The organism is Rhizobium nepotum 39/7 (assembly GCF_000949865.1).
Taxonomy (GTDB): Bacteria; Pseudomonadota; Alphaproteobacteria; order Rhizobiales; family Rhizobiaceae; genus Agrobacterium; species Agrobacterium nepotum.
Genome location: NZ_JWJH01000012.1, coordinates 1 through 57,671, shown reverse-complemented (window position 1 = coordinate 57,671; position 57,671 = coordinate 1). Strand labels below are relative to the sequence as shown.

Here is a 57,671-nt window from a genome sequence, read left to right as displayed (position 1 = left end):
CTTTCATGAAAAGCCGGCTCCGCTGATCGTCTGGGAGGCGCCGTCATATTATGCCGTGGACCAGACGATGTTCCAGGCATCGCGCCAATTGCTGGCGGCGGTCTACGGCTCCTGCGAGGGTAACAGCAGCATCGCGACCTCCCAGCCGAAGAAAATCGAAGGCGAGACGGTGTTGCTTGCCGCCTCAGACCTTAGGGGGCAGCAATATGGAGACGCGTATCTGGAGTTCGCTGCCTCGCAGGCTGGCCTCAACCAGATGACTGTCACCGTGCGTTATCGCGACGGGGATGAGGATACGCTGACGCTAGGTGGCTTCCCCCGTTTCGTCGATGACGGGACGTTTTATCTGATGCTGAACGACGAATTTCCGACGCCTATTACGGGTGTGTCCGTCAACGGAAACTTCGGTGACACCACGGTTACTGCACGTCTTTGCCGCGTTCCCGATCAATTCATCAAGAAGCAGGGCTGAAGCAGATGTTTTCGGATGAGATTGCATTCAAAATAAATCGACGCCGGTTTGTTCGTCTTGTGACCGCTTTTGCGGGCCTGATGGCGGCAAACCAGTCCGTTTTGGCGGCTGGTGACGATGCCGGCATCTATGATGCGGATGTTCCGAAAGACTGGAGCTTCATCCGTATCGCCGCGACCGATCCGTCGGCTGTTGCAACGGCGACCATTGGCGAGAAACCGTTCAAGGTATCTGCAGGCGGGATTTCCGATTACGTCGCAAGAGCTCCCGGAGATTACACCCTGCTGGTCAAAGGGCAGTCAACGCCGCTTTCGGTGGGGCAGGGACAATATCTGACGATCCTCGCGGGCGCGGACACAAAAGAGCCCGTTGTCGTTGCGGATGTCTTTACGTCCGACCCGGCGAAATGTGCGCTTGCGCTCTACAACCTCACGACAACGCCGGTTTCACTGACGGCGCTCGCCAAACGCTCGCCCGTCATCAAGGCCGTCGCACCGATGAGCGGCGTCTCTCTCGAGGTCAATGCCGTTGCAATCGATCTCAACGTCGAGATTTCAGGGGCGATTGCCAGGACTTTTGAAAAAACGACGCTGAAGCGCCGTTCGGTGACGTCGATCTTCGTTCTGGGCAACGGGCCGGACGATATCGTTCTCACATCCGTTTCGGCGAAAGCCTGAGCGGGAGCAGGAAGATGAGAGGGATCAGGTCCATGACAACATTCAAAAGCGCGGTATCCTTCCTCTCCGGTGGGCGGAAGAAGACGAGGTTTGGTACGGGCCTGTTGTTTGCTGCACTGATGTTGACGGTGCAGCCGGCGCAGGCGCAGACGACCTTGCCGTTGCAGGACGGTCTTATGCCGAGTCCAGACTTCGACTATGCGCCGATCTGCAGGGTCAGGGCGCAACAGCGCGATCTTTCCTTCGACTGGAGCAAGTGGGACGGTGGGCCGGTTCCCGGCAATCTGGACGATATGCTGCTGGATGCGCAGGCTTATATCGGCGGAACCGGCAACGCCCCGCGTGACAGGGTGCTTGCGCGCCGCATGCTCGAATATCTGAAAAACGCCAATTATGAACTGGCTGGCCGTGCCTCACACACATTGGGTCGCCTGATGTTCGACGCGACGTCAGGATCGCCCGATCTTGGCCGAGGTCTCGCACTTCAGGACGAGGCGATCGCGCGTGGCTTCATGGAAGGGGCGACCTTTCTGGGGCGTCTTTATGCCACGGGCGATGTGGTGCCGCAGGACAAGCTGAAGGGTGAAAAATACCTCAAGATGGGTGCGCAAAACGGTGATCCGGATGCGGCTCTGTTGCTTGCGCGGCTTTATCGCAACAATCCGGATCTGGCGCCGTCGGAGAATGCGCCTCAGCTTCTTTTCAATCAGGCGATCGACAGACTCAGCCAGTCGCTCGGCGCTGGGGAATGCGACGTTCTCAACCTGTTTTCCGGCATTTACGCCAACGAAGAATTCGGCCTTTACAATCCGCAGCTTTCCGCCAGGTGGCTGATGGCCGCCGCACAGGCCGGAAATTTCGTTGCGGTCGAACGTCTGTCGCAGCGTTACGTGATCGGCGACGGCGTTCCGGTGGATCGCAACAAGGCGGTGGAACTTCTGGAAACCGCTGCTGCGAAAGGACACACCGGTAGCCGCATTTCGCTTGCTCGCCTGTTGTTGGCAAATCTCGATCTTAAGGACGCGCTTCCAAAGGCGACACAGGCGCTCAAACAGGAGGCCCAGCGCGGCAATGTGCGGGCCTTCGAACTTCTGGCGCAGATCTCCCATGGAGATTTTGGTGGAAAGCCCAATTACTCCGCCATGGTAGGCTATCTCGAACAGGCCGCGCGCAATCCCGTCGTTGATACGGATATTCTGAAGCAGTTGGGCAGTGCTTATGCCAGCGGCACGGGAACGGCGCGCAACACGGAAAAGGCCGTGGAGTATCTGACGCGTGCGGTTGCTCTGGGATCTGATACCGCTGCTCTTGAGCTTTACCAGCTGATGGTCGACAGCACGCATAATATTTCAAAAAGCGTCAATCCGGTCGCGATATTGCGGCGCGCTGCCAATAACGGCTTGAGCGAAGCGATGGCCACACTGGCAGACGCCTATAGCTGTGGCATCGGTGTCGAACGCAACGCGGGGATCGGGCGACGCTGGCAGGAGCGAGCCGCTGCCGCGGGTAACCGCCCCAGCCTGATCGCCGTCGCCAGACAGGCGCTGGCCGAGCAATCCGGCGATGACGGAAAGCTGATGTATTTCCGCAATATTCGTCGGGCGGCGGCTCTTGGGGACCGGCGGGCGATGGTTCTGCTGTCGCTGGCCTATCGTGACGGGATCGGCACGGGTGTCGATACCCGTGAGGCCGGCCAGTGGTACGAAAAGGCATTGGCGGCGGGCCACGAACGCGGCCAGGCGCTGGTTCTCCTGGCGCGACTGCAGCTTTCATCTGAAAACGTCGACAAGGCGAACGTGAAGGCGGCGGTCGAACTTCTCACAGATGGTCTGTCCACCGGCGATACCTCGGTGCGTTATGATCTTGCCAAGCTCTATCTGAAAGGAGCGGCAGGTTTCACCCCTCAACCCGAGGAAGGTATCAAACTTCTTGTCGAAGCTGCACGTTTGGGTCACACGGCTTCGATGATCCAGCTTGCCGATCTCGGCGTGGACACAAAGGCCGGTGGTGGCAGGGCAGCCGATCTCTGGTTGAAGCAGGCTGTGGATGACGGCGATATCCGCGCCATACTGAAAACAGCCGACCGAGCGGGCGACCGGACATCGCGCCGCGCCATGTTCGACATGGCCCTGAAACAACCGCTATGCAGCGCCAAAGACGAGGTTGCGCTGGCCGATGCCATATCGCGGGATGCCGATTACGCCATACCGACCCGCAATCTGGTCGAGCGGGCGATTGCTTCCGAAACGGATGACGCCAGCACGCTCTATCAACTCGCAAACTTGCTGAACGACGATAAACGCGGAGTTTCTAATCCCGAACTGGCGCTTGCGACGATGGTCAAGGCTGCGGAGGCGGGCAAGGTGGAAGCGATGCGCGAAGCTGGCCGCATGTCCCTCCTGTCGCCTCACGCCGATCAGCGGCAAGCGACGCGGTGGTTGCTTGCCGCGGTTCGCGCCGGAGACGACGGAGCTTTGAAGACGCTCGTCGAGCAATTGGTGGGCGACGAGGCGCCGAAGGTGTCGACAAATCCTTCAGTCGTCGCCAAAGCCTTGCCGGCACTTGAGGATGCCGCGAAAGCAGGGTCCGGTAATGCCATTCAGGCTTTGGCGCGCGTTCTTTCGACATTGGCGAAAGAGGACGGGGCCTATTCGGAGAAAGCCAGGGTCTGGATGATGAAGGCCGCTGAAACCGGCGACGGTGCTGCCATGGTGACGGTTGCCGACGCTTTTGCGACCGGCACCAGCGGTTTTCCGCTTTCGGCCGCAGACAGTACGGGTTGGCTCGCGCGGGCGGCGATTTCCGGTTATCGCCAGGCTTTCGAACCTTACGCCATTGCACTGCAGATTGGTTACGGCGTCCCCACCGATCCGAAGGAAGCGGAACGGTGGTTGGGTAAGGCTGCCACCATCACTCAATAGCAAAACCTCCGTCACGATATCCGGATGGTGGAGAAAGGACCGCTCGATGAAACTTTCTGTCATTTTCACCCTGATTACGGTTTTGCCGATTGCGACGACCGTGGCTCTGGCTGCAGGAAAGAGCAGTGTGCCTGTTCCAAAGCCGCGCGCGACGATTACCGTCAGCCCGCAAGCTTTACCGGCAACGCGTCTGCCTTCGCTTGAAGCGGCAAAAAAGCTTCCTGTCGCCAGGCAGCTGGAAATCGCAGCGGCCGCCCTGAATGAATCTCGCCGCGATCTTCGTAATCCTGATCTGGGTTTTTCCCTGCTGATATCGGCGGCCCCCAGGAACCGCGAGGCGGTGCGTCTGCTGGCCAAGGGGATCGTCAACAACGATTATTCGTTTGGCACCAATACCGGCAAGGTTATGAACCTGTTGGCGAAGGAGGCCATGCGAGGGTCTTCCAGTTGCGTCATTGCGTGGGCGCGTATGCAGCAGCTGGGCATTGATGTCCCCAAAAACGATGCCCTTGCCTACAAATGGTACAGGTGGGCAGCGCTGGTGGGCAATCTCCGCGGCATCGAGGAGACTTCGCTTGCCCTGCTGGAAGGGCGCGGCATCACCCGGGATGTGAATGAAGCGATTGCCTTGCTGGACAGGTTGCGGCCGGAGCGGCGTGCGGCCCGTTATGTCGAAACCGCGTCCCTCCTCATGCAAAGTGCCGACGCTGACGCAACGGCACGCGCCGAGAGGCTTCTGCTCTCGGCGATCGATCTGGCGCCGCAACGAAGCCTTTCCGCCGCCACGAAACTTTCCGACAGTCGGTTCAGTGCGGCGGCACGGGAAAAGGCGCAGGCGATCATCGCCGCAGCGCCGCAGGGTGGTCCTATTTCAGAGGACGGCAAGATTGCCCGCGCTTTATGGAACAGCAACGACCCGGCCGAAATCCGGAAGGGCGTGGACATGTTCGCCGAGGCCGCCAAGGCGGGCGATGAAAAAGCCGTGCCTTTCCTGGCCAAGGCGTTGAACCGTTCTGGCGTGCCGGCGACCACGCATGACGCAATTTTGCAGATTCTCGAACCCTATGCCGACCGGGGAAATATGGACGCCATCCGTGCGGTCTCCGAGGCCTATTTCGTAGGGCGCGGTACGAACCGGTCGTTTGAAAAGGCGGCCGCCTATCGAAAACTGGCTGCAACGCAGGGAGACAGCGAGGCGCAATATCTGCTCGGTCTGATGTATGCGCAGGCGACCGGCGTGGTCAAAGATATCGGGCAGGCCAAATATTGGCTGACCCAATCGGCCGATGGCGGCTACCTTTTGGCGCGATCCGCGCTTATCTCGCTAGACGGCATGACGAGGTAGACGATGATGATGTTGCCGGTGTCATCCCTGCTGGAGTTCGCGTTTAAGCGTATCCAGCCTCAGATGGGCAGGGTAGCTGTCTTCACGCGGCGGCTTGGTCTGCTGTTTCGTGGTCGCCGCTTCGAACAGCGTGGCGTCATCAACACCGTTCAACGTGGCTTTGGCCAGTCGCTCGAGAGAGCCGGAGCAAATGTCATCAATTGGTTGACCGATTTTTCGGAACGTGACGAATGTGCCAGCCAGCGGACGAAAAGCATAGAGATGGTAGTTACGCGCAAGCGCTCCCCTTTGCATTTCAAGCGGCAAAGTGCCGTCTTCGGTGACCTGGCACACGCCGATCCGATAGGACTGGCGGGCCCATTCGATCTTGTTCTGGTCTCCCGTCAGGCTACCGACTGTCGCAAGGGCAAGTGCTGCCCAATAACGATGGTTGTTGCGGGCGCTCCTGGGGCCGGCCTCGGTGTCGAAAAACACCATGGTGTCGTCTGCCATGATGTTGAGCCATTCCGCAATGGGTTTTTGTCTGTCGAGATTGGCTGCAACACCCCAGGCGGCGACGAGACCGGATATTTCTGCAAGCACGCGAGCGCGGGTGAGTTTGGCGTCGGGTGTCGTGGCGTCGATCAGGGCGTGGGACGTGGCCCATTGAAGAAGGACACGCATGGCGCATTCTGTTCCGAAGCGCGTCTCAATGTTTTCCAGCTCGAGAATAGAACGCCAGATCGGCTTGAAAACGGCGATATGGGAGGCGTCCTGCCGTTCGCTCTCGATCGCGTCTCGGGAGAGATATTTCGAGCTTGTGGCAATTTTTTGCGGCGGGGTTTCGATTTGGGAAGCCGCCGCGCCGCAACTCATGTCCGTTTCCTCCATGCCGTTCGAGATCGTTGCGCTGCCGGATTTTTCCAGTTTCACCTGAACAGTCGGCGGGCGTGCAGGCGACGTATTCGGTTTGAGGATTTCATGTGTGGCGTCATTCGAGCCTGAATCGTTGCCAACGCCCAGCATAGGCAAGCTGAACAGAAAGGAAGCAGAAAAGGCAATCAACGCAAAACGCAACATGGTTCACTTCCCGACAAGGCAAGCGGCCATTGAAGCAGATTCAAGGAAACATCTGGTTAATGCTGCGGATTGAGTGACGCGCGTAAGCAACGGGCGGTTAAATAGTTGCGGGTATCGTCTGGATTTCCTAATTATTTTGTATTTATCGTTAAATATTTGTTGACTATATTGCATATTCATATTTAATGTTTTTATAATTAATAGTGCCGACAAGGTCGCATCATTCGTTGTTCGCCATCGGTTTTTGTCTTTATATATGTTTATTTGAAATTTCGGAAATTTGTCTATTTCCAGTGATATGCGCATTTTCGTGCAGTAATATGAATATGTTGTCGCGTTTCATAAGACCTGTCGCCGTTTGTTTTTTTTGCGTTCGGCGAAGCAATTTGCAATAAAATATATATTTATTTTGCCGACAGGTTCTGTCGAACCTGATCTTGCGTTGCTTTTCGGACCTTTTCTCCTGCTTGGTCCGGTGGGGCGTATATTCTGAATTTGCAGAATTTTCCCATGGTTCTTTAAGTATTTCCTTAGTAGCTTTCAGGGGTTCATATGACCAAAATTGATATTAACGTCAGTGCAATGGGTCTCAGGGTCAGTGTTTTCGGGGCCGGTTATGTGGGCTGCGTGTCGGCCGCCTGTCTGAGCAACGACGGTTTCCGCGTCGTGGCGGTCGATCCGGATAGCTTCAAGGTTTCGTGCCTTGCCCGTGGCGAAGCGCCGATCATTGAACCCGACCTTGCCGAGTTTCTGGAAAAAGCCAATCTCAACGGCATGCTGACCGCGACAAGCTCGGCGGAAGAGGCGGTCGACATGACGAATGTGTCGCTCTGCTGCGTGGGTACGCCCAGCCTTCTCGATGGTACGCTCAATACGGACTATGTGCGTCAGGTCTCTTTGGAGATCGGCAGGGCCTTGCGCCGTAAAAGCGAATTCCACGTTGTCGTCATGCGTTCCACCATCCTTCCCGGCACGATGGAGGAGGTTGTCATCCCGGCACTCGAGGAGGCGTCCGGGAAAATCGCCGGAGTGGATTTTGGTGTCGCCTATTATCCCGAATTCCTGCGCGAGAGCTCGGCGATTGCGGACTACTACAGGCCCGGCGCCATCGTTTTCGGTCAGTATGGCGACGATACGCGCTCGATTGACGTCCTTAAGGCAATGGTCGCCCATATCAGCGTCGTTCCGCATGTTATTCCGATGCGAAGCGCCGAGATTGTCAAATATGTCAACAACTGCTGGCATGCGGTAAAGATCAGCTTTGCCAACGAGATCGGCAATCTCTGCAAGGCCAAGGACATTGACAGCCATGTGGTCATGGATGTCGTGTGCGCGGATACCCGCCTGAATATTTCCAAGGCCTACATGAAACCGGGTTTTGCCTATGGCGGCTCGTGTCTTCCCAAGGATCTGCGGGCTCTGTCCGGCTTCGGACGGCGAATGAACGTTGCAACACCGATGCTCGATGCTGCGAAGGCGGCAAACCTGGTGCAGATCGATCGCGCGAAACAGCTCATCACCGATGCGCGCAAGGATCGGATCGGCTTCATCGGCATCACGTTCAAGACCGACACCGATGACATGCGCGAAAGCCCGATGCTGAGCCTTGTCGAGAACTTTATCGGCAACGGCAAAGAAGTGTCGATCTTCGATCCAAACGTTGTGAGGGATGAAAGCGAAGGCCGTAACTATCTGCGCCATATTGCGCCGCGCATCCGTTCGTCGATCAACGATGTCATCGACAACGCTGATATTCTGGTGGTCGGCCACAAATATGCGGGTCTGACCGGGGCGATCGAAGCGGCCGGCAGACCGCTCGTGGTGGTGGATCTTGCGCGTGTCGAGGTGCCAAACCGCAGCGGTCACATCGTCTATCACGGGCTTTGCTGGTGAGGTGGCCACAGCGCGGGCTGATTTTTTCCTGAAAATATATTTTATGCTTTTGTGAGGAAATTCATATGCGTCAGGTTTTGACCGCTGTTGCAGGAGAAAATGCCCGGATCGTTCCCGCCATCATGATCGGTGGGTCAGGAACCCGGCTTTGGCCTCTGTCCCGCTCGAACAAGCCGAAGCAGTTTCTCACGCTGGGTGGGGACGGGCATGACAGCTTTTTCCAGCAGGCACTGCGCCGTTTCGCCGTACCCGGTTATGGTCTGCCGTGGCTGATGTGTGCACGCGACACATTGGTTCATGCGGAAGAGCAGGTCGCCAGCGGCGGATTTTCCGTCGACGGACTTATCGTCGAACCATCGATGCAGGGAACGGCGGCGGCGATCGCCGCGCTGACTGTCACCATCTCGCGGATGGATGCGGCGGGAAGCAACGCCGTTCTTCTCGTGGCCCCTTCGGACCATATCATTGCGGAACCCGAAATCTTCAACAGGATCGTCGCGGGCGCCCTGCCGATCGCACGTTTTGCCGACCGTATCGTCACCTTCGGCATCAAGCCGGAACATCCTGAAACCGGATTCGGTTATATCCGCCCTGGCGAGGCAATCGAAATAGACGGTGAAGTCAGGGGATACGCCATCAGTGCCGGCGATTTTCTGGAAAAACCGTCGCTTGAAAATGCCAGGCGCTACGTGGAGGAGGGTTTCTGCTGGAACGCCGGCATCTTCATGTTCCGGGCCGGGGTCATGCTGGAGGAACTGGCGCGCCATGCGCCGGAAACCCTGCGGGCAGCCGAAGAGGCGTTTGAAAGAGCCACCATCGACATGTTCGATGATATACACGCAATCATGCTGGAGGCTTCGGCGTTCGGGGCTGCGCCAGCAGATATTCCGATCGACACGGCGATCATGGAGCGGACGGCACGCGGTGCGGTGGTGCGCTGCGAGGGCATCGGCTGGTCCGACATCGGTTCTCTGTCGGCCCTGCATGAGATCGACCGCGACAAGGATGCCAACGGTAATGCCCTTTCCGGGCCGGTGCTGTCGATCGGCTCCACCAACACCCTCGCTTATGCACGTGGCGGCAGAAAGGTCGTCCTGATTGGGCTGGAAGACATGATCGTGATCGATGACGACGATGCCGTCCTCGTTACAAAGATGTCGCTGGCGCAGAAGGTCAAGGATGCCGTCAATCTTCTCAAGCAGAACAAGATGCCGGAATCGCGCGCCACGCGAGAGCAATTGTATGGCTGGGGAAAGGTCCGGCTGCTGAGCGATCAGGGCGACCTGTCGGTGTTCACGGTGACGTTGCGCAGCAACGCGACGATCGCGCTGCGCATTCCTGAGGGCTATTGGGAGAACTGGTCGGTATCCTCCGGCAAGATCGACATAATCCTCAATGGCTTTATCCGCCATCTGGTGCCGATGGCCAGCCTTTCGCCAACAGAAGGTGAGATTCTGTCGCTTTATAACGGCACGGCCAGGGAAACCACTGTCGTCATCACCCGGCAGCGCAGTTCCGGGCGGAATTTGGCCGTCGCGCCGCAGAGTTTTACCGCAGACACGGTTCTCGACCTCATTCCCGTCGAGGCAGATGTGTCAGCCTTCGATCTCAACATGGTGCCGGAAAGCACCCTCGATGACGAGCCCCATCCCGCCAATTGACGATGCTTTGCGGCGCGCCGGGCAACGCGGAATTTTGTGCAATAACAGCAGCAGGCGAATGAGTATGCCGAAAGACGGCGCGTTTGATCGTAAAACGGGCGGGCGACACGCTCGCGCCCCGCTCCTGCATCAGGCTTTTGCCCGGTGCAGGAGCGGGTTTGCGGTCGTTGCCGTCGTCAGCGGTTTCATCAATCTGCTGTATCTGACGAGCCCGTTTTTCATGTTGCAGGTCTATGACCGCATCATCCCAAGCGGCAGCATCGGGTCGCTGATTGCACTGTGTCTGCTGGCAGGCATGCTGTTCGTCTGTCAGGGCGCGTTTGAAATCGTCAGAAGTCGCATGCTGTCGCGTCTTGGCGCCTTGTTCGAAGTCGCTCTTGATCGCGTCCTGTATCGGCGATCGCTGCTGCTGTGCGGCAGACCCGCAATCGTTTCGACAAGCGACGATCTCGATACGGTGCGTGGTTTTCTCTCCGGGCCGGGGCCATCGGCACTTTTCGATCTTCCCTGGCTGCCCGTCTATCTGACAATCTGTTTTCTGCTTCATCCCGTCATCGGTTTCGTGGCGCTGGCGGGCGTGCTGGTATTGACGGTCTTGACCGCACTTGCGCATTTCAGCCTGCAGCAATCGCAGCGCGATCTCGCGGTGCTGACTACGAACCGCAGGGGCTTTTCCGATTCCGTCAGATTGAATTTCGGGGCGCTCAGGGCCATGGGCATGACTGCCGATGTGGCGGAAAGGTGGGCCGCCCATAATGCGGCATTCCGCCTGTTCGGCACACGTCATGCGGATGTGGCCAATACCTACGCGACATTGACGAAGGTTCTCCGGGTTGCCCTGCAATCGGCCGTTTTGGCGGTCGGGGCTGTTCTTGTCATGAGGGGTGATGCGTCTGGCGGTATCATTCTGGCGTCCTCGATCTTGACGTCGCGGGCACTTGCGCCGGTTGAAGCGGCTATTGTGCACTGGCGGGGTTTTGCCGCAGCAAGACACAGCTGGCTCCGCCTCGAGGCTATCGTCATGGCAGAGACGGACCGGGAAAGCCTGTCGGAGTTACCGCTGCCATCCCGTAACATTACGGTCGAGGCCATGGCGGGCGGTCCGCCGGAAACCGAAAAACCCATCATATCGGAGATCGGGTTTTCGCTGGAGGCGGGAACGGTTCTTGGGGTGATCGGACATAGCGGATCCGGCAAGACGGTGCTTGCCCGTCTGCTTCTGGGCATCTGGCCCGTCAGTGCCGGTACGTTGCGTTTCGATGGAGCGACGATGGACCAGTGGGACGTTGATCGGCTCGGCAGCCATATGGGTTACCTGCCGCAGGAGGTGGGGCTGTTTGGAGGAACCGTCGCCCAGAACATTGCCCGGTTTCGTAAGAACATTCCCTCCGTAGAGGTCATTGCCGCAGCGCGAACGGCGGGCGTGCACGATCTGATTTTGCAGCTGCCGGATGGCTACGACACCATGATCGATCCCCAGTTTCCGATACTCTCGGCCGGTCAGCGCCAACGTATCGCTCTGGCGCGCGCGCTTTACGGCCAGCCATTCCTTGTCGTTCTCGATGAGCCGAACGCCAATCTCGACGCTGAAGGAGAAGAGGCTTTGTCTCGCGCCATCGACGGCATCAAGATGCGCGGAGGCATTGCCATCGTCCTCACCCACAGACCCGGTATTCTTGCACAGGCGGACAGGATTCTGGTCTTGAAAGAGGGTAAAATGGCAGCCTTCGGCCCACGCGAGGCAATCATGGGTCAGGTCCTTCGCCGGGAACCGGCTGCCCGCTCTGGAAAGATTTTGAAGGTTGTCGGGGCAACCGGAAAGCTGGAGGTGAGGCGATGAGCGATGAGCTCTCCATCGCCTTCTGGCGCCGTTCACTCCGGCGACATATTGCCGTTGCTGTCGGGTTGGGGCTTGCGCTGTTCGGCGGTGTTGGTGGCTGGGCGGCGACGACAAAGCTGGCGGGGGCCGTCAGCGGTCAGGGCTTCATCGTCATCGAGAACAACGTCAAGAAAATACAGCATCTCAGCGGCGGCACGGTGTCGGAACTGCTTGTGCATGAGGGCAGCGAGGTTGCGGCCGGTGATGTTTTGCTGCGTCTCAGCCGGACGACTGTTGAGGCCAATCTGGCGATTATCGAAAATGCGCTGGTGCAGTCTCTGGTACGCGCTGCGCGTCTCAGGGCGGAACTTGCCGGCACGAGAACTTTCGAGGCCGATTTTCTTAAGCAGAAGCGGCTCACCAGGCCTGCCTATGGCCAGCTCGTTGCATTGGAGCAGAACCTTCTCCAGACGCGGCGAGACGGGCTTGAAGGCATGAAGCGCCAGCTCGCCGAACGCAAGGGCCAGCTTGCAGACGAGATCGAGGGTGAAAACGTCCAGATCGAGGCGGTGAGAGCGTCGATTGCGGCGGTCGATGAGGAATTTGCCTCAGTCGACGGATTGTACCGGCAACAGCTTGTCACGCTGCAACGCCTGACGTCGCTCAAACAACGTCGCGCCGAGCTGCAGGGCAATCTTGGTGAAAGACTGGCATCGAGAGCGCAGGCCGAGGGGCGTATCAGCGAAGTGGAGTTGCAAATTCTTCAGCTCGATGAAAACCGCCGGGGGGAAAATGCCAAGGAGTTGGCGGAAACCGAAGCGAAGATCACCGAAATGGAAGCGCGACGTATCGATGTGACGGAGCAGTTTGGCCGATTGGACATCCGTTCCCCTGTCAGCGGTCGTATTTTCGAACTGGAGCTTCACACCGTCGGCGGCATCGTTCAGCCAGGGGAAACGTTGATGCTGGTCGCGCCGCGCGGCGATGGTCTGATAGTCGAGGCAAAAATTTCGCCGCGCAATATCGATCAGGTGACGCCGGGTCAAAAGGCACAGCTGCACTTTACCGCTTTCGACCGCACGACCACACCGATGGTGAAGGGTGAGGTCGTGTCCGTCTCACCGGATGTGCTGACCGATCAGAGAACGGGACTGCCGTTTTACGCGGTGCGGATCAGGCCTGAGGCGGAGAGCCTGGAAGAGTTGGGAAACCTGAAACTCTATCCGGGAATGCCAACGGACGTGTTGATGCCGGCGGCGGAGCGGCGCGTGATTTCCTATCTCGTCAAGCCGCTGACGGACCAGCTCAATCATGTTTTCAGGGAGGACTGAGCCGGGACAAGAGAAATCATTTCCGCCCGGTATCAAGCAAGGCAATCAGTTAACGAAAAGGCGTTAGCCCGGAGGGAACCATGGCAGCTATCCAGTTTATTGCGTTTATGGGGCAATCCAACGCCGACAACATGTTCAACCTCTATGGGGACAACGATTCCGGCGCTTCGGTTCTTGCGTCCGAGCTTTCGTCCCATCTCGGCATTTCCGGCGGTGTTTCGGCATCCACGCTGAAAACAACTATCCAGGGTACGGGAACGTCGTCAAAATTTGCGACCGCCGACAATGTGGTGGTTCAGGATTTTGCCAAGGGCGCGAGTGGCGTCGATGGTAATGCTTCCGATGCGCCGGGCTCGGATTTTCTCTGGTGGTATCCTGACACGAACACGCCCGGAGCACTGGCGCTGGCGGCGATACAGGGCATCAACGCCTCGGTTGCCGCCCTGGAGGCGCAAGGCTACGAGGTCGAGCTGAAAATCGTCTGGGCGCAGGGCGAGGCGGATGCCAAGCGCATCATGGACGGCACGAGCGACGTCGAGACCTACAAGGAAGCGACGGTCGAGGTGCTGGATTACATCCGCGCTCAGACCGATCCTGCCGCGCCGGTTTTCATACAGGAGGTTGCCGATACGGCCTATACCGGCTCGGATACCCGCTGGAACGGGGGGCAGGATATCGTTCGCGAGGCGCAGCGGGAAATCGCGGCCAGTCGCGACGACATCTATATCGGTTCGATCACCGAAGATCTGCCGCTGAAGGATCAGGTCCATACGGATAACGAGTCCTACGAAGTGGTTGGAGGCCGGCTCGCCAATTATATCGCTTATACGGAAGGGTTGACCGGCACTATTTCAGGGCCGCGTCCTTCGCCGGACCCGGACGAGGTGATGGAACCCGGCGACACTGCGCCTGTTGCCGTTGCCGACAGCCACATTACCGTGGCCGAGAACCGGACGACGGTCAGCAATACGTTCAATCTGCTTGCCAATGACAGCGACGTGGATGGTGACGTCCTGCGGGTGACGCAGGCAACCCATGGCTCCAAGGCCACCGCCATTCAGGCAGCGGAGACTGCCGTTGCCGGCAAATACGGCACGTTTTATGTCAGTCCGAATGGCAGCTATTACTACAAGGTAGACCCAGGCCTCCCTGCCACCAACGCCATTGCGGCAGGGCAGACCGCCGAGGACAATCTCACCTATCGTATCTCTGACGGACGCGGTGGGACAGCCAGTGCCGTCGTCACGGTGAAGATCACCGGTCTGAACGATGCGCCGATCGCAGTTGCCGATACCGCATCGGTCGTCAAAACCGTTTCGGGCAACGGCAATCTGCTGACCAACGATCTCGATCCGGATACGGGCGACGTTCTTTCCGTGCTTTCCGCCAGTGCCAGCGGGGGGACGACGCAGAGTGTGACCACCGTCGGAACCACTATTGTCGGCAGCTACGGATCGCTGATCCTTAAAAGCGATGGAAGCTGGGTCTATCAACCGAACCAGAGCAATGCTGCCGTTGCAGCACTTTCCGGCTCCGCGTCGTTATCGGAAGTCTTCAACTATACGGTCCGCGATGGCGCAGGTCTCCAGTCCTCGGCATCGCTGACGGTTTCCATTCGCGCCTCCTCCACAGGTGGCGAACCCGAACCGACAATCAGCGGAACGGCGGCGGCCGATACGCTGCGCGGTACGGCAGGCGCAGACGTGATTGCAGGCCTGGGTGGCAACGATACGATCAAGGGGCTTATCGGAGACGACATCCTCTTCGGTGGCGACGGCAACGACTATCTGGAGGGCAATGAGGGCAACGACCGGCTTAATGGCGGTGCGGGTGTCGATACGCTGAAAGGTGGCGCGGGTGCGGATACCTTCGTTATCAGCAGCATGAGCGAGATAGGCGATATCGTTTCCGATTTTCGTTCGGATGACTTCTTCGATCTTTCCGGCATTCTGGCAATGCCGACCGGTGCAACGGGCGCGAGCGCATTTGCGGCGGGCTATATCCGTGTTTCACAGTCGGGCGCGGATACCCTCGTCGAGGTGGACGTGGACGGAGCCTCCGGACCCGGCGCCTTCGCAACGATTGCGACGCTCAGCGGAATTACGGCGTCGAGTGTGAAGGCGGCGCAGTTCATCGTCACGCCATCGGTTCCGTCCGGGCCTGCCAACACCGCGCCGTCTGCGACAGGCGAGGTCAGATCCGTTTCGGAGGACGGCCCGGGTAACACGGTTTCCGGCAACCTGCTTGCCAACGATCAGGATAGCGACGGCGATGTCCTGTCGGTTGCCTCGATCGTGATCAAGGGCGTGACCTATTCGCTTGGCGCGTCGCAAACCTTTCAGACCAGTTACGGCGCGCTGACGATTGCGGCCAATGGTGACTATAGCTTTACGCCATCCGCAACCAATCCGGTCGTCAACGCGCTTTATTTCGATAATCTGGTCGAGAGTTTCGAATACACCGTTTCGGACGGTCGCGGGGGAACGGCCATGACGACCCTGTCGATCACGATTGCAGGCAGCAACGACGCGCCGGTGGCAGTCAGCGACACCGGCATCGTGTCGGTCAATGCCAGCACGACCGGCAACGTCGTCGCCAACGACACAGATCCCGACGCCGGTGATTTCATGGCCGTGACCCGCGTTGTTCATGGCTCGTCGAGTGTTGCCGTCACCGAAAACGATACCCAATTGGCGGGTACATACGGCCTGTTGGTCATCGATTCCGACGGCACGTACAGTTACGTTCCGAATATTTCCAATCCGGCGGTTTCCGGCCTTTCGGGCAGTTCGACGCTGACCGAGACCTTCAGCTACACCATTCGCGATGAGACGGGTCTGCAATCGACGGCCAGTCTGGTGTTTACCATCAAGGGAGCGAACCACGCACCGCTTGCCGTTGACGATGCAGCAACAGCGACGGCGGGCGCGGCCAATGCGACAGGAACCGTTCTCGGCAACGATAGCGACGTCGATACCGGAGACGCATTGACGGTCCTGTCTGCCAGCGGCAGCGGCGCAGCCGTCAATGTCACGGGCGCGGGAAGCACAATTGCCGGCAGCTTCGGAACGCTTGTTCTCAAAGCGGACGGGAGCTGGAGTTACGATGTAGAAGAAACGAACCCCTCAGTTGCAGGCCTGTCGGAAACCTCCAGTCTCACGGATAGTTTTCGCTACACGATCCGGGACAGCCAGGGCGCAACCGCGATGGCGACATTGTCCCTGACGGTCAAGGGCGCGCCGGCCAGTGGCGGTCCGGGATATGGAACCCCGACCATCGTCGGGACCGAAGCGGGCGAAACGATATCCGGCCTGGCCGGCAACGATATCATCGAAGGCAGGGGCGGTAACGATGTTATCAAGGGCAGGCTCGGCGACGACGTACTCGTTGGCGGTCCCGGCAACGACACGATGGAGGGCAATGAAGGCAACGATGTGCTCTATGGTGGATCCGGCAATGACCAGATGAAGGGTGGTGCCGGCGCGGATGCGTTCTGGTTCGGCAGCGGTCACGGTATCGATATCGTGCATCAGTTGCGGACCGACGACACTCTGGTGTTCACCAGCGATCTTTTCGCGTCCAAGGCCGCTTTGCTGGCGGCCGTTACCGTGGTTTCAGCAAATGAACTGCTGGTCGCAACGCCGGATGGCGGTTCGATTCAGTTCCTCGACACGACACTGAGCGATTTGCAAAAGAGTGGTTTCTCCGTGGCAGACGGCCTGTTCGTCTAAGCTGTCGCCAATGCCCTGATCATCGGTAGCATTCTCGTCATGCTCATTCCGGAAATCCGCCCTCTCGACGTTTGATCAGATGAGGGAGCTGTGCGGTCTTCTTTGTGTTAAGCTGAAATTGGTTGGTCCTGGGCCTTTCCGGTCACCCGGTCGCGCACGCTCTTCAGAATCTCGTCGGACAAGGCGGGATCGTTCACCGCCCGGGACATGACGAGAGCGCCGACGAAACTTGCGACATCCGCGATTGCTCGGGCGCGGTCAGGCCCGGAACGACTGTCCGTCTGCCAGTTCTCCATATGGGCGATCAACCCGCGGATATGGTCTGTCACTGGGCCCCGCTCGGCCTCCGGCAGTCTCGCGAGCTCGGGACCAAGAGCGGCCACGGTGCATCCCTCGCCGGCGGCGGCGCGATGCTCCGGTGAAAGATAGGATTTCGCGAAATCTTCCAATGAACCATTGAGGGCGTCGGCCTCCAGCATGGTCTGCATCGCTTGGGCCAGCGCCTGCTCTGCAAGTTTGCTCTTGGATTTGAAGTGACCGTAGAAGCCACCATGGGTGAGGCCGGCCCCTTTCATGATGGCATCGACACCGACAGCATGGATGCCATTCTCGCGAAACAGCTTTGCCGCCGTACCGAGAATCCGTTGCCGATTATCCTTTGCCTCTTCTCTGGTCGGACGCATCCGCAACTCCTTTTTAAAAATGCCCTTGACAAAATATATGACGATCGTAATTTAAATGCAATACATGACGATCGTCATTCAAATTAATGAACCTGGCGTAACCGCCATTTTAAAGGATGAAGCACATGAACATGCGTTATAGAGTTTTCGGCCGCACAGGCCTTCGCGTATCGTCGCTGGCGCTGGGCACCGGCAATTTCGGCACGGGCTGGGGGTATGGCGCAGACCGGGAGACTGCAAAGCAGATCTTTGACGGTTACCGCAGCGCTGGCGGCAATTTTATCGATACGGCCGACCAGTATCAGTTCGGCCAGTCAGAAACGCTGACCGGCGAGTTCATCGCCAGCGAACGGGACGATATCGTGCTCGCTACAAAATTCTCGCTGGGCGATGCGCCGACCAGCGGCCTGCAGCACACTGGCAACAGCCGCAAGACGATGATTCAGTCCGTGGAAGCCAGCCTGAAGCGCCTGAACACCGATCGCATCGATCTTCTCTGGGTGCATATGCCGGATGGTGTCACCCCGATCGATGAAATCGTCCGCGGCCTTGATGACCTCGTTCGTTCCGGCAAGATCCTCTATTCCGGCCTGTCTGACTTCCCAGCCTGGCGAATCGCTACCGCCGCCACCGTTGCAGACCTGCGCGGCTGGTCGCCGATCTCGGCGCTGCAGATCGAATACAGCCTCGTGGAACGCACCGTCGAGCGTGAACTGATCCCTATGGCCAATGCCTTCGGTCTGGGCACCGTTAGCTGGTCGCCGCTTGGCGGTGGTCTGCTCACCGGAAAATACCGCAAGGGTGAGACGGGCAGGGCGCAAGGGCTTGGCGCGGTTATCCATGGCGAAAGCGACGATCGCAAGACGGCAACTGTTGACGCGGTTCTGGCGATTGCTGAGGAAACCGGACTTCCTGCGGGTCAGATCGCCATCGCCTGGGTACTGGCCAAAGGCACAACACTGCCGATCATCGGACCACGCACCAGTGAGCAGCTCAACGACAATCTTTCAGCACTCGATGTTCGCCTGACCGAAGAGCAGATCGCCCGCCTCGATACAGCCAGCGCCATCCCGCTCGGCTTCCCCCACGACATCGTTGCCGCCAGTCGCGATCGTCTGGCGGGCGGCAAGGCCGAGGTGATGGACTGGCCGGCCGCTTCGGTGAAGTGAGGCCGTCGACCGGTCGAATTTTCCATCCGTCATGCTCCGCCTATCCCTGGCTCAGCAGCCGGGGATGACGGAACGGCTCCCGGACAGAAGTCCAATGTCACCCGCAGCGCGCCGTGGTTCGCCTCGGACCCTGTCTGCGGACTTCGATCGCTGCCAGCGGTCGTGAGTTGCGCTAACCGGCCCGAAACATCAGCGCGCCCGGCTCCTGGCGTAGTCCCATCGGTCCTGGCCCTATTGCGGGATCGGAATCCGATAGATCGTCCCGTCACTCCACGCCGCCGTCAGCAGTGACGCCTCATCTGGCGACAGAACCAGACCGACAGGGCTCTTGATACCGTCTGCCACGGTACGGGACCGACCATCGGGAAGGATTTCCCGAACGGTCGTACCGCCGTAATCAACCACGAACACGCGACCGTCCCGGGTCATCGCGACGCCGGGTCCAGGTGTGCGGAAGGCGGCTCCGGCTTCGATGCGCGTGCCATCGGGCCGAACGATCGTGACACCGCCGCCGATGTTGGAAACGACGTAGCCGCCGTCCGGCGTCTGCACCGCGCCCACAGGCGTTCGCAGGCCGTCGATGACAGGTGTGAGCCGTCCGTTGTCGGTCAGGCCGAGGATCTGGTTCGTGCGGCGGTTGGCGATCAGCAGCCTGCCGGTGCGGTCGAAACCGATGCCGGCAGGCGTTGCCAGCCCCGTCACATGCAGACTGCGCGCGCCCTCGGGGGTGAATCGATAGATTTCGTCGCGGGAATAGGACGCGACATAGATCGCGCCATCCGGCCCGATTGCGAGACCCGAGGGGCCGGCAAGCCCGTCTGCGAAGACTGCGCGGGTGCCGTCCGGCGCGATCCTCAAGACGCGGCCGGCGCCCCATTCTGCGACATAGAGATGGCCCGCCGCATCGAAGGCCATGCCGACGGGTGAACTGAAGCCGTCCCAGAGTTTGTCCGGCGTGGCCGGATTGGCACGGACTACCGTCGGGGCCACGAGTGGGACAGCAGAAGCCGTCGTGAGGACAATAGCTCCCCCAATGGCGATGGAATGGAGGAGGCTCATCATGCCGCGCGCTCCTGCTTTGTCGCAGACCTGGGCGCGAAGACTTCCTTTGCGGCAAACAGGCCGTTGAGCGCGGCCGGAAAACCGGCATAGACGGCCATCTGCATGATGATTTCGATGATTTCGTCGCGAGACAACCCGACATTCAGGCCAGCCTCAATATGCACCTTTAATTGCGGGGCCGCGTTGCCCATGGCGGTCAGCGCGGCAATAGTGGCAATCTCGCGGGCGCGCAGGTCGAGGCCGGGGCGGTTGTAGATGTCGCCGAACGGAAACTCAATCAGATAGGTGGCAAAGTCCGGCGCGATGTCCGCCAGCGATGCGACAACCTTCTCTCCTGCCTGGCCATCGATTTCAGCGAGTGCGCGTCGTCCGCGTTCCAGCCGGCTTTCGCCGACGCTCTGGTAGTGTTGCGTCATAGTCCTTCATCCTCTGTTCCTGGCCGGCATAGCCGGCGATCTTGGTATCGAGGACGAGAAGAGAGGCTTGCAGTTCGACCACATGGGCACGGACGCGCTCGCGATGCTGTTCCAGCATTTCGCGTCGCTCCATCTCCGTGCCGACGCCGCGCTCCCGCAAAGCTGCATACTGCAGCATGTCCCGGATCGGCATCCCGGTCATTCGCAGACGACCGAGGAATTCGATCCAGATCAGGATCGACGCGTCGTAGTCCCGTTGGCTCGATCGGTCCCTGTCCGCATAGGGAAGCAGCCCGATCCGCTCGTAGTAGCGGATGGTATGGGCCGACAATCCGGAACGCTTCGCCAGTTCACCGATCTTCATGAGCACCTGTTCTCGTCACGACGCAAAAACAGATACGGGTTGGAGTGCACTCTAAGTCAAGGGCATTTTTATGACTATGAAGGCTCGGGACTGCTGCTTCACTCTCCAATGCCGCTGCGCCGGAGGGTGAAATACCATCCGCGTCAAGCAGGCTGCGACTTCGCCTCAGGGTAAGGAAATATGCCCTACCTTATAGGTCTGGATGTCTCTGGACCCTGGCCGTTGCCCTTCCGGCAGGAGATGCCAAAGCCGGAATTTCACCAGCGTCCAGCCGGTCGGATCGGAAGCCGCAACAGCCGCGAGTGCGCCACAGCGAACCGCCATTTGTGCGTCAGCGACGGCGTCGGCTCGCAATGACGCCAGATCGGAATGCGGGAGGATCTGTATGATCTCGCGGGTCGCGAACCGCGCTTCGCGAAGGACGGCCCCGAGTTCGGCGTGCCACGTCACCCATGTCCGCACCCTTGGCCATCCAAAATCCCGCGACACTGCGACAAAGCCAGGGCCGGTCAGAAACGCATCGAGCCCTTCCGGCTGGTCCCAGAGGTAGAACGGTGCATATAGATTATCCGAGCTTGTGAAGCCGTCGTCGTGCTTGCGGGCAGAGAGATACGCCTTGAATCGCAACTCTGGAAAACCGTCGAGCAACGGCCCCTTGTCACGGATGCGCCGGTCGATGACCGTCATGTCGTAATCAGCCGGCAGGATGAAGCTGTATTGCATCGCGATCATGAACATTGCTCCATGGGCGCGACCGGTTCCATCCAGCGCACGGCGGTTCCGTCCTTCACCGGCTGGACGCTGATATAACGGAAAGGGCTGGCAGGGCCTGCACCGTGCCAGTGGCGCTCGCCTGGGGCAAACCAGACGCAGTCGCCTGCGCAGACTTCTATGACATCGCCGCCGTCGCGTTGAACGAGACCAAGGCCGTCCAGCACGAACAGGAGCTGACCACGCGGGTGGCTGTGCCAATGGGTGACGACGCCGGCGTCGACGAAGGCGCGCATCGCCGTCATCTCGCCCTCCGTCGTGCTTGAAAGCAGCATCTGAACGCGGAACGGCCCGCTTGCGATACCCACCGGCGCAGGCGCTATTCCAACGCCGTCACGCACGATAGCCATTGCCGGCGGACAGGCGGTGTTCATGCCGGATGGATTGCTCATCGGCCTTCCCCTTGTGCCGGCATGGCGGCTGAGATGCCTGAAGCGAAAGACCAATCCTCGAATGTCGAATTGGCGATCACAACCATCACATCCTCTGGCCGGACCCCCGGTGCTTTGGCCAGATTGTCGACCAGGCGCCGAAAAAATCGTGCCTTGGTTTCCGCAGACCGGTTCTTTCCAGTGGTGATGTGAAAGAGCATAAAACCATCCGAACGCGGACCGCCCCGATACGTGCGGTCGAATACAAGCTCTCCGGGCTGATGGGCGTGGAACACCACGAAACGGTCATTTTCCGGCACTTCGAAACATTCGACAAGGGCGCGGTCGAGACTGTTGGAAACAGCGGAAATGTACTGGGAGGATTTTCCCGCCAGCATGGATACTCGGGTGAAGGGCATGGCAGTCTCCGTAAGGTGATTGACATGCGCATTATCGGACACCAAGATAATCCTGAAAATCAAATTATTCAGGACTAATGATCCTGTTATAAGGGATGATTGTCATGCGCGTTACCAACCTGGACATGGATGCCCTTCGTAGCTTCGCCGCCGGCATGGAGGCAGGGTCTTTTGCCCGGGCTGCCGACCGGCTCGGCCGGTCTACCTCGGCCATCAGTGCACAACTGAAGAAGCTTGAAGAGCAGGCTGGGGTAACATTGGTTCGCAAGTCGGGACGCGGCCTGGCGCTGACTGATAGCGGCGAAGTGCTTCTGTCCTACGCACGACGGTTGCTCGATCTCAACGACGAGGCGATGAGCGCCGTACGGGGTGTGGAACTGGAGGGCTGGATCAGGTTCGGACTTCAGGAAGATTTTGGTGAAACCGTTCTGCCGCAGGTGCTTGGCCGGTTTGCGCGTGCCCATCCCAAAGTCAGGATCGAAGGACGGATCGCCCGCAACTCCGAACTCAAGGACAGGATCGCGTCGGGTCATCTCGATCTGGCGCTTGCCTGGGACAATGGCTCGACATCCGGCACCACCGAGCGGATCGCCACCGTGCCGCTGTGCTGGCTGGGTGCGGCAGACCGCGCACCTGCCTGGCTACCAGATGGCCGGGAGCCACTGCCGCTTGCGGCCCTGGAGGCTCCCTGCCTTATGCGCACCATCGCGTGTGAGCATCTCGACAGGCAGGGCCTCGCCTGGCGTATCGCCTTTGTCAGCCCGAGCCTCGGTGGACTCTGGGCAGCCACCGAGGCTGGACTCGGCATCGCCTTGCGCACGCCCATTGGGCGACCACGATCGATCCGGCAGCTTGAGCCAAGATCTCACGGCCTGCCGGATTTGCCGTCTCTGGGGCTGGCGCTTTTTCAAGCGGGAAAAGACACCAGCCCCTTGACGGCGCATCTGGCAGGGATCATCCGCCAGGCGCTTTCGGAAACATTACCTGCCGAATGGCTGACACAACATGCGATCGAATGGTCGCCTGCTGCCTGATGTCTCAAATGGTCGCCGGCGTGGGTCTTCGACGGCCTGTCAGGACGAACACGCCGCCACCGACCTACTTCGTGGTGTAACCGCCGTTGACGAGGATTGTCTGGCCGGTCATCCACCAGCCGTCCGAGACCATGAAGCGGATATAGGGAACGATGTCCTCGATATCAGTCAGGCCCGTTTTCGAAAAGCCGGAGAGTGCCGCGGCGGTCTTGTGATAAGCAACGGCGTCCGGGCCCTCAGCCGGATAGAAGAACGTCGTGTCCATCGGACCCGGCCCGATCGCCGTCACCGAGATGCCACGCGTGCCAAATTCCTTCGACGCGGCGCGTGTGAAATGCTCGACCGGCGCCTTGGTGCCGGCATAGCTGGAATAGAAGGGCGTGAAGGCACCAAGCAGTGAGGTGACGAGCGTCACCAGCTTGCCATTGTCGTTGAGATGCTTGCCTGCTTCTTTGATGAAGAAGAAGGCCGTCTTCGCGTTGACCGCACTCATTTCGTCGTATTCGGCTTCGGAAATTTCGACGATCGGCTTCTTTAGAACTTTGCCGACGGTGTTGATGGCGATGTCGGGCCTGCCGATAGCGGCGACCGCATCGGTGAAAAGCTTCTCGACGGCGCCAGCCGTCGTCAGGTCGGCCTGAAGGGCGACGGCCTCGGCGCCGGTCGCTTTGACTGCGGCTACTGTCGCGTCCGCTTCCGCCTTGGTCGCCAGGCTGTTGTAATGGATTGCGATTGCCCTGGCGCCCTGCTGAGCGAGATCGCGTGCGATCAGCCCGCCGAGATTCTTCGCCCCCCCGGCGATGATGACGGTTTTACCTTTGATGCTGTGGTCGGTCATGAGTTGGTCTCCTTTGCCGGTTGCGACCACATCGGCGGCCGCTTTCGTTGGAGGAATATATCGTCTAGGATCGCACGATAAAGGCGACCATTTTGACATCACCTGTCAGAAATGCAGCACAATGGAGACACTCCTACCTTTGGACCGCGTTGACCTTTTTCGCATTTTTACCCGCGTCGTCGAATGTTCGAGTTTCACCCGTGCAGCCGACACGCTTGGCGTGCCACGCTCCTCTGTTTCCGCGGCCGTTCTGGAACTGGAGGGACGTGTCGGCGCTCGCCTGCTTCATCGCACGACGCGCAAGGTCTCGCCCACCCAGGACGGTACCGCCTTCTATGAGCGCTGCCTGCGCGTGATCGCCGACGTCGAGGATACCGAAAACCTGTTTCGGCAGACGGCGGCGCAACCATCGGGCAGGCTTCGGATCGATGTTCCAGGCCGGATCGGGCGTCTGATCATCGCGCCGGCGCTTCCTGAATTCCTTGATCTCTACCCGCAGATAGACATCGATCTTGGGGTCACAGATCGCGCGGTGAATCTGGTGGAAGATAGCGTCGATTGTGTCGTGCGGGTCGGCGCTTTAAGCGATTCGGGCCTGATAGCGCGGCCAATCGGTAGACTGCCGCTCATTAATGTCGCCAGTCCCGCCTATCTGAAGCTCCATGGAACCCCTCGCACACCCGACGATTTCGCGCATCACTGGGCGGTCAATTATGCGTCGCCCTCCAGCGGGCGAGTGGAGGACTGGGAGTGGATCGAACATGGTTCGCTTCGCGCGGTGCCGCTGCGTGGCCGTGTCACCGTCAACAGCGCCGAGGCATACATCGCGTGTTGTCTGGCTGGCCTCGGGTTGATCCAGATCCCGGCGTATGACGTTCGCGTCCATCTGGAAGCGGGGGAACTGGTTGAGATCATGCCGGATCACCGAGCGGAAGCCATGCCCATGACATTGCTTTATCCACACAGACAGCACCTTTCGCGACGACTGCAGATCTTTGCCGATTGGCTCGAAGCGCTACTCAAACGGCAGCTCCTGGAATAGATGACTGGCCAGGCGCCGTTCTTCTGTTTCGGCATGTACTGCTTTCCAACCTGCGCGGTTGAAATCGGCTCCCGGAATTAATACCAACTCCGATGTTGGTATTACAGGAGTGTCCGATGACGACGACGGTAACTGCCAAAGGGCAGGTCACCATTCCCAAAGCTGTGCGAGAACTACTTGGAATTACTCCGGGGAGTTCCGTCGATTTTGTTCGCGCTCCGGACGGCCGGATCGTCCTTGTCAGAGCCGACAAAAAATAGCCGCCGACGCGCTTTGCCAAGCTTCGGGGACATGCCGGAGAAGGTCTGGATACCGATACCATCATGGCGCTTACGCGCGGTGACAAGTGACGCTTGTCGATACAAATGTCCTGCTTGACCTGGTAACAGATGATCGGATATGGGCCGACTGGTCAATTGAGCAACTCGAACGCGCAAGCGTTTCAGGTCCATTGTTCATCAACGATGTCATCTATTCTGAGCTTGCCGTTCGGTATGAACGCATAGAAGACCTGGATATATTTGTGGATGAGGCGGGACTAAAATTACTTCCTTTCCCGTGCTCTGCGTTGTTTTGGCGGGGAAGGTATTCACCCGGTTCCGTCGCGCCGGTGGCTCTCGAACAGGAGTTTTACCCGACTTTTTTATCGGTAGTCACGCAGCGGTTCAAAACCTTCCGCTCTTGACACGGGACATCGGTCCTGTTTCCCGGCCGTGCCGCTGATATCTCCAGAACTTTGATCGTACGACATTGCGTCATACGCCGCTGATGATGTCGCAGATACCTTTTCGGACGATGTTTTTGTCGGTGACCTGTCCGGCCTGAATGTTGAACATGACGTCGATCCGGACGCCGGCAGCCTTCTGGCGAGCAACAACACGCAGCGTCTGAATTCTTCCGCTGCCGGTTGTTTCCTGGTGAGCGTCGATTGAGGACAGGGCCTTGTTGACCTGAATGCCGGAGAAACCTTCTGCTGCAACAGCCTGGGCTAGCTTTCGAAGGACGTCAGACGCCTTTGCCTTCGGCAATTCCTGCCAGGACTTATAGGATACTGCCGTCACCATCGGTACACCAGAAACGGTGAAATTTTTCTCGCATGATGCCGCAAAGACCGGGCTCGAGAAAGTGACGAATGCGAGCAGGGCAATAGATGTTTTCATGCGGATGTCCTCGTGGATTTCAGGCAAAAAAACACGCCCGGCGATAGGAGTCGAGTCACTGCAACTGAAATTGTCTCAACAGGTTCATAATCTGGATCGCGCCGGACTGCATCGCAGTCGTCAAGTGCGGCTAATTCGCTGAAAGCCAGACTTGTCCATGTTTCCTAAAATTGCAGCGATCGCGTTATCCGGACCGATACTGTGCACGGCTATTCTGTCTATTATCGGGAGCGAAGGATGTTATGGCCAAGGTTGTGCAATTCAGATCGCGCCACATGGCGCGACCCATTTCAGGCTGGTTATTTGCCAGGCGTGTTGTCCTCGGCATGGTGGCCAGCTTCCTCGTCGGGGCCAGTGCAACTTATTTCATGAGCGGCAGCGGGGCTGTTGAGCAAGGCTCACGGCCGAAAGGGCGCGATATTCCATCATATCGGGCGGCAGAAGAAGCCTCTCTGTCAGCGCGTTCGCAGACCGTGACCTTCAGGCAATGCAAGGGGAGTGTTCGTGTCAACTGCATCGTTGATGGCGACACCTTATGGACTGACGGCATTAAGGTCCGTATTGCCGATATTGATGCGCCGGAAATTGGCCAGCCCCGTTGTGCCTCTGAAAAGGCGCTGGGGGATCGTGCAACGATAAGGCTGATGGAACTGGTCAATGCCGGTCCCTTCGAGACAGTCTCCTGGCCTGGGCGCGATGAAGACAAGTATGGGCGCAAGCTCAGAATCCTTATGCGGGATGGCCGGTCGCTTGGCGACATTCTTGTATCCGAAGGTCTGGCCCGGACATGGACTGGAAAGAGGCAGCCATGGTGCTGACGGGTTCAGGCGATTGGGAAGATTATCTTGGTTGCGTTGAATTCCAGACCGGATTTGACCGCTTTTATTCCGAAAACACTGCGGGAAGGCCTCTGCAGCTCTGCAGGTATGTGACGCATAGGCATAGGCACACTGGAGGCCGTCACCGGAAAAGTGACGCTTGTGTCGTTCAGATCCAGGCAATTCATTCAAGGGCGCAGACCGTGCTGCGGGATCAGATAAAAGAAAACCCGGCCTGATGGCCGGGCTTACCTGTTTTGTAGCAGAGACGACTTAGAATTTTATGCCAAGACCGACGCGGATTGCGTGCTGATCGACATCCGCGTTGATCGCCGCGCCGCCGAAATTGAAGTCCTTGTCACCAAAGTCGGTGTATCGGTATTCGATCCGGCCGAACATCATATCCGTGAATGCATAATCAAGCCCAACGCCCACAGTGTAGCCGTTGAAGGTTTCCTTCTCATCCACGATTCCAGGTACCTCTGCATAGCCACGGGCGTAGGCCCATCCGGCTGTGCCGTAGAGAAGGGCGCGGTCAAAGGCGTAGCCGACACGCCCGCGGACCGAACCCTGCCAGTCGAATCCATAGTCGAAGCCTGTGCCGAGAATGGTGGCGGAGTCATCGCCCCAGTTTTTGTCGAAGTCGGCTTCGATACCGACGACCCAGCTGTTGCCAAGGTCGTAGTTGTAGCCAACGAAGCCGCCAAGAAGGCCGCCATTGAAATCTGCAGAGGTTTCGCCAGAAATGCCGACAACGGATACATCATTATTGTTCCATCCGTATCCACCCTGAACACCAACCGTGAAGCCTGTCCAGCTGAACAGCGGCGCAGCTTCCGCTGCAGGGGCGGCAGGAACTTCTGACACGGCATCGGCAGCCATTGCGCCGGATGCTGCAAGCACAAAAGCGATTGTCGTAACGATCTTCTTCATTGTGTTTGAACTCCCTTACATGAGGCTTATATGAGCGGTCATTAAAATGCATATCTCCCGAAATAGCTGTAGTATTTTTGCAGCGCTCATCGTCGTCCTGCTGCTTCTCCGTTTCTGTTGAGGGTCACCCACACGGGCGATAGACGATAGCTTGGGGAAGTCGTAAACTGCTTGGCAGATGAGGCAACGATATACTCCCGGGAGGAAACGAATGCCTATCTTCATGGACCGGCACGAGCTTGCCGGAGTTTCAGCTGCGGATATTGCCGCGGCACACGTTAGAGATCTCAACATCCAGGATCGATACGGCGTCAGGTTTTTGACCTACTGGTTTGATGAAAGGCGCGGCACTGCGTTTTGCCTTATCGATGCTCCGGACGCTGCAACCGCGCAGTGCGTGCATCGGGAAGCCCACGGATTTGTCGCAAGTGAAGTCGTGGAAGTCGCGCTGTCGGCCGTAGAAGCATTTCTTGGGCGAATACAGGATCCAGTGGCAGTTGCGGCTGCCTCGAAAGATATGGACGCCGGTCACCGTGCGATCCTGTTCACGGATATCGTTGGTTCAACCGAAATGACGTCCCGCCTTGGCGATCGTATGGCGGCTGAACTCGTCAGAGCGCATGACGCTCTCGTTCGTGGTTGTCTGGGACGACGGTCGGGACGGGAGGTCAAACACACCGGTGATGGCATAATGGCGGTGTTCTCCTCAATACCATTTGCCGTGGACTGCGCCATTGATATCCAACGCGAGTTCCATCGCTACAACAGCGACAAAGGCGAGCCCCTTCACATCCGCATTGGGCTGGATTGCGGTGAACCAATCGAAGACAGCAATGATTTCTTCGGTACAACTGTGCAAATGGCAGCAAGGCTTTGTGCGGCGGCCCAGAGCGATCAAATCCTGATATCGGACAAGACCTTCAAGGAATATGGCGGCGCTGATGCCATCGTGCATGGCGATCGTTACAGACTGAAAGGATTTGCCGAGCCGGTCCTTGCTTACTGTTGCGAATGGCTGCACTAGCTGCGCGATTGGAAACGAGCAGCAGATTTACGGAGCGCTCTGGTTCGGCGGACAAGGCCGCTGAGAGGTCGGCACGTCCATGCGGATCGAGATTGGCTGCAAAGGCGGTCGTGTTTTGAAGATCGAAGCCTGTATTGCGCCCAGGGCTTCAACTCGCAAAGATGTCCAAAAGTGTTCGGTCGACAGGAACAACGATGGCTGAGTGGGAAAAAAGAAATCTGTACTGACTCGAACGAGGCGAACTGCAGCCGCAAGGGACGCCATTCTGAACAGCGCGCTTGCGGCATTCGTCCGAGCAGGGGACTTGGTCAGTTCTTGAAAGCCTGATCTTCAGAGGGTACGGTCCCATCTGGTGTCAGTTCATCGACAGCTCGTGGTAAATCCTTGCTGAGACGCGCCAGTATCTCTTCACGCGACAGACCTGTCTTTGCGGCCAGTTCGTCGAGAACCTCCGGCCCGATCGCCTCTGATAGTTCGTTACCGTTGATGTCGTCATTCGCACCCGGCTTCACCCAGGATTCGGCCTTCTGCCCGAAGCCGTTCTGTTGGAAGGTCTTGAGAAGGTCGCTCAGACCGCCGCTTAAAATTCCTCCGGAGGTCAGGCCGCCAAAAATGGATCCGATTCCGCCGGAGTCCCTGCCGCCACCAAGTTTGCCGAGCAAGTCGTCACCGCTTGTCTGGGGCGAGCTCGCTTCTCCGCCCTGGTTAGCTCCTGCAGTCTGCTGCATGTTCAATCCCCGCAGAAGTTCCGCGATTTTCTCTCTGTTCTGATAGCCCGCAACGGCAAGTACACCCAGCAGTGCTTTCAGTTGACCGCTCACCATGATCGTCTCCTTGTTTTCATGGGCCTCGAGAAAACATGGCGACGTGGCCCTTTTCGCTGGAACAGAACGATTGGCCAGCAATTAGGTTCCATCAAGGTCAATGGGTTGGGCGTGTCGAGCAACTGCAATGCGGGGCCTTCCCCGCAGGCGGGTTGTCGCATTCGATCCCCGACACCCTGTCGATGGCGGCCGAAACGATCCTGGAAGCATCCTCCTGGAAGAAGGTCAGTTGGCGTCGCGGCACGAAAGGTCGCCTGACAGCGCGCTTTGCTGCGCTCCGCATTCGGATCGCTGATGGTAGTCCGCAACGTATCCTCGACAAGGGACAGCAGCATATGCCGGGCGAAGAGGCGTGGCTGGTGGGCGAATGGCGCTCGAACGACGAACGCAAATACTATCTCTCCAATCTGCCGGCCGAAGCAACGTTAAAGCAGCTGGCAGCTGCCATCAAAGCCCGATGGGTCTGCGAGCAGGCGCATCAACAAATGAAATAAGAACTCGGCCTCGATCACTTCGAAGGCCGATCATGGCAAGGTCTGCATCGACACGCGCTGATGACAATGATCGCTTATTCCTTCCTGCAACATCTGCGCCTACACTAGGCCAAGCGGGAAAAAAACCAAGAGGCACGGCCCGCCTAAACCGACACTGCCAGCCATCCGACGCGCTGTCATAAACACCCTCCTATCAACGTCAGCCCTAGAACGATGTCCGCACTGCAGAATCCGCTTCAGACCGCCAAATACATTCTGCCCAAGTAGTGCTAGTCGTGGGGGTGGGGTCGTCTGCAACGCCCAGTGCAGTCGCCTTCACATGCATCGGATACTTATAATCAGTGGATCTACCAATATAGGGTTGATCGACGGGTGGCTTTGTTGCATTCAAGCTATCTAGGATTGTGAGATAAAGTAAGGCATGTCAGTTGAAATCATAGGACGATCCGTCCGCACCCCGTCGGCTCGGAACGTAGACGAGTTATTCCAATTGTTGAAGGACGAGCGTTGCGTTGTAACCAGCGTTCCTGAAGACAGGTGGAGTCACGCCCGTTTTTGGCATCCAGTCGCGGGCACGCAAGGAAAGGCATATACGTTCGCCGCTGGCGTGATTGAAGATGTCTATGATTTCGATCCTGCCGTTTTCAATCTGACGGCGCGCGAAGCCACATATATGGATCCGCAGCAACGCGTGGTTCTACAGCTCGTATGGCGCGCCCTGGAAGATGCTTCCATAACGATTTCTGCTCTGCAACGGGAACGCGTTGGTGTCTATATCGGCGCATCAAGTCTGGATTCCGGAAATACGTTTATAGAGGATCCGGCTTCCGGCAGTCCGTATTTTATGACCGGCAACACCCTGTCGATTATTGCCAACCGCATCTCGCATGTATTTGGATTGAACGGACCTAGTTTGACGATCGATACGGCGTGTTCATCCTCCCTTGTCGCATTGGATCAGGCTGTCCGTGCGCTTCGGAGTGGCGATATCGACACCGCGATCGTCGGTGGCGTGAATGTTCTCGCTCACCCCTTTTCTTTTGTCGGCTTTTCTCAGGCCCGCATGCTGTCGCCCGAAGGGTTGTGCCGGGCGTACGGTGAGGGTGGTCAGGGCTACGTCCGATCCGAAGGGGGTGGCGTAGTTGTTCTGCGAACAACAGAAAGAGCAAGGTCAAGCCGGGACCGGAGTTATGCGAGGATCCTGGCTACGGGATTGAATTCTGCAGGGCGTACCAACGGCATCTCATTGCCGTCGCGTGAGATGCAGGCGTCTCTTCTGCGTGATGTCTATGAGCGTCACAATCTTGATCCGAACGATCTCGCCTTCATTGAAGGGCACGGCACTGGAACAAAGGTTGGAGACCCGGCGGAATTATGGGCAATCGGAACGGAACTGGGGCAAAAACGAAATCAGAAGCTGTTGGTTGGGTCTGTTAAGTCGAATGTTGGCCATTCTGAACCCGCTTCAGGGATGTTTGGCCTGATAAAGGCGAGTCTTGCACTTCAATATGATTTTTTTCCCGCGTCGCTTCATGCGGCTGAGTTGAATTCCGAAATCGATTTCGAAGGATTGAATGTCGAGATCAATCGATCTGGTTCCTCATTACCGCGTGGACAAAAGCGACGCCTTGCTGGCATAAATTCCTTCGGGTTCGGTGGTACGAACGCGCATATCGTGCTTGCTGATCCTGAAGAAGCTGCGATTATTGATGAGCATGCTCTGCCCTCTGGGCCTTTTATGGTGAGTGCCCAGACGCGCTCAGCCCTTGAAGGTTTGCTTGAAAATTATGTTCAAGAGTTGAAAAGCGACCGTCCAGACCTTCGCGAACTTGTCGCAGTATCGGCAGTAAACAGAACACGCCATAGACATCGCTTTGTTGTTGATAGCGAAGATCCCGATTTGGTTCGCAAAAGTGCCGAAGAATTTCTTGCTGGATCATCGACGGGCCTAGGCCGCGTCGGAGAAGCTCCAGCAGGAGAAACCCGGATTGCCTTCGCGTTTTCCGGAAATGGCTCTCAATGGATTGGCATGGCGCAGGATGCCTACCGGTACGACCGCAGTTTTTTCGACCGCTTTAACGAAATTTGTGCTGTCTTTAAACCCTGGCTTGATATTGATCTGGCATCGTTGTTTGTGTCGCAAGACCTTGCGGCGTCGCTACCGGACACAAGGATTGCCCAAGCACTCCTGTTCACCATTCAAGCAACCCTATCGGATCATCTTATCAGCCGAAATATCAAGCCTTCGGTGGTGTTCGGACATTCGGTTGGTGAGATTGCAGCGGCCTATTGTGCGGGAGCGCTTTCTCTGGAGCACGCGGTTGCGGTGGTGGCGGTCCGGTCACGTCACCAGCATGCGCTTTTCGGCGAGGGGAAAATGGCCGCCGTTGCCCTGTCTCCAGGCAGGGTGCAGGAGGTTTTACGCGGAAATGGCTTGTCGGGAATTGAGGTTGGCGCGATCAACACGCGTTCATCTGTCACGATTTCCGGTCCTGCCAGTGAGATAAAAGCCTTCAAGGAAATTGGTCGCACGGAGCACATTCCCGTCCATATTCTCGACATTGATTATCCGTTCCATCATCCGGTTATAGATCGTGAGCGGGATGCCTTTCTGTCCGAGCTTCCAGCTTATCAGCCTCGATCTGGCGATATAAAATTTATCTCGAGTGTTACCGGAACTGTCAAACGTGGCGATCAACTTGATGCCGTTTACTGGTGGAAGAACGTTCGGGATGTTGTTCGTTTTGCAGACGCAACAGCAGAAGCGCTTGAACAGAGATGCAATCTCTTTATCGAAATCGGTCCCCGTCCAATCCTTTCCTCGTATCTGACGGAAAATGCCCGTCAAGCGGGTGTATCTGTTTCCATTCTCCCGACGCTGACGCGACCGGTGCTGAGCAGTAATCCTTTGCCCCACATCGTGGCGCAGGCCGTGTCATGCGGCGCTTCGGTGTGGACGGAGGAGGTTTGCTGTCGTCGCGCCGACGTCGCGTTACCGCCCCTGCCTTTCGAGCCGCAGCCTCTGCAAGTGTTACCCACGTCTGACAAAGTGAACCTCCTCGGTCGTGGTGATGCTGAGACGGCCTATACATTGTTGGGGTGGCGTACAGACCCCAACGCGGCGTCGTGGAAGAACCACATCGATGCAAACCTGTTTCCGGATCTCGCGCAACACGTCGTAGACGGGAAGTCTATTCTGCCCGGCAGTGCGTTTATAGAAATCGCGGTTCAGGCGGCACAGCAATTCTTCATGACTTCAGATGTCGAGGTTAGAAATCTTGAAATTACCCGGCCGCTGGAACTGCACGAAAACAGGCTGGCTGAACTTTCCACTGTGATTTCACCTGAAACAGGTCAAATTGAAATTCGATCTCGCGAGTATCTGAGCGAGGACGATTGGAGTGTTCACGCGGTGGCCCGGATCCGCAGACCGGTCACGGAGTTCGCGCGTCAGATTCCTCAATCGAATGGCAACATATCAGAAGCCCGGACAATTGACGGAAGCACCGCCTATAGAACCGCAAGACAATTTGGTCTGGACTACGGTGTTGATTTTAGGCTTCTGGAAAATGTTCGCGTCTTGCCTGATCACAAGCTGCATGTGCGACTTCTCGAGGCCGGTCGCCCAGCCCACCCCTACCTGTCGTACAATCTGAACCCGATTTCTATCGACGCGGCATTTCACGGTCTTGTCGCCCTGTTTGCGGACCTGACCGGCGACTTGTCGGGCGCGCCTTATATTCCGGTGAGATTTGGTGCAATCCGATCGCGAGCGGGTGTTGCCGAGATACGTTCAGCGCAGATTGAGATATTGCGGGCGTCGCCGTTTTCGTTGAAAATTCGCGTGGAACTACTCGGCGAACATGGTGAACTGATTGCAAGCTTGGATGATTGCCGGTTCAGGCGCACTTTCCTTAAAGTCCATCACAGCCTGGAAACAGTGTCTTTCCACTATGAGCGGATAGCTATTACGCGCAATTCTACTCACGAAGAGCTTTTACCTAGTCTTGTTCCCCAATACTCGGCAACCGAGACCGCTGTCTCGGCCCTTGTGCTGGATGCCGCAGTTTATCGGGCCGCGTATGATATCGCGCGAAAAGTCCAAGAGGTATTCGGCAGTGTCGATGCATCAATTCTGAATGAACATCCTTCTCTCAAGGCATATCTGTCTAACTGCTTCTTTATTCTCGAGGATTACGGGCTGGCAACATTTGAAGAGGAGTGTTGGCTGCTCGCTTCCGATCCGGGTTTGCCGGCTTTCGCAGACATTATTCGTGAGTTGATCGCTGAATCTCCCGAAATTAGTCCGTCGGCGATCCTGGTCAACGACGCTTATCAATTCGTCATGAGTAGTCTGGATCTCTTGGTTAAGGATGGTGAGAGCGCCAACTTGACGGACTATGAAGCTCCGGAAGCGACTGTCGATCATTTCCAGAACGGCACGCCGATCGCGCGCAAACGGATTGATGAAGCATGCCGTCTGGTCGAAGCATTTCTGGAGAAGGCCGCTTCGGGCCGGCCAGGCCTGGTTATCGCCGAAATAGGTGCGACTTCGGTTGCCGTCAGTACAAGACTGGCAACTCTTGCAGAACGTTACGATGCCAAGCTCGTGATCATCGAAGACGACGAGAATCTCAAAAGCAATCTAGCGGTAGGATTTGCAAAGAATCCACGCGTCGATGTCGTGGATTGTAATGCCGACTGTTTGAGCCGTTGCATCGATCTGGTCATCAGTGCAAACGGGTTCCTCCTTGGACGCCTGCAAGACAGTGAGATATTAAATTCGGCATTGATTTCAATCGGGAAAACAGGCGCCGAGCTTTGTTTCATCGAGCATCAATACGCATCGCTTGCGGATTTTGTCTTTGGGCTGAGGGAGGGGTGGTTCAGGAAAAGCGTTCTGTCGGAATTGCCAGTTGGGAAAATGCTTTCCAATGAGGAGATGATGGGACGAATTGGTGCACTTGGTTTTGCCAACAGCGCCGTTGTTCGGGCGGATTTTGATGATGGATCGCTGACGATCCTGACTGCTCGCGGTGAGATCGGCGTTGACGAACCTCAGCAATTGCAAACACGCGAAAGCCTTTTGATGATCAAGCGGAAAGACACGCCGTTTCCCGATCTACGAGCAGATAAATGCGCCGAACTTGATTGCGGCTCGGGCTTGAGCGTTGAGACTTTGCGGGACGCCTTGACCCATGTTGGCACCAACGAACTCGATATTGTATTGGTTTTGCCGGAGGGTTCTGATGCCGCGAGCCATTCGTCGAGCCTTCAGGACGACATCTGCCTTCTGAGCGACTTGGCCGAAGCTGTGCGGCATTATTCTACTGGGGTTGAAAAGCATCCGCCGCGGCTGATTATCGTTGCGCCCGGCGGCGCGCCAACGAATAGAACCTACGTCAATCCCGTGAATCATGCGATCTGGACTTTTGCACGCGTTCTCCAGAACGAATATGACGAGATCGACATCGTAACGATAGATATTGCCGGCAGCGTGCTGACTGAAAAGCTCTGGCGCGAACTCCTGACATTGCAGGAGCAGGGTGAAAACGAACTGCTCTATGATGTCATGGATGGATCGTGTCAGTCGCTACGGGTTGTTTCCGGTCCCTCTCAGCGGTCAAAGCAGCGTATTCAGACGTTTCAGGCCGCCTCCATCGTTCAGCGAACAGTTGGTCGCATTGAGACTATCGAGTGGCAAGAGAATATGTTGCCAACCGCCGATCCCGGTGATGTCGTTGTCGAAGTCTCCGCGACAGGCCTGAATTTCCGCGATGTCATGTGGGCCATGGGGATGCTTCCGGAAGAAGCGCTGGAGGACGGATTCGCTGGGGCTACCATCGGTATGGAGTTCTCTGGAACAGTTCTATCGGTTGGAAGCGATGTGCATCATATTTATCCGGGTGACAGGGTGATGGGCATCGGTCCGAATGCGTTCTCGACGCATGTCGTGGTTCCTGAAAAGGGCGTAACGCGTATTCCGGACAGTATCGATCTTATCGAGGCGGCAACGCTCCCCGTTACATTTCTGACGGCCTATTATGCGCTGGTGCAGCTGGCCGGATTGCGTTCCGGCGAAACGGTCCTCATCCACGGTGCTGCGGGTGGCGTTGGACTTGCCGCCTTGCAGATCGCGAAGCTAAGGGGTGCGACGATTATCGCTACGGCTGGCACCGTTGAAAAGCGGAATTTGCTGGCGACCCTGGGTGCGGACTTCGTTTTCGATTCCCGGTCCCTCGAGTTCTTCAACGATGTTCTGCGCGTTACGGACGGTCTGGGCGTGGATGTTGTGATCAACTCTCTCTTCCAGGAAGCTATGGAACGCAGTCTGGAACTTGTTAAGCCGTTCGGACGCTTCCTGGAACTGGGCAAGCGGGATTATTATGCCGATCGTAAAATCGGCTTGAGACCGTTCCGTAAGAACATTTCCTATTTTGGTATCGACGCCGATCAGTTGCTTGTGGAAGCACCGCACATCACCTCAAAGATATTCGAAGAAATTTCGACCCTTTTCGCAGAAAACACGCTGAAGCCGTTGCCCTACCGTGCCTTTTCTTATGATGAGATTTCCACGGCTTTCAGGCTGATGCAAAGCGCGGGTCACATAGGGAAGATCGTCGTTACACCGCCTGCACGCGGAAGAGAAACCGTGTTGCAGGCACGCGGTTCGGATTTTCGAGTGTCGCCCGGCACCTATCTCGTCATCGGCGGCATTGGCGGCTTTGGTCTTGAGGCGGCCAATTGGCTGGCGGCGAAAGGTGCCTCGCATCTGGCTCTTGCAACACGCAGCGGTACTTTGGATGACGACACGCGTGATGCCATTGCACGCTGGCACGAGATGGGGATTAAGGCTTCGGTACACGCTTGCGATGTTACCAATGAGGCGCAACTTTGCTCATTGCTGGCGGATTTGCGAAAAGTGGCACCTCTGAAGGGTGTCGTACACGCCGCTATGGTGCTGGACGATGCACTCATTTCAAACCTTAGCCGCGAACGTAACCGACCTGTAGTTCACACCAAGGTCGAAGGTGCTGTAGTTTTGGACAAGTTGACGGACAAAGACGATCTCGATTTGTTTTTGCTGTTCTCGTCCGCCACCACGATGGTGGGGAACCCGGGTCAATCCAACTATGTCGCCGCGAATGGATATCTGGAAGGCCTTGCTCGGGCCCGCCGCCTGCGTGGTAAGCCTGCCCTGGCCGTGGGTTTTGGAGCGATCGCAGACAAAGGGTTCCTGGCCCGCAATACGCAAGTCAACGAATTGTTGTCCAAGCGGATTGGCAAGACGGCGCTTAAGGCGCGTGATGCCATGCGCTTTGTCGAGGAATATCTCATTGCAATGCCTGCCGACGCCGATAGTGCGACAGTGATGATTGCCGACATCGACTGGGCAACAGCGGCAACCTTGAAAACCGTGAAACAATCTCTGTTTTCGGCAGTTTCGAATAATCAGCGTCAGGAGCAGATTGCTGTCGGGGAGCAGATGGATCTGCATTCGATGGTCGCTGATAAATCCGCTGAGGATGCTGATGCAATTCTGCACTCGCTGATTGCGGCGGAGCTGGCCTCGATCCTGAAAATGGCTGAGAACAATATCACTCCGGACAAGGTCCTTCGCGATATTGGTCTGGACAGTTTGATGGCGATGGAGCTCGGAACGAGTTTTCAGCAAAAAACCGGGATCGATCTTCCGCTGAGCAGCATTTCCGACAGCACAACGGTTAGCGCGATCGTTGGAAAGCTTCGCGAAAAGTTGCTTAGCCGCCAGTCTCTTGGCGCGAACGACGATGCCGCTGATGATTTGCTGGAAGGGTTGGCAAACAGGCATAGTTTCCAAAAACTTCAGGAGGCCGTTTAGTGAGTGCACAAAATGGTTCAGGTAATGGCGGAGCCAAACCGATGCTCTCGGCCGGGATGCTGGAGAAGCTGCGGGAACAGCGCGGCCAGGTCGAAAAAAAACGCGACATTAGAACTGTGGAGAAGATAACGTCTCCACGGAAAAAGGCGCGTGGAGGTTTCGAGGAGCATCCCGCCTACAAGTCCCTTCAGATACAGAAGGCCGTTGCCGAATTTGCGGGGGTGAAAAACCCTTTTCACCGGTCGCATGACGCCGCTGCCGGGGCAGAGACCGTGATAGACGGCCGAAAGCTGATCAATTTTGCGTCCTACGACTATCTCGGGACGAATACTCATCCTGAAGTTCATGAGGCGGTAAAGAGCGCCATTGAACGATATGGAATTTCGTCTTCGGCAAGCAGATTGGTCGCCGGAGAAAGGCCGCTGCATGTCGAACTGGAGAAATCGATTGCAGAAAATTATGGTGTCGAGGCGGCTGTTTGTTTTGTAAGCGGATACCTCACAAACCTTTCAGCTATAAGCTGCCTTATGACGTCGCAAGACCTCATCATCCATGATGAGTTTATTCATAACAGTGCTCTCGCAGGTGCGCAGTTATCCGGTGCGAAACGGTTGATATTCAAGCACAATGATATGCGTGACCTGGAGCGGATTCTTTCCGGCGCTGCTCAGGATTATCGAAATGTCCTCGTGATCGTCGAGGGCGTTTACTCCATGGATGGCGATATTACCGATCTTCCAGCCATGCTCCGCCTTCGTTCCGAATATCCTTTTTGGCTGATGGTCGATGAAGCGCATGCTCTCGGCGTGCTGGGAACGCAAGGACGGGGAACGTTTGAACACTTCGGTATCGACCCAACAGAAATCGACATCTGGATGGGGACACTGTCGAAAACCTCATCGAGTTGTGGTGGTTACATCGCCGGGAACCGGGCTCTGGTGGAAATTCTCAAAGGGCACGCGGGCGGTTTCGTTTATAGTGTGGGGCTGGCCCCTCCTTTGGCGGCCGCAGCGCTTGGCAGCCTGGCCGTCTTGCGGCGCGAACCACAGCGCGTCCAGCAGATTTTCCGTAATGGTCAGTTGTTTCTTGATGCAGCAAAAAACAGAGGATTGGATACCGGTACGAGTGCCGGGTTTTCCGTCGTTCCAGTTATTGTCGGAGACTCTCTACGCGCAGTAGAATTGAGCAATCGGCTTTTTGAAGCGGGTATTAATGCCCTGCCCATCATTCACCCTGCCGTCCCGGAACGCTTGGCCAGAATCCGGTTCTTTTTGACGACTGAACATACAAAAGAACAGATTTTTCAAGCCGTTGAAACGACAGCAACTCTTCTGGAGGAGCTGGTTGATCAAAATATATCAGCAGCATCCCTGAATTTGGATGAGCTGCAGCGCCTGGTCATAAATCGTTGAGGCTGGGCGAAACATGCACGCAATCATAACGGGTGGTTCGAGTGGTATCGGTTTGGAGATCGCCCGGCTATGCGTCTTGAGTGGCTATGACGTTTCGTTGGTTGCCAGAGATGAAACCGCGCTCTGTATTGCCTGTGAAACCTTGCGGCAGGTTGGACCGGGCAGGGTGAGTGCTGCGTCGGCCGACGTTAGGCGGATGGATCTGCTCAGCGAGGCAATCGAGCAATGCGAGCGCCAGTTCGGCGCTTGTGATCTGCTGATTACTTCGGCCGGCGTCGTTGAGCCTGCTTTGTTTGATGAACTGCTTCCGTCACAATTTGAAATGCAGATGGACATCAATTTTTCAGGCACGGTCAATGCTGTACGGGCCATTTACACCGGGATGAAAAATCGTGGAGAAGGGAGCATCATGATGATCTCCTCTGCGGCCGCTTTTATCGGTATCCCGGGATATTCTGCCTATTGCGCTTCCAAGGCCGCTTTGGCGGCGTTCGCCGAGAGCCTTCGCAGCGAGGTCGGCGCTGAGATCTATATTGGTATCAGTTTTCCTCCCGATACCTGCACACCACAGTTCCGGAGTGAATTACCGAAGAGGCCACCTCTCGCCAAGGCATTGATGGGAAAAACGCACCCTTGGTCTGTGGAAGTCGTCGCTCGGCAGATCTTTGATGCTGTTTCCCGCCGCAGGAGTGAAGTCCATTTTGGTCTGAAGCTGAAGGTTTTGGCAATGTTGGGCGGTTTTATAAAGCCCGCCCTGTATTGGCAGTTGAAGCGATCCGTCTCACTGGATGTGAGGAAATGTTGACCGGGATATCAGTCATCATTTTATGCCGCTGAAGACGCCGACATTACAGAGCGCTATCTCCATAGGAATTTCATTGACGTCTCAAGATCATCCATTTTTGCTGACATCGCTCTGTTTTATTGCGGCGGCTGTGGTGGTGTACGCCACGGACCGTTTTGCATTGCCAGCAGATGCACGCAGGAAATATTTCCAGGTCCGGAGCCGCACGCGTTTCATTGTTGAGAATAGCGCTCGTTTGCCGGTCATTGCGCTGGTATTTGCGTTCTTTTTTGCGATTTCCTGGCGCCCGGTCTACGCCGCACATGCTGTGGCCAGTTATTTCGTCATTTTTACCGCAATTTCGCGCGTGAAATTCGCGTTCATTCGCGAGCCTTTGCTGTTTTCCGACATCGCACTGGTTCTCGACGTCTTTAAATATAAAACGATTTTCTACGCGACAAAATTCAACATCATTTTCTGGATTCTCGCGGGTGCATATGTTTTTGGCGTGTCGGCGCTGTACATGGTTTTTGAGCCGACGGTGCTTCCATCACGACACAAGGTATTTTGGGTTCTTTTCGGGTGTGTTGGCTACATTGGCTTGATAAGCCTTCTGTTTGTCAAACGGGTAAACCAGATTGCTGCAAATCTGTCGGAAGCGTTGCTCGTAACTCTCAAAGTGAGACCCAACACGGTTCGGTTTGGAACTTTTACGTCAGTCATCCTGCACTTCCTTGTCTGGCTCGGCAAAAACCGCGACACACTGGTAAAAGAGATTTCCGAAGGCCTGCATCGGGCGATCTACGAATTGATTGATGGCGAGCATCACGATGCTCCTCTCATTATCGTCTGGCAGTCGGAGTCGTTCTATGATCTGCGTCATCTTGGCGACAACCAACTTGAATTGCCAACGATCGACAGGCTGAAAAAACGGGCGGCGCAATCGGGCAGGCTGACCAACGTATTCGAAGGTGGCTATACGCTGCGAACAGAGTTTGCTGTTCTTAGCGGGTTGAAGCCTGAGGAGGTTCACGTCGATGCTTCTTACCCGTATCTGCGCGCGGGGCATTACGCCGAGTTGGCCTGGCCGAATAAATTGTTGCGGAACGGTTGGCACACGCAATTCATTCATCCTTACGACCGGACCTTTTTTATGCGGCATAAAGCATTGCCGCTTTTAGGTTTCGAGCACCTGACGATGCTTGACGAGTTCGATCATCAGCCGACAATCAATGATCCTTATGTATCGGATTATGATCTGACACATAAGGTATTGAAAACGATAGAGGATGTCGACGCGGATAAGCCGACGTTTGTTTTCGTTGCCTCAATGGCGAACCATGGCCCTTGGGAGACCGGTCGCTGTGAAGGGCTGACTGAGCCCGTTGAGATATATCGGGAACTTCTGCAACGCGCTGATGATGCCCTTGGGACCCTGGTTACAGCGCTTGAGGTATCGGAACGACCCGTCTGGCTCGCTTTTTACGGAGATCACGCTCCGTTGCTCAAAAGCTATGCGGACCCTTTCCCGGATCCACGCACCGACTACCTCGTCGTTCCCTTGGGTACGGCAGGTACGAATGCAGGCTCAAAGTTGAATGTGAGGGAGGAGGCGCCCTGGAATTTGATCGAAACGATTCTGCTTCATGCGAAGTTGTACAAAGAGCGATTTGCATGAGTAACCTGCCTCGAAAAGACAGGAAGAGAGTATTCCTCTTTTTGCAGGGACCCTCATCATCGTTATTTTACAGATTGGCAGATCGTCTCGAGTGCGCTGGTCACAGTTGTTTACGCATCAATCTCAATGCTGGCGACTGGCTGTTCTGGAGACGGTCGGGGGCTGTCAATTACCGCGGAACGTTGTCGGCGTGGTCCAGATACATTGATGCCTTTCTACATGATTTCGGCGTTACCGATCTGATACTTCTGGGAGAAGAGCGTCCCTATCATCGCGCGGCAATTGATGCTGCCAAAACGCTGAATGTGGCCGTGACCGTTGTCGAGATGGGGTATCTGCGGCCAGATTGGGTAACCGTCGAAAAAGACGGTATGTCATCGAATTCCCGGTTCCCTAACGATCCCCTTGAGATCAGGCGGGTAGCACGTGGGCTCCCTGCGCCGGATCTTTCACGAAAGTTCAGCCAAAGCTTTCTGATGGAGGCTGTACTCGATCTTTCCTATAATCTCCCAAATGTGTTCTTCTCTGCGTTGTATCCGGGTTATCGCCGCCACGGTCTTTATCATCCCATCACCGAATATGCGGGCTGGGTCGGGCGAATTTTAGCGTCATCCAAGGAGCGTCGGAAAGCCGAGAAACTCGTGGAAACGGTTGTTCAGTCCGGGCGGCGGTTTTTTGTCTATCCGCTTCAGCTTGAGACGGATTATCAATTAAGATCACATTCGCCGTATTGGACACAGACCGAAGCGATCGAAGAGATTATCGTATCCTTCTCGCGACATGCGCCGGACGATGCGGAGCTGATCGTCAAGCTTCACCCGCTCGATAGTGGCTTGATAAAGTGGCGGCATGTGATCAGCGAAACGGCAAAAAAAAATGGCGCCGAAGCCAGGGTCCATTACATCGATGGTGGTGATCTTCTCAGATTGACTGAGGCCAGTCGTGGCTTGGTAACAGTGAATTCGACTGCTGTGCTGCATAGTTTGCGGCATTGCGTTCCGGTTAAGGTGCTGGGCTGTGCCGTGTATGATGTCGCAGGCGCAACACACCAGGGGGCGCTGGATGATTTCTGGCGGATGCCTGAAAAGCCGGACGCGGCGTTGGTTGAGGATCTTTTTAAACTTCTGGCTGCCGCTATCCACGTTCGCGGAAACTTCTACTCAAAGAACGGTGCCATGGCTGCGGCGGATGCAATTGCCGGACGGTTGCTACGGGACGAGATCAACGTTCCCGGTGGAGACTGCGGGTTTGTTCCCCGTCACCGCCCGGAAAAGCGACGGAAAGTCGAACAGTTGGCAGCGTTGTAACAATGGCACATACGGCAACAAAGAGTTGTTGTTGAAAGGCGGTGCCATATTTTGTGGTCTTCATTAATCTCGTGTTGAGGTTAAAAGGTCATGGGTTTATGCAACCGGGTCGAGTGTCTGAATTGGGCGACGTTCGTCTTGGAATACAAGCATTTCTGGGGATATTTCGTTTGCGTTGTCTGGTGAATTCGAAACTTTTTCGCAACTGCTTTCTGGTCGTTTCGGCAATCGGTATTGGCGGGTGCGATACGTTGCCAAGCGCCGGGCCCACCGCTGACGAGATTAAATCGCAGGCCGGCAAACCGGCAATGGTGAAGGGTGATTCCGTCTCCACTGTCTTCGATGTCGTCGACGTCAGCCACCGATCTGCGCAAATGGTTGCGAACTTCTCCACGACCACTCTCCACCGGCGCTTCGGTATTGGCGGTGCCGCCAAACGCGTCGTGATCGGCGTCGGTGATCAGCTCAAGATCTCTATCTTCGAAGCTGGTGCGAACGGGTTGTTTTCAAGTTCTGAAAACAAGCAGACGGTTTTGGATGTGGTTGTCCAGCCAGACGGAACCGCGGCAATTCCCTATGTTGGTACCGTCAGGTTCGCGGGCGTAACTCTTGAAGAGGCGCGCCAGAAAATTCTCTCGGGTCTGACCAATAAGGCGATCGAGCCTGACGTTCTTGTTACGAGTGTTGGCACCAGTTCAAGAAATGTTACCGTGTCTGGAGCCGTGGGGCGCCCTTCGATGGTTCCGATGAGCCTCACGGGTGAGACTATTACCGAGGTGATCGCAAAGGCTGGCGGTCCAAGCGCTCAGCCCTATGAATCTTATGTTACCCTGGTTCGCGGGCGCGCGACTGGTAGTGCTCTTCTCAAGACGGTCATCGAGAACCCGTCTGAAAATATCTACGTTCAGCCTGGCGACCAGATATTCGTCACCAAGGATCCGCGAACGTTTACCGTCCTTGGTGAAGTCAGCAAGAACAGCCGGATTGATTTCGGCGCCAACGATCTCAATATTCTGGAAGCCGTGGCTATGGCGGGGGGCGGGGCGTCTGATCGTTCCAATGCTGCCGGCTACTTTGTGTTCCGATACGAGGAACCGGAAATCGTCGCGGATCTGCTCGGTGCGGAGCGTTTCCGGCAACTTCGCGAGAAGGGCATGAACCCGAACAGCGACGGACGCTATCCGCTGGTCTATCGCCTGGATATGACCCGTGCTGACAGTCTTATCGTTGGGCAGACATTCCCGATCAAGAGTCGCGACGTTATTTACGTTTCCCGACACCCCGTTGTTGATCTGGATCGCTTCTTGCAACTCGTCGGGCGTCCGGTGGGAACGGCATATCAGGTCAGAAACCTGATTGATTAACCCTTTCTTCTGTTCTGGTTGAGTGTCATAAATATTGCAGATCGTGCAGAGAATGCGAAAGGCGCGCAGCTCCGGTTCGTCGCCGGCGCCTTTTTCTGCGGTATGAGTGAGATGCGGAGGTGCCGGGAGTGTATTATCTGAGGGCTCATATCCGTGTGGTTGGCGCTCTTCTGATCCGCGAGATGTCGACCCGGTTTGGTAGCAAACCCGGCGGTTATGTTTGGGCAATCATTGATCCCGCTGGCCACATAGCCTTTATGTCGCTGATCTTCATGGCGATAACACACACGCCTGCTCTCGGTAAAAGTTTCCCGCTTTTCTTTGCGACCGGTTATCTCGCCTTTCAGTTCTACGCTGCAATGGCGGGTTTTTTGAACGGCGCGATCAAGGCAAACCGGACTTTGCTCAGCTATCCCAACGTTGCGCCCATCGACACTATCGTCGCCCGGTATATTCTGCAGGCGGGAACGACCTCTGTTGTGTCTTTCTGCGTTCTCGGTGTGATCCTGTTGATGGTCGACCAACCTGTTTATCTCAATTGGCCGGCAATTATCGAAGCGGCTTTTGCAGCCACCGTGCTCGGGTTGGGAGTTGGCATATTCAACAATGTTGCGACGTTGAGGTTTCCGCTTTACGAGCAGGTTTTTAACATCATCAATAGACCAATGTTTCTGATTTCCGGTGTTTTTTTTCTGCCTGATGCTCTCCCCGGACCGATCCGGGATATTGTTTTGCTCAATCCGCTGGTTCATGTCGTCATGCTGTTCCGGAAAGGGTTTTATCCGGAATACCGGGCGGAAATGATGAATATGACCTATCTCTATTCCTTCGCGCTAACGATCCTGTTTATGGGGTTGCTTCTGTTCACCCGCTCAGCTTCCGTGTTGAGGAGCCGATGATCAGGCTGGAACAGGCAACGAAATATGCGCGTGTCAAAGGTTTCAAGAAACCGATCATCGAGAACGCGTCGCTCGTCATAAATCGTGGCCGCAGCATTGGTCTGCTTGGCCGCAACGGTGCTGGAAAGTCAACTTTGCTGCAGCTTATCGCCGGATCCTTGCAGCTGGATCGGGGAAGGATTGTCCGCAGTGGGCGCATCTCCTGGCCGCTTGGTTTCCAGGGCAGCTTTCAGCCGAGCATGTCGGGTGAGCAGAACGTTCGTTTCGTGGCGCGTATTTATGGCGTCGATACGGATGAACTGGTCGAATATGTCGAAGAGTTTGCCGAGCTGGGCCCCTTTTACAAAGCGCCGGTCGGCACCTATTCTTCGGGAATGAAGGCCAGACTTGCGTTCGGTGTCAGCATGGGCATCAAATTCGACTACTATCTGGTCGATGAAATAACGGCGGTTGGAGACGCCAACTTCAAGCAGAAGTGTCATGAGGTTTTCCAGCATCGCTTGCAGGACTCCGATGTGATAATGGTGTCGCACAGCACGGGAACAATCCGCGACTATTGTCAAAGCGGTGTCGTTCTTGAGAATGGAAAACTGACATATTTCGATGATGTCGAGGATGCGATCCGCGTTCATGACCGCAATATGAAAGGAACTGGAAAATGAGCGACGATAAACAGCGTTCCGGCAACAAGGTGGAGAGCGCTCAACTTCCGGCAAAACGCACCAATACCGTGGTGATCGACAATCTACTGAAGGTTGATCTGAAAGCAGAGCGGGACAATACATCACGCCAGGAGAAAGCGCCTCCAAGTAAGTACAGAAAGCTGAAAGGCCTCAAGCTTCGTCATGCCATGATTGCCGCCGGCTTTCTGTTCGCTGTCGCGCTTCCCACAACGGTTGCCGGATTATACATGGCGTTCGTCGCTGCGGATCAATATCATAGTTCCGCAGCTTTTGCCGTGCGCAGCATCGATGGCAAAACAAGCAGTGATATCCTTGGCATGTTTACTCAGAGCGCGGGCGGCAGCACGACCGGTGCTGATTCGTATATGCTCCTCGATTACATTCGCAGCGAGCGCATGATTGAGGCCGTGTCCCAGGCGATTGATCTCGAGAAGGCTTTTGCGCGCCGCGGTATGGATTTCTTTTATGCGCTTGAGCCGGGTCTGCCCATCGAGGAAAAGCTGACCTATTGGAAGGAGATGGTGAAGGTCGATTACGACCACACTTCGTCGATCCTCAATGTCACCGTGAAGGCATTCGATCCCGAGACCGCGAAAGCCATCGCGTCAGCCGTGATTACGGAGAGCGAGAGACTGATCAACGATCTGTCTCTTAACGCGCGAAACGGTGTACTGAAGGCCACGCAGGATGAGGTAGCGCTTGCGGAAGGCCGGCTCTCCGCAGCCCGCGTTGCATTGCGGAACTTCCGGGATGTGTCGCAAGTGGCGGACCCTGTGGAAGCCGCCAAGCTTGCCGCGCAGCTTGTTGGTTCCCTCGAACAGCAATTGACGCAACTGAAAGCGGAACTGACAGCCGCACTGACGCGCATGGCGCCGAACTCGCCTCGTATTCGTGTCATCACCACGCAGATCGAAAGTCTGGAAAAGCAGCTGGAGCAGGAGAAACAACGTTTCGGCAGTGGCAGTACGGGGAGTAATCAGTCAGGCGATGTTGCCACCCGGATATTGCAATACGAATCTTTGGAAACGGAACGGGAGTTCGCGGAGAAGGCTTACACCGCGGCGCTTGGCGGGTTGGAAAAAGCCCGAATGGATGCCAACAATCAGCAGCGATATCTCGCGACGTTCATTGAGCCGACACTGTCGCAATTGGCGCAGTACCCCTCACGCCTCATGAGCGTGGCGCTGGTGTTCCTGGGCGGCCTGTTCCTGTGGGGTGTCATCACCATGGCTTATTACAATGTTCGTGATCGCAACTGAGTTATGGATGCTTCCCTGAACAATTGGCGTAGTCCGCTCGCGGTACGTGCAGAGGCACTCAGCCGTCAAGGCCCGGTCATAGCGTTTCACATGAAGGCGTGGAAACACCCGTTCCTGCAACAGTTTTTCCCGCAGAAGCGTTTTCATTTTGTGCCATTTCAGATCACGGAAGGCGCCTTCCGCCGAAAAATATTGCAACTTCTTGCGGCGAAGGAAAAGCCGGTTATCTTCGTGTGGAGCAATAATCTTCCGCCCTTTGCCGCGCAAGAAATCGAGCGCCTTGGCCTTCAGGTTTATTTCATGGAGGACGGCTTTATACGTTCGCTGGAAGCGCATGCGGGCTACTCGGTGCCGTTTTCCCTGTCGCTGGATAGCCGCCGGCCGTATTTTGATAGCCGAGGCCCCAGTGATCTGGAACAACTTCTTTTACATTATGATTTCGATAACGATCCGGCGCTGATCCAGCGTGCTCGGGAGGGCATCCACCGCATATTGCAACAAAGATTGACGAAATATAACGGCCGTTCAGCATCTCCCGCCGCGCAGCGGGATAGCAGGCAGAGTCCTCGCCCACGGGTGCTGGTCGTCGGCCAGGTGGAGGAGGATGCCTCCATTCTTTATGGATGCGATCGTCCATTTACGAATAATGATCTCGTGCGCTTAGCCGCACAGGAAAATCCTGAAGCGGAGATCGTTTATAAGCCGCACCCGGACGTGCTGAGCCGGATGCGTCGGGAGGTCTCGAACCCGGATGATGTGGCACACCTGTGTACCATCATGAAGGGGCAGGTTTCCTTGCCGGATGCGCTGGATAGTGCATACCACATCTACACCATCACGTCCCTTGCGGGCTTTGAAGCCTTGTTGCGGGGAAAGAAAGTCACGACTGTCGGCGCGCCATTTTACGCTGGCTGGGGCTTGACGGACGATAGGCAATCGTTGACCCGTCGCGGCAGAAGGCTCTCGATGGAGGCTCTGTTTGCCACAGCCTATATCTTGTATCCCATGTATTTTAATCCCGGCACCGGCCGCGCCTCCACTTTTGAGGAAACGATAGATAACGTCGCAGATCCGCAGGCAAGGCCTTACGTGTCGTCGGCCGGGAGGGTCAAATGGCAGCCATATGGCACCTATGGCCTTCTCGGTTGGCGCCATTTGTTGACGCCCATCGTTGCCCGTTTTGTGGAGATAGCCGGAAATGAACGGGATGCCGTGCAATATTGTAGCAATCCGGCTGGTTTTTTTCGGGAGTTATCAGATAAGAGGTATCGGTTAATTGGGCGAATGATGTACCCGTGGTAAACTTCACCTAATGCGTCGTTATTCGCTCCAGAGGAAACGCCGCACTATTTGGGTATTATGAGCGTATAATGGCGCGGGATACGTGCCGAAACGATCTATAGTCGGCCGCCTTCGATGCAGCACGTCCACAATCTTAGCCACGTAACCGGTGTTTCAGCTACCTCGTCGGTTATCTTTTGGTAAGTTGTTAGCTTATGGAGTCGAATCTGAAGTTCTATGGTATGAAATTTTGATCTCGGGTGCCTGCCGCTGCCGGTGGATCCTCACATGCAGGATTCCTAATCGTGGGAAGCCTGCATGTAGTCTCCATGGAAGACAACTACAGCTTAGGACGGTGTGGGGGGCGGACGCCGGTTGCTTTCTCCGCGTTTCCACCTACATTTTTGATGGCACACCATGCCTCTTCATACTCAGCAAGAAAAGATGCGTAGTAAAATCGCACTTACCCTTATCGCTTCGGAACTTTCAGCTCGTGGCTCCCGATAAGGAAGCGTAGGATTGGAAATCTGAACACCCACATGCGAGCTTGTGCTCTTTTTATAGGCTTGACCTTAAGTGATTCTTTGACCGCTTCTATTGCTTGATCTCGGTTTTGAGAACGATAATGTGCCTCCGCAGCGTATCTCAGTAGAATTGGTCTTCCTTGGTCTTTCCTATAGGCTTCAGTTAGGTGTTTTGCAGATTTAATGTATTCACCATTGTGAAAATCTTTCAGCCCCCAGCGAACTAAGGTACTGTGATCAGGCGCATTTTTTCTAGCGAGAGGTAAATCTTGAGGAGACAATCTTGCGATTGCGTAGCTTTGCCAAGAAAACTTCACGCGTTGCTTTAATTTACCCAATATATGCGCTTCACCGTTAAACATGAACTTGGTGACCCAGATATTCTTATAACCGTGCGACTTTCTCTTTTCCGTCTCAACGATTTTGTCCGTCGCGATAAACGTTGAGTATTTTCGGAAAAGAAACCACGAAAGAAGCCTTGTAATCGATGCCTTGGAAGGGGCCATGATGCCATTCGCTTTGAATTGCATCAGCCCTTCTGCAGCCGATTGCGCGCGGTAGCCGACACCACACATGTTGTAAAACGCGTTACCTAACGTAATTGTTGGCGTTTCGTGTGCTAAAGAAAGCAGGCCTACGCCGGAGTTGTAGCAGAGCGTCAGGCTTGCAAGGTCTAGCAAAAAATGGACGTTATCGTCCCTGTTTGCGATCACCACGTTTTCCGTAGGAAGGATAGCGAATCCTTTGGAAAGTGGATGAGGCTTTACAATGAACAGAATGTCTGGATTTTCTCTGAATAATTTCGGAAGAGCGGCAACGAACTCGGGATAGGTCTGCTTACCCTTGATGAACATAGTGACTGCCATGTCTTCTTCGAGCTGGAGGGGAATAAAGCAAACTTTCTGGCGTAGCTTGGAGTATGCTCCATATTTCTCCGCCGTTATTTCGTAGCTGTCCATCGCCTCCAGCGTTTCGTGGCCCTGCCGTAAACGCTCAATATAAGCCCAAGCTTCACTGTTTTCCTGCGGAGAGAAATTCTCCCTTTCATACGAGGATTCGGAAAAACTCTCGCTATTGTAGCAAACATCTTGATCGTAATAGATTGTGCCAGGCAAAGCGCCCCGCTCTATAACCACGATATTGCGGCCAAGTTCACGGGCTAACAAAACGATGCCCTTATAAGCGCTGTGGCTCGCCATATAAGGGTTAAAGATCGCTACGTCATCGACTTCGCCGGAAATAATGGCGTCTGTGATCTGTTTCAGCGTAGCAACCTGATCATCGAAGTATGGAATGAGCTCGTATCCAGCGAGACGTAAGGGAAGAAAATAGCCCCATGTTTCGTTGTTCTTGCAAAGGCATGCTATGCGTTTTCGTCTGGTTAGATGATCAATGGAAAGAAGATTGTGCGAAGCTGGCGTATACTTTTGTGTCGCCGCCTCGAATTTGTTTCTTTTCCAATCGTTGTTTGCGTACCAGTCGCCGCTGCGCTCTCTCGGGTGATGAAGGTGATAAACTCGCAGGCCCAGACCTTCAGAGGGCTGGGACATCATTTCGAACAGTCGTCTGAAACCCTTGTAGGGCCTCGCTGAAAAAAAATCAGGTGCCAACGGTGCATGAAAATCTTTGTTGGCGTTCTCAGGGAGAGGAAGAAAGTCTGAGATTATGTTAAAGCGAAGAAGGAATTCAAAATCCTCGGAGCCGTGACCGCGAAAAGATTTGTCATAACCGCCGACTAGGGAAAACATGTTTCTGTTCACCAAGAAGCAGTTTGAATAAGGAGCAATAAAACGTTCTTCCTGTCGGCTGACTTCGACATAATTAAGAGTGAAATTGAGTTTTCTTAGCAATGAGGACCGGCTGTCGTGGCATGGCTGGTCTTCAAAGGAAGCCGTGCTCTCTGCATCTAAGTGGACTGCGGGAGGGTTGATGATGATGTCAACTGTTTCCCGCATTTCGAGGGCGGTTGCAGTCTCCGCGAGGCGCTGGAAAAAATCACGCTCACTTATAAAGTCTGGATCACAGAAGAATACGAAGTCTGTTGTTGACGCCTCAAAAGAGAGGTTACGAGCGGCCGCCAACGAGAAGACGTCAAAATCAGCAGTGAATTTGTAGGTGTACCCGCGTTGATTGCATAGCGCTTTTAGTTTCGCCGCGTTCTCAGGGTCAGAGCCAAAGTCGACGACAGCGATTTTCGGGCACGGCTTGTAATAATCGGACATGAAGCCCAAGCGGTCCAACAGCCAAGGATTCCCAGAATGGAGCCTCACGCCGAACGCCATCGTAATGTCACTTACGGCGACAGAAGGAGATGATGTTTTCGCGGAAGCGTCCAACTTGTGGAGGTTTGCAATTTCGGCATTAGGAAGGTCGAAATTATCTATTTTCTTCACTTTTGGGGTCGCATCAGCCGTATTCATTTGTAATCCCAGATTGAGTTAATCATATGCCTTGCGTAGTAGTTAAACGCCTCGATCAACTCTAACAAGAAAGATTTTTTACAAAATGCACTTGATGCACCGTTTGAGACGGTTCAAAAGTGTCGGGCATTTGATCGGAGCATTATATGGAACGCATTAGCTATCATGGCGTAGAACTGGATCTTGACCCTTCGTTTATGTCGAAGGAGATGATCGAAGTTATTAAGCAGAACCGATATGAAATGCAGGAGTCTAGGCAACTTGGGCGCATCATCCAGCGCGAGGAAGTTGTTTTGGAAATTGGGGCTGGTATAGGCTTCATCTCTGCGCTTATCGCGAAGAACCCACTGACGAAAAGCGTTGTTTCCTATGAAGCAAATCCGGCTCTGATACCAAAGATCGTTGACACGCTGACGCGAAATGTTTCACTGGAAAGCAAAAAGTGGGAGGTGCGGAACGCGGTTCTGATGAACGGAACATGTCCAGATCACATCGACTTTTTTGTGCATCGTGATTTCTGGGCGTCATCTCTTGATCCGTCGTCAAGCCACGAGCGGGTTGAAAAGGTGAAGGTCGAAAGTTTTAATGCAGTGCTTGCTATGGTTCGGCCTACATTAATTGTCTGTGACATCGAGGGAGGGGAGTTGGAGCTTTTCAGAAACGCTGATTTGTCAGGCGTTAAGAAGGTCTTCCTTGAGACCCATCAAAAGCGCCTTGGTCGCCGTGCCATGAGGGATTTATTCGATTACTTCCACGCACGAGACTTTCATTATGACCAAGCGCACTCAGAGGGGGCTGTTGTTTTATTTTCGCATGTCGATCGCGATAAGAGGTAGCCGATCAAACCGTCGATTGATGAAATACCGTTTTTGCGGGTTTCTACTAAGTAGTCCTGCTTTTTTTGTCAGGACACGTCTAAGCTTCTTCTCCGGGCCGACAACACTCTAGCGATTCCACAGAGCCCAAATCACGAGCTCCAGTCGCAAAAACACAGCCGGTAAATGAGATTGGATGCTGTGCATGGTTCCATGCCGGGCGCGTAGCTGATTCCTCCCTATCGATGCCGAACTACGATCTGAGAGACCCATGTCGATTTCAGATACGATTTTCCGCCTGACCTGCCACTGAGAATTTCCTCCAGAATGGATTAGAGTCCGGCCCATTGAGGACGGACTTATGAAGAAGCAGAGATTTACGGAAGAGCAGATTATTGGGGTGCTGAAGGAGCAGGAAGCCGGAGCGAAAGCGGCTGATCTTTGCCGTAGGCACGGGATTTCCGAGGCGACCTTCTACAACTGGAAGGCCAAATACGGGGGCATGGAAGTGTCTGAGGCCAAGCGACTAAAGGCGCTGGAGGACGAGAACGCCAAGCTGAAGAAGCTGCTCGCCGAACAGATGCTGGATACAGCCGCACTCCGCGAGCTTCTCTCAAAAAAGTGGTAGGGCCTGCCGCCAAGCGTGACGCTGTCGCGCACCTGAGGGCCATCATGGGACTCTCAGAACGGCGGGCCTGCCAGATCATATCCGCAGACCGAAAGACGATCCGCTATCGATCCTCTCGACCGCCGGAGATCGAGTTGCGAGCGAAGTTGCGCGATCTGGCCAATGAGCGCCGCCGGTTCGGCTATCGTCGGCTGTTCATCTTGCTTCGGCGAGATGGGGAACCGTCCGGTGTCAATCGCATCTACCGGCTCTATCGCGAGGAAGGTCTTTGCGTGCGCAAGCGGAAAGCAAGACGTCGTGCTGTTGGCACGCGTGCACCGGTCCTCGTCGAAGCAAGGGCCAATGCCCGCTGTTCGCTGGATTTCGTCCACGACCAATTCGCCTGCGGCAGACGCTTCCGCATCCTCAATGTGGTCGATGACGTCACGCGCGAATGCCTGGCGGCGATTCCGGACACATCGATATCATGTCGCCGTGTCGCGCGAGAACTGACGATCCTGATCGAGCGACGGGGCAAGCCCGGCATGATTGTCTCGGACAATGGGACCGAACTGACCTCGAATGCCATCCTTGCCTGGTCGAAGGATCACAAGGTCGAGTGGCATTACATCGAGCCGGGAAGGCCAATGCAAAACGGCTATGTCGAGAGTTTCAACGGCCGCATGCGCGACGAGTTGCTCAACGAGAGCCTGTTCTTTGGGCTCGATCATGCCCGCAGCGCCATTGCAGAATGGGCCGACGACTACAACAATTTCCGGCCGCACTCATCGCTCGGATACCAGACCCCGGCGGACTATGCCGGGGTCATCGCCGCAACCGGCTCCAACGCTACGCAATGTGGAAGCTTCGTGTTTCCGCCGGTTGCTCCCACCCCGCCATTTGGCTTATCAAAAACTGCCGAGGCTCTAATCGCAGCCGGATGAAACTTCAGTGGCAGGTCACGCCCTTTCGATATGCGGCCGTTCGACATTCCGCATGATCTCGCGGAAACCTGTGCTTCGTCGCTGCTACGAGATGGCGACGATCGAATAGTCCGGCGTGCCTTGCCAGATCAGATCCCAGGACGCGCCGGGCCGGACGTTCTGGACAGCCCCCGGATCGAAACAAACCAGGCAGTTTCCGCCGGGTGCACGGACGGAGGGGTAGATGAGGCCGCGGCTTCCATCTCTTCGCAACCGGGCGGCCAGTTCCTGTCCCTCGAGATAACCAACCTCCGGGTCCGGGTTTAGCGCGGCGTGTTCGGGTTCATCGGTCAGGTCGTCGAATTCTCCGATGAAGTCGGAGATCAGTTCGACATAACGGGCGCTGTCATGGAACGAGCCGGTGAAACGGAGCTCGCGGGTTCTGTGCCATGCGACCTCCGCGACCGATACCATCACGTCCCAGGCGCAATACCAGGCACCGCGATCTTCGGAGTTGAAGCGGTTGCCGCCTACCCGCGTATAGGTGAAGGCCGCATTGACGTGCGTGTCGCCGTAGATTCTGAGATCACGGTTGCGCCGCCGCCAGGCAAGCTCTCGCGGATCGAGATGTGGATTGCGGCCGCGCTCGGCGAGCAACCGGGCGCTGGTTAACCCCTCGATCTCGGCCAGAACCTCCAGTTCCTCGTCGCTGTCGACCAGACCGCGAAGCGCCGGTGGCTTGTGGTAGGTTGCGGGCAGCAGGCGGACCAGTCCTCGAACCGACAGTTCGGTTTTCCTCATGCGCCGCCCCGCAGTGCGTCGAGATAGGTTCGGATCGCCAGAATTTGTGGGAGGCCGCCATCGATGGCGGTGTCGACCGGCCGCGCGCCGCTGAAGAGAGGGCCCGTGTTTGGGCGCGTGAACCAGCTTCTGGAGAGTTGCTCAGAGAAGTAGAGTTCGAGCGACTTGTAGATCCCGATCACGGCACTGAGGCGCAGCAACTGGTCCTTCGTCAATTCGCCGGTAAACCCCGGTTTACGCGCGCGCTTCCATGTGCTCTCCGACATGTCGGCGAGGCCCGCTGCTTCCCTGAGGCTCAGCGACCATGCATTGGCGACCTTGGCATAGGCCTTGAGTGCGACGGCATTGAGTTCCGCGGGTTTGTGGGGCTTGACGGCGATTTGCATAGTGGCCTCCTGATGCTCGTAATATAGGCCATATGATCTGAAAGTAAAGATCATATGGACAGATATTTGATCGTGAAGTGGCTCTCGCTGCAAGAGCCTTCTCCTGCTTCGATATTGCGTCCTGGACAAGAGCAACGCGCGCATGCTCCGCCGGAATGGGTGGGCGAGCCGTCCTGCCAAACCGCCAGCTTCGAAATGGAGACGACTGGCGATCGTGGTTCCAACCGGATTCGAAGGAGCCTTCGTGGTGAAGCTCCCCTACTTGTTTCGCGACCTCCTGCGCTTCCAAAAATCAAAGGCAGATACACCTGGCGATCTCGGCAGGTTCTTCCGCCGCTGTCGCTCACACCGGCCGTAGACGCGCCGCCTCCACGGGCCGCGGCGGGTGTCGGCGGATGGCGAGGACAGGGTGCGCCATCTCCCGTGGTCCCTGCTTTTTTACGTGCGCGGGAGCGCCGGTTCTCACATCCGCATCACGAGCCCCCTGGTCAAGCCGAGCGTGAGCTGCTGCTTTTCGACGAGCTCTGCCCGGTGCGCCCGCTCAACCAGTCCGGCCACCTGTTTGATACGGTCGACAGAAAAAGTGTCGTCTGCTGTGATCCGGAGCTTGTTCAGATCCTCGTTGTGCAGGTTTGCCCTGCCGAACCGCTTCTGCAGGGCATTGACGATGTCCTGCGCTTCCGCCAGTGCTTTTCTGCCTTCTGCCGAGTTCCTCATATGGTCGAGGAATTCTGGCTTTTCCTGATGAGACAGGGCATCGAGGTATGTGAGGATTTCCTCGCTGCGCCGTGTGAGAGCAGGGACTTCGACAACATCGCGTTTCTCCCGCTGCCATGTTTCGGAGCTGCGGGCGGCCTCGATCTGCCGCTTCTGTCTCTCTCTCGCGCTCTGGACCTGACTGGCGAGCGCATGGGCGGAGCGCAACGCTTCTTTTCTCTCTTTGTTGTCACCGAAGATCCCTGAGTTTCCGCGCAGGGTTCCGAACTGGTCGGGCCGCTGGCTGATGGCTCTCGCCAGAATGGCGGGATCGATGACATATGTCTGGATGGCTGCCAATGCGCTGAAGACATCGTGATAGACACGAAGGGCGATATTGAACACTCTTTCCATGCTCTCTTCCAGATCCGGCCGCGCTGCTTCACGGGCGACCTCGTCAATGGATCTGTCGTAACGGGTGATGGCGGGAACGAGCGGTGCGGTAACCTCGGGCGGCTGATGCCCGGGCGGCTGATACTGGGGCGACTGATGGCGCAGGTCGCTCTTCGCCATCCGGTCGGCCCGCATCCCCTGTCGCTGTCCTTCCATTATCTGCTGCAGGGATGGCTGCCGGATCGCGTCACCGCGCGGCTCTTTCAGCCCGCGCCGTTCGGCAAAGGCCCTGACATAATCGAGTGTGGTTTCCTTGAGCCCCGAACGGCTGAGGCTGTCAGTGAGATCCTTCATATCCCCAAGCTCATCACGCCCGGCATAAAGTGTTGCCTGATGACGATGACGGGTCATGGCGACATAGGTCAGATGCCGGTCCATGCTGGCCGACGCCATGACGAAGGCCCGGTCGACGGTTGTCCCCTGCGCCTTGTGGATGGTGGTGGCGTAACCGTGATCAAACGATTGGTAATCTTTCGGTCGGACAGTCAACCTGCGGCCGGTTTCCTGTCCGCCTGAACCGCCGTCGAGCCGCAGATGCAGTGCGTCCGGTTCGACGGCTTCCACCGTTCCCAGCATGCCGTTTTTGACATCAAGGTCGCGGTTGTTCTGCAGCAGAACGATGCGGTCACCGGCGGCAAAGGCACGTCTGCCGTTGATGGTCTGGTAGACGATCTCGTCACCCGTCTGCCTTGCATCATCTCCGGCGACTGATGTTGCGTCCTGTGTGACGGACTGGCCGCTTCCCTTTGCCAGAACACCTTCGGCCTGCAGACCCTCCCGGATGGCGTCATTGATGGCGCGGACATCGATGCGGCGATGGGCAAGGGCGATGCGGGACTGATCCGGATTGTCCCTCCGGTCCTGCAGATAATCACGCACGAGATGGCCGCATGCCTGCGCGCGATTATCGGCAAACCGGATGGCATTGTGTCTGGCATACTGCTCCAGAGCATCGGACGTGCGGCGGGTGGCGAATGCGGTCGAGGCCAGTTGCTGCCACGCCTCGTTCTGGCGGAGGATATCTGTCAGTTCGATGGCGCCGATCCGTTCGGTGATGGCACGGAAGGGCGAGCCTGCACCGATCGCCTGCAGCTGCTCATGATCTCCGACCAGCACAAGCTTGGCGCCACGCGCTTCGACCTCCCTGACGAAGCGGCAAAGCTGCCGGCTGCCGATCATGCCGGCCT

The 57,671-nt window shown here is 56.3% G+C and carries 42 protein-coding genes and 3 pseudogenes (1 of these 45 running past the window's edge); 29 read left to right on the top strand and 16 right to left on the bottom strand.

Translation table 11 applies throughout. The features are described 5' to 3' along the window. The 4 genes in view from RS75_RS13565 to RS75_RS13550 are tightly spaced (at most 59 nt apart) and all read left to right on the top strand, a layout consistent with a single transcriptional unit that may run on beyond the window. Nucleotides 1-472: the end of an alginate O-acetyltransferase gene (locus tag RS75_RS13565; protein WP_045021277.1), read on the top strand. It extends 917 nt beyond the left edge of the window; the window shows 472 of its 1,389 coding nt (coding positions 918-1,389); its start codon lies off the left edge, out of view; the stop codon is at nt 470-472. Between the two features lie 59 nt (nt 473-531). Continuing rightward, nucleotides 532-1,149 (top strand): alginate O-acetyltransferase AlgF, encoded by a 618-nt coding sequence (locus RS75_RS13560; RefSeq protein ID WP_160297189.1) that lies wholly within the window; start codon nt 532-534, stop codon nt 1,147-1,149. 32 nt (nt 1,150-1,181) lie between these two features. Next, nucleotides 1,182-4,070, top strand: a complete 2,889-nt coding sequence (locus RS75_RS13555) for a tetratricopeptide repeat protein (protein ID WP_045021273.1) — start codon at nt 1,182-1,184, stop codon at nt 4,068-4,070. Between the two features lie 46 nt (nt 4,071-4,116). Beyond that, complete coding sequence (locus RS75_RS13550) at nt 4,117-5,415, top strand: tetratricopeptide repeat protein (RefSeq protein ID WP_045021271.1); 1,299 nt, start codon at nt 4,117-4,119, stop codon at nt 5,413-5,415. A 21-nt stretch (nt 5,416-5,436) separates the two neighbouring features. Here the strand turns inward: RS75_RS13550 and RS75_RS25110 are convergent, their stop codons facing one another. Next, a complete protein-coding gene (locus tag RS75_RS25110) occupies nt 5,437-6,474 on the bottom strand; it encodes an alginate lyase family protein (protein ID WP_052679688.1) in 1,038 nt (345 codons plus the stop codon). Nucleotides 6,475-7,026: 552 nt separating this feature from the next. On the opposite strand from RS75_RS25110, the gene RS75_RS13540 reads away from it, so the two are divergent. The 5 genes from RS75_RS13540 to RS75_RS13520 all read left to right on the top strand — a co-directional run bounded on the left by RS75_RS13540 (nt 7,027) and on the right by RS75_RS13520 (nt 16,909). Further along, nucleotides 7,027-8,367 (top strand): nucleotide sugar dehydrogenase, encoded by a 1,341-nt coding sequence (locus RS75_RS13540; protein WP_045021269.1) that lies wholly within the window; start codon nt 7,027-7,029, stop codon nt 8,365-8,367. Between the two features lie 65 nt (nt 8,368-8,432). Beyond that, entirely contained in the window at nt 8,433-10,028 is a 1,596-nt protein-coding gene (locus tag RS75_RS13535; protein WP_052679687.1) for a mannose-1-phosphate guanylyltransferase, read from the top strand. A gap of 64 nt (nt 10,029-10,092) precedes the next feature. Continuing rightward, nucleotides 10,093-11,868, top strand: a complete 1,776-nt coding sequence (locus RS75_RS13530; RefSeq protein ID WP_084686884.1) for a type I secretion system permease/ATPase — start codon at nt 10,093-10,095, stop codon at nt 11,866-11,868. Then, nucleotides 11,865-13,178 (top strand): HlyD family type I secretion periplasmic adaptor subunit, encoded by a 1,314-nt coding sequence (locus RS75_RS13525; RefSeq protein WP_045021266.1) that lies wholly within the window; start codon nt 11,865-11,867, stop codon nt 13,176-13,178. The genes RS75_RS13530 and RS75_RS13525 overlap by 4 nt, the downstream gene beginning before the upstream one ends. Before the next feature lie 80 nt (nt 13,179-13,258). Next, nucleotides 13,259-16,909, top strand: a complete 3,651-nt coding sequence (locus tag RS75_RS13520; RefSeq protein ID WP_084686882.1) for an Ig-like domain-containing protein — start codon at nt 13,259-13,261, stop codon at nt 16,907-16,909. Between the two features lie 107 nt (nt 16,910-17,016). Here the strand turns inward: RS75_RS13520 and RS75_RS13515 are convergent, their stop codons facing one another. Then, a complete protein-coding gene (locus RS75_RS13515; protein ID WP_045021262.1) occupies nt 17,017-17,592 on the bottom strand; it encodes a TetR/AcrR family transcriptional regulator in 576 nt (191 codons plus the stop codon). Nucleotides 17,593-17,723: 131 nt separating this feature from the next. Here RS75_RS13515 and RS75_RS13510 point away from each other — a divergent pair, with 131 nt between their 5' ends. Beyond that, nucleotides 17,724-18,761 carry an aldo/keto reductase gene (locus RS75_RS13510; protein ID WP_045021737.1) on the top strand — a complete coding sequence of 346 codons (1,038 nt, stop codon included), beginning with the start codon at nt 17,724-17,726 and terminating at the stop codon, nt 18,759-18,761. 231 nt (nt 18,762-18,992) lie between these two features. Here the strand turns inward: RS75_RS13510 and RS75_RS13505 are convergent, their stop codons facing one another. The 6 genes from RS75_RS13505 to RS75_RS13480 all read right to left on the bottom strand — a co-directional run bounded on the left by RS75_RS13505 (nt 18,993) and on the right by RS75_RS13480 (nt 22,164). Next, on the bottom strand, nt 18,993-19,823 hold the full coding sequence (locus tag RS75_RS13505) for an NHL repeat-containing protein (protein ID WP_052679686.1): 831 nt from the start codon (nt 19,821-19,823) through the stop codon (nt 18,993-18,995). Next, complete coding sequence (locus RS75_RS13500) at nt 19,820-20,239, bottom strand: carboxymuconolactone decarboxylase family protein (RefSeq protein WP_045021260.1); 420 nt, start codon at nt 20,237-20,239, stop codon at nt 19,820-19,822. The genes RS75_RS13505 and RS75_RS13500 overlap by 4 nt, the downstream gene beginning before the upstream one ends. Then, nucleotides 20,175-20,603: a MerR family transcriptional regulator gene (locus tag RS75_RS13495; protein ID WP_045021258.1), complete on the bottom strand. Its 429-nt coding sequence runs from the start codon at nt 20,601-20,603 to the stop codon at nt 20,175-20,177. Before RS75_RS13495 ends, RS75_RS13500 begins: the two co-directional genes overlap by 65 nt. A 165-nt stretch (nt 20,604-20,768) precedes the next feature. Continuing rightward, nucleotides 20,769-21,335: a DUF4865 family protein gene (locus RS75_RS13490; RefSeq protein WP_045021257.1), complete on the bottom strand. Its 567-nt coding sequence runs from the start codon at nt 21,333-21,335 to the stop codon at nt 20,769-20,771. After that, nucleotides 21,332-21,748, bottom strand: a complete 417-nt coding sequence (locus tag RS75_RS13485) for a cupin domain-containing protein (protein ID WP_045021733.1) — start codon at nt 21,746-21,748, stop codon at nt 21,332-21,334. Before RS75_RS13485 ends, RS75_RS13490 begins: the two co-directional genes overlap by 4 nt. A 14-nt stretch (nt 21,749-21,762) precedes the next feature. Beyond that, nucleotides 21,763-22,164, bottom strand: a complete 402-nt coding sequence (locus RS75_RS13480) for a tautomerase family protein (RefSeq protein WP_045021255.1) — start codon at nt 22,162-22,164, stop codon at nt 21,763-21,765. Nucleotides 22,165-22,268: 104 nt separating this feature from the next. On the opposite strand from RS75_RS13480, the gene RS75_RS13475 reads away from it, so the two are divergent. Beyond that, complete coding sequence (locus RS75_RS13475; protein WP_045021731.1) at nt 22,269-23,198, top strand: LysR substrate-binding domain-containing protein; 930 nt, start codon at nt 22,269-22,271, stop codon at nt 23,196-23,198. A 64-nt stretch (nt 23,199-23,262) separates the two neighbouring features. Here the strand turns inward: RS75_RS13475 and RS75_RS13470 are convergent, their stop codons facing one another. Next, the gene (locus tag RS75_RS13470; RefSeq protein WP_045021253.1) at nt 23,263-24,036 is read right to left on the bottom strand and encodes an SDR family oxidoreductase; all 774 of its coding nucleotides are present in this window, start codon (nt 24,034-24,036) and stop codon (nt 23,263-23,265) included. A 139-nt stretch (nt 24,037-24,175) separates the two neighbouring features. Here RS75_RS13470 and RS75_RS13465 point away from each other — a divergent pair, with 139 nt between their 5' ends. From RS75_RS13465 to RS75_RS25640, 3 genes and pseudogenes are all read left to right on the top strand, one after another. After that, nucleotides 24,176-25,078, top strand: a complete 903-nt coding sequence (locus tag RS75_RS13465) for a LysR family transcriptional regulator (RefSeq protein WP_045021251.1) — start codon at nt 24,176-24,178, stop codon at nt 25,076-25,078. A 116-nt stretch (nt 25,079-25,194) separates the two neighbouring features. Continuing rightward, nucleotides 25,195-25,428: pseudogene (locus RS75_RS25645) on the top strand (AbrB/MazE/SpoVT family DNA-binding domain-containing protein). Continuing rightward, nucleotides 25,425-25,818, top strand: a pseudogene (locus tag RS75_RS25640) (type II toxin-antitoxin system VapC family toxin). Before RS75_RS25645 ends, RS75_RS25640 begins: the two co-directional pseudogenes overlap by 4 nt. A 15-nt stretch (nt 25,819-25,833) precedes the next feature. On the opposite strand, the gene RS75_RS13460 reads toward RS75_RS25640, so the two are convergent. Then, nucleotides 25,834-26,238, bottom strand: a complete 405-nt coding sequence (locus RS75_RS13460) for a hypothetical protein (RefSeq protein ID WP_045021250.1) — start codon at nt 26,236-26,238, stop codon at nt 25,834-25,836. 242 nt (nt 26,239-26,480) lie between these two features. Between RS75_RS13460 and RS75_RS13455 the strand changes: the two genes are divergently transcribed. Then, a complete protein-coding gene (locus RS75_RS13455) occupies nt 26,481-27,056 on the top strand; it encodes a thermonuclease family protein (protein ID WP_045021248.1) in 576 nt (191 codons plus the stop codon). A gap of 273 nt (nt 27,057-27,329) precedes the next feature. On the opposite strand, the gene RS75_RS13450 is transcribed toward RS75_RS13455, so the two are convergent. Continuing rightward, nucleotides 27,330-27,989 carry an outer membrane protein gene (locus RS75_RS13450; RefSeq protein WP_045021247.1) on the bottom strand — a complete coding sequence of 220 codons (660 nt, stop codon included), beginning with the start codon at nt 27,987-27,989 and terminating at the stop codon, nt 27,330-27,332. A 211-nt stretch (nt 27,990-28,200) separates the two neighbouring features. Here RS75_RS13450 and RS75_RS13445 point away from each other — a divergent pair, with 211 nt between their 5' ends. Beyond that, a complete protein-coding gene (locus tag RS75_RS13445; RefSeq protein WP_045021245.1) occupies nt 28,201-29,013 on the top strand; it encodes a nickel-binding protein in 813 nt (270 codons plus the stop codon). Between the two features lie 308 nt (nt 29,014-29,321). Here the strand turns inward: RS75_RS13445 and RS75_RS13440 are convergent, their stop codons facing one another. Then, nucleotides 29,322-29,837, bottom strand: coding sequence for a YidB family protein (locus RS75_RS13440; protein WP_045021244.1), 516 nt, complete (start codon nt 29,835-29,837; stop codon nt 29,322-29,324). Between the two features lie 164 nt (nt 29,838-30,001). On the opposite strand from RS75_RS13440, the pseudogene RS75_RS13435 reads away from it, so the two are divergent. The 11 genes and pseudogenes from RS75_RS13435 to RS75_RS13385 form a co-directional block, all read left to right on the top strand. After that, a pseudogene (locus RS75_RS13435) lies at nt 30,002-30,439 on the top strand (transposase); the annotation flags it as partial. A 313-nt stretch (nt 30,440-30,752) separates the two neighbouring features. Beyond that, on the top strand, nt 30,753-38,192 hold the full coding sequence (locus RS75_RS13430) for a type I polyketide synthase (protein WP_045021242.1): 7,440 nt from the start codon (nt 30,753-30,755) through the stop codon (nt 38,190-38,192). Between the two features lie 41 nt (nt 38,193-38,233). Continuing rightward, nucleotides 38,234-39,604 carry an aminotransferase class I/II-fold pyridoxal phosphate-dependent enzyme gene (locus RS75_RS13425; RefSeq protein ID WP_045021239.1) on the top strand — a complete coding sequence of 457 codons (1,371 nt, stop codon included), beginning with the start codon at nt 38,234-38,236 and terminating at the stop codon, nt 39,602-39,604. 13 nt (nt 39,605-39,617) lie between these two features. Continuing rightward, a complete protein-coding gene (locus RS75_RS13420; protein WP_045021236.1) occupies nt 39,618-40,409 on the top strand; it encodes an SDR family NAD(P)-dependent oxidoreductase in 792 nt (263 codons plus the stop codon). Nucleotides 40,410-40,431: 22 nt separating this feature from the next. Beyond that, nucleotides 40,432-42,066 (top strand): LTA synthase family protein, encoded by a 1,635-nt coding sequence (locus tag RS75_RS13415; RefSeq protein WP_045021234.1) that lies wholly within the window; start codon nt 40,432-40,434, stop codon nt 42,064-42,066. After that, nucleotides 42,063-43,373 (top strand): capsule biosynthesis protein, encoded by a 1,311-nt coding sequence (locus RS75_RS13410; protein WP_045021232.1) that lies wholly within the window; start codon nt 42,063-42,065, stop codon nt 43,371-43,373. Before RS75_RS13415 ends, RS75_RS13410 begins: the two co-directional genes overlap by 4 nt. Before the next feature lie 212 nt (nt 43,374-43,585). Next, nucleotides 43,586-44,737, top strand: coding sequence for a polysaccharide biosynthesis/export family protein (locus tag RS75_RS13405; RefSeq protein ID WP_045021727.1), 1,152 nt, complete (start codon nt 43,586-43,588; stop codon nt 44,735-44,737). A 128-nt stretch (nt 44,738-44,865) separates the two neighbouring features. Then, nucleotides 44,866-45,636, top strand: coding sequence for an ABC transporter permease (locus tag RS75_RS13400; RefSeq protein ID WP_045021229.1), 771 nt, complete (start codon nt 44,866-44,868; stop codon nt 45,634-45,636). Further along, the gene (locus RS75_RS13395; RefSeq protein WP_045021227.1) at nt 45,633-46,298 is read left to right on the top strand and encodes an ABC transporter ATP-binding protein; all 666 of its coding nucleotides are present in this window, start codon (nt 45,633-45,635) and stop codon (nt 46,296-46,298) included. The genes RS75_RS13400 and RS75_RS13395 overlap by 4 nt, the downstream gene beginning before the upstream one ends. Beyond that, a complete protein-coding gene (locus RS75_RS13390) occupies nt 46,295-47,578 on the top strand; it encodes an RkpR, polysaccharide export protein (RefSeq protein WP_045021225.1) in 1,284 nt (427 codons plus the stop codon). The genes RS75_RS13395 and RS75_RS13390 overlap by 4 nt, the downstream gene beginning before the upstream one ends. A 3-nt stretch (nt 47,579-47,581) precedes the next feature. Next, the gene (locus RS75_RS13385; RefSeq protein WP_045021223.1) at nt 47,582-48,880 is read left to right on the top strand and encodes a capsular polysaccharide export protein, LipB/KpsS family; all 1,299 of its coding nucleotides are present in this window, start codon (nt 47,582-47,584) and stop codon (nt 48,878-48,880) included. Between the two features lie 448 nt (nt 48,881-49,328). Here the strand turns inward: RS75_RS13385 and RS75_RS13380 are convergent, their stop codons facing one another. Then, nucleotides 49,329-51,803, bottom strand: coding sequence for a capsular polysaccharide export protein, LipB/KpsS family (locus RS75_RS13380; RefSeq protein ID WP_052679685.1), 2,475 nt, complete (start codon nt 51,801-51,803; stop codon nt 49,329-49,331). 146 nt (nt 51,804-51,949) lie between these two features. Between RS75_RS13380 and RS75_RS13375 the strand changes: the two genes are divergently transcribed. Both RS75_RS13375 and RS75_RS13365 read left to right on the top strand, forming a co-directional pair. Further along, nucleotides 51,950-52,639: an FkbM family methyltransferase gene (locus RS75_RS13375; RefSeq protein WP_045021221.1), complete on the top strand. Its 690-nt coding sequence runs from the start codon at nt 51,950-51,952 to the stop codon at nt 52,637-52,639. Between the two features lie 340 nt (nt 52,640-52,979). Then, nucleotides 52,980-54,169 (top strand): IS3 family transposase gene (locus RS75_RS13365; protein WP_152643136.1). Its coding sequence is split into 2 segments (ribosomal slippage): nt 52,980-53,241 and nt 53,241-54,169, totalling 1,191 coding nucleotides; the frame shifts between segments, so codons are not numbered across the junction. 84 nt (nt 54,170-54,253) lie between these two features. Here RS75_RS13365 and RS75_RS13360 read toward each other — a convergent pair. The 3 genes from RS75_RS13360 to RS75_RS13350 form a co-directional block, all read right to left on the bottom strand. Then, on the bottom strand, nt 54,254-54,949 hold the full coding sequence (locus RS75_RS13360) for an RES family NAD+ phosphorylase (protein WP_045021216.1): 696 nt from the start codon (nt 54,947-54,949) through the stop codon (nt 54,254-54,256). After that, nucleotides 54,946-55,335 (bottom strand): antitoxin Xre-like helix-turn-helix domain-containing protein, encoded by a 390-nt coding sequence (locus RS75_RS13355; protein ID WP_045021214.1) that lies wholly within the window; start codon nt 55,333-55,335, stop codon nt 54,946-54,948. The genes RS75_RS13360 and RS75_RS13355 overlap by 4 nt, the downstream gene beginning before the upstream one ends. A gap of 462 nt (nt 55,336-55,797) precedes the next feature. Next, nucleotides 55,798-57,671: AAA family ATPase (locus tag RS75_RS13350; RefSeq protein WP_045021212.1), on the bottom strand; the 1,874-nt coding region annotated here is incomplete at its 5' end.

Bases quoted from the DNA above. Each gene is read 5' to 3' on its own strand.
- RS75_RS13555 (WP_045021273.1), top strand. From the start codon at position 1,182: ATGACAACATTCAAAAGCGCGGTATCCTTCCTCTCCGGTGGGCGGAAG.
- RS75_RS13550 (WP_045021271.1), top strand. From the start codon at position 4,117: ATGAAACTTTCTGTCATTTTCACCCTGATTACGGTTTTGCCGATTGCG.
- RS75_RS25110 (WP_052679688.1), bottom strand. From the start codon at position 6,474: ATGTTGCGTTTTGCGTTGATTGCCTTTTCTGCTTCCTTTCTGTTCAGC.
- RS75_RS13540 (WP_045021269.1), top strand. From the start codon at position 7,027: ATGACCAAAATTGATATTAACGTCAGTGCAATGGGTCTCAGGGTCAGT.
- RS75_RS13535 (WP_052679687.1), top strand. From the start codon at position 8,433: ATGCGTCAGGTTTTGACCGCTGTTGCAGGAGAAAATGCCCGGATCGTT.
- RS75_RS13530 (WP_084686884.1), top strand. From the start codon at position 10,093: ATGCCGAAAGACGGCGCGTTTGATCGTAAAACGGGCGGGCGACACGCT.
- RS75_RS13525 (WP_045021266.1), top strand. From the start codon at position 11,865: ATGAGCGATGAGCTCTCCATCGCCTTCTGGCGCCGTTCACTCCGGCGA.
- RS75_RS13520 (WP_084686882.1), top strand. From the start codon at position 13,259: ATGGCAGCTATCCAGTTTATTGCGTTTATGGGGCAATCCAACGCCGAC.
- RS75_RS13515 (WP_045021262.1), bottom strand. From the start codon at position 17,592: ATGCGTCCGACCAGAGAAGAGGCAAAGGATAATCGGCAACGGATTCTC.
- RS75_RS13510 (WP_045021737.1), top strand. From the start codon at position 17,724: ATGCGTTATAGAGTTTTCGGCCGCACAGGCCTTCGCGTATCGTCGCTG.
- RS75_RS13505 (WP_052679686.1), bottom strand. From the start codon at position 19,823: ATGATGAGCCTCCTCCATTCCATCGCCATTGGGGGAGCTATTGTCCTC.
- RS75_RS13500 (WP_045021260.1), bottom strand. From the start codon at position 20,239: ATGACGCAACACTACCAGAGCGTCGGCGAAAGCCGGCTGGAACGCGGA.
- RS75_RS13495 (WP_045021258.1), bottom strand. From the start codon at position 20,603: ATGAAGATCGGTGAACTGGCGAAGCGTTCCGGATTGTCGGCCCATACC.
- RS75_RS13490 (WP_045021257.1), bottom strand. From the start codon at position 21,335: ATGATCGCGATGCAATACAGCTTCATCCTGCCGGCTGATTACGACATG.
- RS75_RS13485 (WP_045021733.1), bottom strand. From the start codon at position 21,748: ATGAACACCGCCTGTCCGCCGGCAATGGCTATCGTGCGTGACGGCGTT.
- RS75_RS13480 (WP_045021255.1), bottom strand. From the start codon at position 22,164: ATGCCCTTCACCCGAGTATCCATGCTGGCGGGAAAATCCTCCCAGTAC.
- RS75_RS13475 (WP_045021731.1), top strand. From the start codon at position 22,269: ATGCGCGTTACCAACCTGGACATGGATGCCCTTCGTAGCTTCGCCGCC.
- RS75_RS13470 (WP_045021253.1), bottom strand. From the start codon at position 24,036: ATGACCGACCACAGCATCAAAGGTAAAACCGTCATCATCGCCGGGGGG.
- RS75_RS13460 (WP_045021250.1), bottom strand. From the start codon at position 26,238: ATGAAAACATCTATTGCCCTGCTCGCATTCGTCACTTTCTCGAGCCCG.
- RS75_RS13455 (WP_045021248.1), top strand. From the start codon at position 26,481: ATGGCCAAGGTTGTGCAATTCAGATCGCGCCACATGGCGCGACCCATT.
- RS75_RS13450 (WP_045021247.1), bottom strand. From the start codon at position 27,989: ATGAAGAAGATCGTTACGACAATCGCTTTTGTGCTTGCAGCATCCGGC.
- RS75_RS13445 (WP_045021245.1), top strand. From the start codon at position 28,201: ATGCCTATCTTCATGGACCGGCACGAGCTTGCCGGAGTTTCAGCTGCG.
- RS75_RS13440 (WP_045021244.1), bottom strand. From the start codon at position 29,837: ATGGTGAGCGGTCAACTGAAAGCACTGCTGGGTGTACTTGCCGTTGCG.
- RS75_RS13430 (WP_045021242.1), top strand. From the start codon at position 30,753: ATGTCAGTTGAAATCATAGGACGATCCGTCCGCACCCCGTCGGCTCGG.
- RS75_RS13425 (WP_045021239.1), top strand. From the start codon at position 38,234: ATGCTCTCGGCCGGGATGCTGGAGAAGCTGCGGGAACAGCGCGGCCAG.
- RS75_RS13420 (WP_045021236.1), top strand. From the start codon at position 39,618: ATGCACGCAATCATAACGGGTGGTTCGAGTGGTATCGGTTTGGAGATC.
- RS75_RS13415 (WP_045021234.1), top strand. From the start codon at position 40,432: ATGCCGCTGAAGACGCCGACATTACAGAGCGCTATCTCCATAGGAATT.
- RS75_RS13410 (WP_045021232.1), top strand. From the start codon at position 42,063: ATGAGTAACCTGCCTCGAAAAGACAGGAAGAGAGTATTCCTCTTTTTG.
- RS75_RS13395 (WP_045021227.1), top strand. From the start codon at position 45,633: ATGATCAGGCTGGAACAGGCAACGAAATATGCGCGTGTCAAAGGTTTC.
- RS75_RS13390 (WP_045021225.1), top strand. From the start codon at position 46,295: ATGAGCGACGATAAACAGCGTTCCGGCAACAAGGTGGAGAGCGCTCAA.
- RS75_RS13385 (WP_045021223.1), top strand. From the start codon at position 47,582: ATGGATGCTTCCCTGAACAATTGGCGTAGTCCGCTCGCGGTACGTGCA.
- RS75_RS13380 (WP_052679685.1), bottom strand. From the start codon at position 51,803: ATGAATACGGCTGATGCGACCCCAAAAGTGAAGAAAATAGATAATTTC.
- RS75_RS13375 (WP_045021221.1), top strand. From the start codon at position 51,950: ATGGAACGCATTAGCTATCATGGCGTAGAACTGGATCTTGACCCTTCG.
- RS75_RS13360 (WP_045021216.1), bottom strand. From the start codon at position 54,949: ATGAGGAAAACCGAACTGTCGGTTCGAGGACTGGTCCGCCTGCTGCCC.
- RS75_RS13355 (WP_045021214.1), bottom strand. From the start codon at position 55,335: ATGCAAATCGCCGTCAAGCCCCACAAACCCGCGGAACTCAATGCCGTC.